We start from the raw sequence: 57,671 nt of genomic DNA, 5'->3' as shown, positions 1-57,671 counted from the left end.
AACCTCTTCTTCAGCTGAAATTTCGACATGTTTAACAAAATCTAAATGAGCAATCTGCCCTTTAATCTCATTGCATTCTTTACGATCAACATAAAGAACACAATACTTCATCTTTTTAGAAAAATAAACAATATCACCGTAATGGCGCAATTTATATTGATCGCTAACTGATTTTAAATAAATAATCAACGCTACACGTTTGATTAAATTTGTACCTTCAATTTCCTTATTAATACTCATGCAATCGTTTCATCCTTTTCCTGTAACATTTTTTCATTTGCGGAAACATTCAAAACGAGTCCAATCGCTGCAGTCAAAACAATCATTGATGAACCACCATATGAAATAAATGGCAAAGTAACCCCAGTAATCGGCAATAATCCCAACACAGCGCCAATGTTAAAAAATGCTTCTGTAAAAATTATAGTGGTAACCCCAAAACAAATTAATGCATCAAATTGAGAAACTGCATGAACTCCTACTTCCATAATTTGCCACATCAAGTAAAATAGCAATCCTACTAAAAGGATAGTAAAAATAACACCTACTTCTTCTGCTGTAATGGATAAAATAAAATCAGTATATGGTTCTGGCAAATAGCCTCGCTTTTGCATACTATTACCTAAACCAACACCAAATAAACCGCCATTATGAATTGCATAATAGGAGTTAACTAACTGGGCCCCACCTTTTCGTTCTAATTCAAAGGGATGCAAAAATGACATTAATCGCTGAAATTGATAACTTTTTTGCAAAAATCCTGGGTTCCAAGCAACTACTATCAAAAATACTAATGCCACCAAAAGCACTATTCCAGCTAGCCACATTAAAGCTAATTTAGTTGGTACACCTGATACTGAAAACATTACCAGAGTAATCATAAACAGAATCGCTGTCCCACCAAAATCCGGTTCAACAATTACCAAACACATTAAAAATGCAGCCAAAATTGCTGGGTGAGATAAATTATGTTTAATTTTGCCTTTAACTAACTTCCCATCTCTCCTATCTAGTACATATGCTAGATAAATGACTAAAGCCAATTTAGTAACTTCTAATGGCTGTAAATTAATAAAGCCTAAATTAATCCAACCTACGGCTCCGTTAACCGCCGCACTGCTTCCATGCGCAAAGCGTAAGAATACTAGCCACAGCAGCATAAGTATACATATTGATAGAAAACCTGCTACAAATTTTGGACTTTTAAATACTTTAATTTTTAATGCGAAAAATGGAATACCAAACCCAAAAAATGCCACAGCAGCATAAATTGCCTGTCGAACCCCATAAACATTTGGTTTAAAGCCATTGACTAATAAAATATCTGAACTAGCTGAGTATACCAAAATTATTCCAACAATCACCAAGATTAGATAAGGAATAAAAATTCGGTAATTAAGATAATGTAATTTCCGACGCACAAGCGTTGCCCCTTTATTAAATAATACTTTTTTATTATAAAACAAAAAGGTCACCACTTCTATTAAGTGATGACCTTTTAAAAATGATTAAACTAAATTAGTTAGCACGATTACGCTTCTTGTCAGCCTTTTGACGTTCTGAAGTGTTCAAGATCTTCTTACGTAAACGAATAGATTCTGGAGTTACTTCACAGTATTCATCGTCATTTAAGAATTCAATAGCTTCTTCAAGAGTTAAAGTTCTAGGGGTCTTAATAGCAGCAGCGTGGTCCTTACCAGCAGCACGAGTGTTAGTTAAGTTCTTACCCTTAGTTACGTTAACTGCAATGTCACGTTCACGACTTGATTGACCAACAATCATACCTTCGTATACTTCAACACCAGCACCGATGAATAACTCACCACGTTGTTCTACTGATTGAAGTGAGTAAGTAGTAGATTGACCTTGGTTAATAGATACCAAGGCACCATTACGACGACCTGGGTTCCAGTTCTTAACTACTGGCTTATATGAATCAAAGGTGTGGTTCATGATACCATAACCACCAGTTTGTGACATAAATTCGTTGTTGTAACCAATTAAACCACGTGATGGTACTAAGAATTCAAGACGAGTTTGACCATTACCAGTTGATTCCATGTTCTTCATTTCACCTTTTCTTTGTGAAAGAGAATCGATAACTGAACCCACGTATTCATCTGGCGTATCAATTTGTACTGATTCAAATGGTTCACACATAGTACCATCAATTTCACGGTAAATTACCTTAGGACGTGAAAGTTGCAATTCGAAGCCTTCACGTCGAAGTTCTTCAACCAAAATTGAAAGGTGAAGTTCACCACGACCAGAAACAGTCCAAGCATTTAATTGATCAGTTGGTTCAACCTTCAAAGAAACATCAGTACGAGTTTGACGAATCAAACGATCTTCAAGCTTCTTAGGAGTTACTTGATCACCTTCACGACCAGCAAATGGTGAGTCATTGGCAACAAAGTCCATTTGCAAAGTTGGTGGATCAATCTTAAGTAATGGTAATGCTTCTGGATGTTCAGCTGAAGCAATAGTTTCACCAACGTAAATGTCATTAATACCACTAATAGCGATGATATCACCGGCCTTAGCTTCTTTAATTTCATTACGCTTCAAACCAAAGTAACCAAATAATTTAGTAACGCGGAAGTTTTGAGTTGAGCCATCACGTTTCATAACAGTGATGTTGTCGCCAACCTTAACCTTACCACGGTAAATTCTACCAACACCGATACGACCAACATAGTCATCCCAATCCAACATAGTGATTTGGAATTGCAATGGCTCATCAGAATTATCTACTGGAGCAGGAATATTCTTAATGATAGTATCAAAAATTGGATCCATAGTTTCTTTTTGGGTACTTGGATCTGGATCATATGATGAAGTACCATTCAAAGCTGATGCATAAACAACTGGGAAGTCAAGTTGTTCATCATTGGCACCTAATTCGATAAAGAGTTCAAGAACATCGTCTAAAACCTTCTTAGGACGAGCACCTGGACGGTCAATCTTGTTTAAAACAACAATAGGTTTTACGCCAGCTTCCAAAGCCTTCTTCAAAACGAAACGAGTCTGTGGCATTGGACCCTCATAGGCATCAACCAAAAGCAATGCACCGTCAACCATGTGCATAACACGTTCTACTTCCCCACCAAAGTCGGCGTGACCTGGTGTATCCAAGATGTTGATAGTAGTATCCTTGTACTTAACAGCAGTGTTCTTAGATAAAATAGTAATACCACGTTCACGTTCAATGGCATTTGAGTCCATAGCACGATCTTCCAGATTCATATGTTCTGGCAAAGTATCAGATTGCTTCAACAATTGGTTGACCAAAGTAGTTTTACCATGGTCAACGTGGGCAATGATCGCAATGTTTCTTAGATCGTCTCTTCTTTTTTCTGACAAAAGTATTCCTCCCCACTCTTCAATAAAAAAACTGTGACCCGGTCACAGTTTCGGTAACGCATTAGCGCTTTATCGAAGTGCTTTTCTTAAATCTGTATAGTTACGTTAGTGAATTTTACCACCTAACTGCACGCGGGTCAACGCTTAACAATTAAGTTAATCAAGGATTTTTTAATGCAAAAACAAGCAAAAACTATTAAACTATGTTAAAAATATAATTATAGATAATAAATTTTAAAAAAAGGAGTAATTATTTTGATCTTAATGAAAGATATTGTACGTGACGGAGATCCCGTTTTACGTCAAGTTGCTAAGCCTTTAACTTTCCCACTTAGTGACCATTACAAAAAACTAGCAGATGATATGATGCAATACTTAATTGATTCTCAAGACCCTAAAGTTGCCGAAAAGCATCAATTAAGAGCTGGAGTAGGTTTAGCTGCGCCTCAAGTTGGTGAAGGCGTTCAAATGGCTGCACTTTTAGTTCCTGATGATCAAGGCAAAATTATTTTTAAAGAAATTTATGTTAATCCAGAAATTGTTTCTGAATCTGTTCGCCAAGCATGTCTTAGCGAAGGAGAAGGTTGTTTAAGCGTTGATAAAGTAATCAATGGCTATGTCCCTCGTCCAGATAAACTAACTATTCATTACTACACTATCGATGGTGAAGAAAAGACTATTCGCTTAAAAGATTACCCAGCAATCGTTTCTTCTCACGAAATTGATCACTTAAATGGTCACTTATTCTACGACCGAATTAATAAGAATGATCCATTTGCTCTTAAAGAAGATACAGTTGTAATTTCTTAATTGTTATTTAACAATTAGCAAAAGCCTGCACATGCGGGCTTTTTTGCATAAAAAAATCACTGGTTGACTAGGCCAGTGACTCATACATTGGGAATTAAGAAGAGTGAAGAGACTTCTTATAACGAGCAAATGAGTTTATTAATCATTCACTACACGTTTATAGTACAACTGACGTTATTTTATGTCAATAATATTTGTGAAATTCATTATTAAAAATCAAAAGAAACATAATTATATACTTACCTTTATAAATATGATAAAATTTTTATAGCTATTGAGTAATTTTTACTCTACATTGAACGTTTATACATTAATTAAGGAGAATCATTTATGATTTACAAAGTTTTGTATCAAAAAGACAAGATTGTCAATCCTCGTAGAGAAACTACACAAACTCTTTACATGGAAGCAGACAACATGGTTGAAGCAAGAAGTACGGTTGAGGACAATACCCCCTATAACATTGAACTCATCCAAGAGTTAACAGGCAATTCTTTAACTTACGAAAAAGAACATGCTGACTTTAAGTTAACAAAGTTCGATAAGAAGTAATAAAGAGTGCGAATTAAAAATAATGAAGTAGCCGTTTATGCAATCGGGGGTTTGCATGAAATCGGTAAAAATATGTATTGTGTCCAATATCAAGATGAAATTATCATCATGGACTGTGGTATTAAATTCCCCGAAGATGATCTATTAGGTATTAACTACGTCATTTCAGATTATTCTTACCTAATTAAGAATCGTAAAAAGATCAAAGCTCTTGTAGTTAGTCACGGACACGAAGACCACATTGGTGGTATTCCATTTTTATTGGAAAAAATTCCAGAAATTCCTGTCTATGCGACTCCATTTGCTCTTTCATTAATTAAAGGCAAGTTGGAAGAACACGGAATTTTAAAAACAACTGAACTACATGAAGAGCATGAGGATACAGTTTTAAAATTTAAGAAGCTTTCTGTTTCTTTCTTTAGAACTACCCACTCCATTCCTGATACTTTGGGTATTGCTGTTCATACACCACTTGGTGCTGTAGTCTTTACAGGTGATTTCAAGTTTGATTTAACACCTGTAATGGGACAGCCTGCACCAGACTTTCAGAAAATGGCACAATTGGGAAATGAAGGTGTGCTTGCACTTCTTTCTGATTCAACTAATGCAGAAGTTTCACAATTTACAAAATCTGAAAGATTTGTAGCCCAATCACTGCATAATATCATCACAGGAATTCATGGTAGGATTATTTTTGCAACCTTTGCATCTAATCTTTACCGGGTATCCACTGCCATTCAAGCTGCAATTGATACTGGCAGAAAGGTAGCTATTTTTGGTCGTAGTATGGAAAATGGCGTTGACAATGGGATTGATTTAGGTTACTTGAATTTACCTAAAGGTTTAATTGTTGATGCAGATGAGATCAATAAATTACCACCTGAGAAAGTAATGATTTTATGTACTGGTTCTCAAGGTGAACCATTGGCTGCTCTATCAAGAATTGCTAATGGTACTCACCGGCAAATTAGTTTGCAACCAGGTGATACAGTTATTTTCTCTTCTAACCCAATTCCAGGTAACACCTTAAGTGTTAACCATTTAATTAACAAGTTAATGGAAGGTGGAGCTGACGTTATTCACGGAAGAGTAAATAATGTCCACACTTCTGGTCACGGTGGTCAAGAAGAATTAAAGATGATGGTTCGCTTAGTTAAGCCTAAGTATATGATTCCTGTTCACGGTGAATACAGAATGCAGGTCATTCATACCCAACTTGCTCAACAAGCTGGTGTGGCTGCCGAAAATACTTTTGTTTTATCTAATGGTGAAGTCGTTTGCTTTGGCCCCAACGGTGCTAGGATTGCTGGTCATATTCCTGCAGGTGATGTTTACGTCGATACTTCTGGTACTGCAGATGTTGGCAATGTAGTTGTTCATGATCGACAGATCCTTTCTGAAGAAGGCTTGGTAGTTGCAGTAGCTACAGTTGATTATAAGCACAAACGTGTTTTAGCTGGACCTGACATTCTTAGTCGTGGTTTTGTTTACATGCGTGAATCGACTGAACTAATTAGTCAAGCGCAAAAACATGTTTACCATGTACTCAGAAATGAGATGGCTAAATCAAATCGACCTAAAGAAAGCGACATTAAAAAGGCCATCATCGAAAATCTTTCAGATTTCCTATATTCTAAGACTGAAAGACGACCAATGATTTTACCAATTATCATTGAAAAGAAATAAAAGAAAAAGACTCCTCAGGGAGTCTTTTATTTTAGAAAATAAGTAAAATGCAGAAAAAAATTAAAGTTCATTTATTAGTTAACGAAGTTGCAGGAAACGGAAATGCTATCAAGGCAAACGCCTCACTGCAATCTATTTTAAAAAAATTAAATATTCCTTTTAAGCAACAAAAAAGCCATTATCCAGGTGAATTAATTAGCTTAGCTAAGGCGTATGCCAACCACCATTTTTCTTCTGATCATGTTTTAATCGTAGTCGGCGGTGATGGCTCTTTTAATGAAGTTTTAAATGGTATTAAAAGTTCTGACTACCCAGAAACACCAATTACCTATTTGCCTGCTGGAACGGGTAATGATTTTGCTCGTGGTGCTGGATTAACTGCTGATCCGCGGCAACTAATTAACAATCTATTACGTGATCCTGAATCAGAAAGAGTTGATTGCGGTTATTTTACGTCAAATATCAAGCAATTACCTAATGGTTATTTCGTTAATAATTTTGGAATTGGCTTTGATGCGTTTGTTGTCCATCAGAGTAATCATGCCCAATTAAAGAAAAAACTGAATCGCCTTAATTCTGGCAATTTAATTTACGGTTTAAATGTTGTTCAAGCTTTAGCTAAACAAGATAAGTTTACAGTAACAGTTAAAACCAAAAATGAAACTATCCGTTATGGTGATGCTTACTTTGTCACCACTACTAATCATCCCTACTTTGGCGGTGGATTTGCTATTTTGCCTAAAGCAGATGTTTACAGTCATCATCTTGATACCGTAATTGTTGAGAAACCAAGTCTAGGTAAATTTCTTTGGCTATTTGCTAAACTTATCAAAAATGGCTCACATGTTAATGCACCACAATTTCATTATGTTGAAGCTAAGAAAATTCAAGTTCAAACCAATAAAGCTGAATATGCTCAGATTGACGGTGAAGATATTGAAAAACAAAATTTTAAACTAACCTTCAAAATTGATCATTTTAATTTATTAAAGTAACGTAAAAAAAGAAGAATTTGATTTCTGCATTTCAAATTCTTCTTTTTTATATTTTATCGAAAATATCCTTTTTCAAATTATGCATTCGATAATACTGCCCTTGATCAATAAAATTATGTACTTGCTCGTAAAATTTCTTCCAGTAACAATATTTTCGATATTGCTTTTGCCACTCACGTGCTTCTTGCAAATAATCAGCCAAAAGAGCATCGATTTGATCAAGATGTTTAATCACCTGATTAGCATGATATAACTGTTCTTCAACTTGCTTTTGATTTAATGTTAAGCCCTGATCTTCAAATAGCACTGCATTTTCTTGATAAGCTTTTTCTTCCTGCAATTGTTTATTATTATCAAGCTCCTCTTTAATAGCCGCTATTTCTTCGGGTTGCAGTCCTATCTTATTTTCAGCTTTAATTAACAAAGATTGTATATCTGCTACTTGTACAACAGTTATTCCCATCTTTTCATAGCGTTCTGTGTTAACCAGTGTAACTTCATCCTCAGTTCTGCTGACAAATACAACTACATTTTTAACTAATCGATCGATATTAGATAGCCGTTTAAGTAAATTAATGATTACAGGATTATTACTCTTCTCCAAAACATATTTAATACTCTCTTTATGTTTAGCTACTTGATCGGCCACTTCATTATAATCAGTTAGAACATTATACTGTTCATTTTGACTAGTACGAGCTTTAGTTTCCAAGCAAAAAATACCATTTGATGTAATTACTACATGGTCAATTTGATTAGTCCCTAGACTATTTTGGTGCTCATACGGATATGGCAATAGCAGATTGTGAATTATCCCTTTTCCAGTTTGTACCTCACGAAGACGTAAATTTACTAATTTTTCAGCTGCAGCGCCTGCCAATAAATTGCTAAGGTGACGCAGATCACGTGAAGATAAAATGTCCATTTGATGTAAACTTTTTATCTGATCTAAATGTAGTTCGGTCATTCTATTCTGAAAGGAATTTACTTTTTGGTTATAAACCTTAAATCCCGAATTAATTGCTCGAATGCGCAAGATATTTTGTAAAGCCAAGCCTCGCTTGATTCCACGTTTACTATCTAAATTAATTTTTTCAACAGTGCTAATAGCATGAATAGCCTGTGAATCGTTAATATGATTACGTGTAACCCATGCTTTTTGATAATTTGCATGATTTTCTAATTCATTTACATACTGATTTAGATCATTTTCTAAAGGAAGGATCCGATCTCGCCCAGCTTTGACTATTGAACTATAATACCGAAAATTTTGGGTAATTTTGTCAAAATTGCTAAACTCCTTTTTACCATAATGATAAATTACTTTAGGTTCTTTATCCCATTTAGTTTTACGCCAATAATGCCCATCAGTTATGCCAAACTCCACTAGTTCTGCTACAGAACGATCTAAATAATATTTGATTAAATAATGACAATGCCCTTTATTATCAAAAATACGTCGTTTGATATAACCTGGCCGCACCAATTCGATTATCTGAAAAGTCAATTGCCTTTGATTAGAATAGCGATACGGTAATCTTTTACCTGCAAGTTTTTCTAATTTGGTTATTTCTTCTTTATCTATTGCAGATAATTCTATTTTTTTCATTTTCTTTTTTTGATTTTGTTTTCGAAAAAAATAATAGGTCAATAAACCTACTGTTAATATAATTATTGTAATATCCATCTTATTATTCTTATATTTTTGGAACGTATGTTTATACAACAATAATTATATCATGCTTTTGTATAATGAAAAAGCCCCTTATTATACGAAATAACAGGGACTTTCACTATTATAATTTAATATCTTCCATACCAATCATAGGATCAATTTCACCAGAGTATATTTTTTCTGGAGTTAGAATAAAATCTTTAATCTCTTGTGTTTTTTTATCTTCTTGCTCATTATCTACTTGTGGCGACTTGGCTTGTTCAGCTTGCTTGCTCTCACTTAATGAAATACCTAGCTGCTGGCATATTTTATCTGCTAAACCAGTTTTTCGATCATTTCCTGAAGTTTTAAACGCCGCTACAAATGCTCGTGGATCACCAACTAAAACTAAATTTTTTTCCGCCCGAGTAATTGCAGTATACAATAGATTCCGCTTCAACATGACAAAATTCTGCATAGTCAAATTCAAAATCACCAACGGAAATTCTGATCCCTGTGATTTATGAATAGTAATTGCATAAGCGCGAGTTAAGTCGTTTAAATCCTTTCTCTCAAACGCCACTTCTCGACCATCAAAATCAGCAATCATGCATTCTTTAGCATCTTCTTCAATACTAATAATTTTACCAATTTGACCATTATAAATGTCTTTTTCCGGATTATTCTGCAGTTGTAGAATTCGATCACCAATCCGAAATACTTCGTTATGAGCTTCTAGAGATTTACTCTTAGGCTGAGAAGGATTTAAAATTGCTTGAATAATATTATTTAAATTAGTCACGCCACCATTACCATGATACATCGCACCTAACGCTTGAATATCATCCTTGGCAAAACCACGCTTTAAGGCAAGCTTAACAATTTGACCAACCGCATCCCCCACTAATTCAGGACGACAACTAATAAAAGAATAATTCTTGGTCTTTTTAAACAAGGCTTGTTGGTCTTTTCCTTCATTTACATCATGTGCCAAAGTAATAATCGTCGAGTCATCCCCTTGTCGGTGAATTTGCTTCAAAATAGTTGTTGGAAAAGCCTGTGATTTAATTAAATCACTAAAAACATTTCCTGCCCCAACAGAAGGTAACTGATCTTTATCACCTACAAAAACAAGATGCCGTGTATCATTAATGCTTGATAACAGTTGCTTAAATAAGAACATATCAACCATCGACATTTCATCGACAATTAGAATCTCACCATTTAACTCATTTAAATCTTGATTATTAGCGTCACCAATTCCTAATCCCAATAATCGATGGATGGTTTTAGCACTAATTCCCGTAATTTCGCCCATTCTTTTAGCAGCTCGTCCAGTTGGCGCAGCTAACAAAAATGGAGGATCTTCACTGTAAAGAGCAGAAGCAGGAATTTCTGCTAATTTTCGTAATACTAATAAAATCCCATTGATAATCGTCGTTTTACCAGTACCTGGCCCACCGGTTAAGATGGAAATTGGCTGATTAACTGCATTTTTAATAGCTAATTTTTGTGTATCATCATAATGAATTTTAAGTTCTTTCTCCGTATCCGCAATTGCTTGATCTATTTCTTCTGGCTTATATTGCGATGTTTTTTCAGATTCTTTTCTTTGTACTAAGTTCTTCATTAAACGCGCAATGTTAACTTCAGTTTGATAAATATTTTGTAGCGCGGCATTTTCGCCATCGACTACTACCTTACCAGCCTCTTGTAATTTATTAATACAACTAGCAATGGGATCAAATTGGGTGATTTGTAATAATTTGCTTGCCTCTGTTAAAAGTTCGGCTAAGCCAACATAAGTGTTTCCCTCATCATTTAAAGCATCAAGCAAAACTTGATAAACTGCCCCTTTAATTCTCCGTGGGTCATCACTAGCAATATCTAATTGTTTTCCCATCATATCAGCAGTTTTAAAAGCAAAACCTGAAATATCATTAACTGCAGCATAAGGATCCTTTTTTAGTTTTTCTAATGCTTCACCATGATAAAGCTGATAAACTTGACCGGCAATTCGCTTGTTAATCCCATACTGAGCTAATTTTAAGACAATCTCTGAATAAGAATCCATTGCATTCAACCCTGATAAAAGACTATTTTTTTGTTTACTAGTTAAAGAAAGCTGATCAATCTTAGCCGGTTTTTCTTTTAGTACATCTAATGCATTTAATCCCAATTCATCAATAATTGTCGTTGCAGCTTTTTTACCAATTCCAGGAAACTTATTTGAACTCAAATACTTAGTCAGTGAGCCTTCTTCATGCGGTAAAACTTGCTTATAACTATTCGCCCTGAATTGCAAGCCAAACTTTTCGTGCATAACTAGCCTACCTTCAAAGCGATAGCTACTATTAATCTGAATATCGCCAAAGTTTCCTGTTACTTTAATATCAGGACGTGAATAATCAGATAAAGTGCCGATAATTTCAACATCAAGAATTTTATATAGATCTTGACTATTTTCAAAAACAATTCCGTTAACCTTACCGGTAAATTCAATCATGCTTTTTCTTTTCCTTATCGTTGATCATCTTCATAATTGAAGCATATTGATTCATTGCTTGCTGATAATACTTAGCATCCATTTGCTTGGCCTTAGCAAAATATTGTTGAGCTTGCTCACGACTTTTTTCTAAGCTAGTTATTCCCAATAAAAAGTAAATTTTAGCAGTTCGCTTAGCGTTCGGAATTGCTAAATACATCTGTTCAGCTTTTTGGGTTTCACCAAGACTTAGCCAAATATCACCCAATAATTCTTGGACCCGCTCATCAACTTTTTTAATTGTTAACGCATAAGCCAATGCTTTTTGGGTTTGACCCAATTTTAAATAAGTAAGCGCCTTTTGATAAAGGGTTAGATCATCATTAGGTATTTGATCTAATAAAGCTAATGCTTGATCAAAATCTCCCTGCATGTAATGACATACTGCCAAGTTATAATTTAACTCTTGTGGCGATTTTACCAAGTGTTGAGCTTGCTCCAATAACTTCTGGGCCTGATCCACACTTCCTTGCTCAATTAAATAAGTAGATAATTGTAAATAATTCCCCACTTGCTGTGGATGCTGGTCGATTTCTTTAATTAATAAACGAATGGCTTGGTCTACCTTACCATCATCATAGATTTTTGCTATTTTTTGATTCATTATAATGAGTCCGTCTTTGATAATTTACGACCTAAATAACTAGTCTCATTCCACACAACTGGTTTAAAGTTTTTGCCCCCATCGAGTGTTTCTAAGATAGTTAAAGAGGTATTGCTAAGTCCACCATTTTTGCGAATATCCTTCAAAGGATAGCCTAAAAGTCCTCCCATGATAGCTGATAACGCAGCACCATGGCTAACTGCTAAAATTTTATCATCATCGTCAGCAAATCTTCGGGCCATCTCTTGGGCAAAAGATTTTCCCCGAGCGATAACATGGGCATAATCTTCACCGTGCAACTCCGTAGGATCGTACTGATCTGGATGATGCCAGAAATTATTCATCTGCTCAGGAAACTTCTTTTCTGCATCTGCAAACTTCATTCCTTCCATATCACCCAAATTAAATTCTCTAAGTCGTTCATCGATTACTACAGGCAAGTTAGCATTCATTGCATCATCGATTCCCTGAGCCGTATTAAATGCTCGATCAAGCGGACTAGCAAAAATACCTCTAAACTTTGTTCCTTGTAAATGATGACCTAATTTTTTTATATCTTCTAAACTCTGTGGCAAAAGTGGCGAATCACCGTGTCCTCCTTGAAAACGGCTGGCCAAGTTCCACTCGGTTTTACCATGACGAACGAAATAAATTTGCATTGCTTAAATCCCCCTAATTGTCTAATCAATAAGAATAGTTTAGCACAAAACAAAAAGACGTTCGAAAACTCAAACGCCTTTTTTGCATAATTTTATACTAACTGTAATTGCTTATCTTCTTGGTAAGCAGCATTGATATTACCGCCGCCCAAGCATTCTTCTCCATCATATAAAACAAGAGCTTGACCCGGAGTAACAGCACGTGCTGGCTCATCAAAGTAAACATCGGCAGTATTATCAGCTGCATGATATTTAACTGTTACGCCAATATCACATTGGCGATAACGGAACTTAGCGGTGCAATGCATCTCAAAATCATGATCTGGCTTGCCAGTAAAGAATGACATATCACTTGCCTTCAAGCGACTAGCATAAAGAAGTGGACTATCATAGCCTTGTTCAACAATTAATTCATTTTTCTTTAAGTCCTTGCCCACAACAAACCAAGGATCAGTTGATTCCTTAGTTGAACCTAAGCCAAGACCTTGTCTTTGACCAATTGTGTAGTACATTAAACCGGCATGTTCACCAACCACCTTACCATCAGGAGTAACCATTTTGCCTGACTTAGCTGGTAAAAATTCACTTAAGAACTTTCTGAAATTTCTTTCACCGATGAAACAAATTCCAGTAGAATCTTTCTTCTTGGCGGTTGCTAAACCATTAGCTAAAGCAATTTCTCTGACCTGTGGCTTAGTCAAGTTAGCTAGTGGGAAGATAACTTTCTTAATTTGATCCTGATTCAATTGACTCAAAAAGTAGGTCTGATCCTTATTACCATCCTTAGGACGCATCATATGAGTTACACCATTAGCATCCTTGACAGTCTTAGCGTAATGTCCCATGGCAATATAATCAGCATCTAAGTCCATGGCAAAATCTAAGAAAGATTTGAACTTAATTTGACTATTACACATTATATCAGGATTAGGGGTTCTGCCCTTCTTATACTCATCTAAGAAATATTCGAAAACACGGTGCCAATATTCTTTTTCAAAATTAATTGAATAATATGGAATATCAATCTTATCAGCAACTTTTTTTACATCTTCATAGTCTTCAGTAGCAGTACAGACGCCTGAATCATCAGTATCATCCCAATTTTTCATAAAAACGCCAACAACATCATAGCCTTGTTGTTTGAGTAGCAGAGCAGAAACAGATGAATCAACTCCACCACTCATTCCTACAACTACTCTAGTCTTACTATTGTCAACCATTATTCAATCAATCCTTTACTTCTAGCAAAATTTTGCGCTCCTCAAGATCCTTTAGAATATAATCTAAAAGTTCAACCGTTGGGGCTAATTGCTTGTTTTTAAAAATATTAACTTTTTGCAAACCGTTGCGATCAGTAACCACCATCGTTAAATGTGATAGACCTTTATTAATAGTCATCTTTAACTTGGTTGGTGCGTTATAAGGTGAATCATTGTAAAGGGGATGCTCATAATTGAAATTACCCTTAGTCGTTTTCACGAAACCGGCATCAATCAATGCATACAACTTTAAATCAGGATTTAAAGTAAATTTACGTTTATCACCATTTATCACAACTGTATTTGCCATAATTTACCTCACTTATTTATAATAAGTCACCTTCTTTTTGAAAGCAACTATTTATTTTTAGATTGAATTCTCTGCACTATTTTTACTAATTCTTGAGCAAACTGTTTAATCTCATCATCTGTATTATAACGCCCAAATGAAATTCGGATTGACTCATTTATTCTAGGTGAATTTTCGCCAAAACATGCAATTAATACATGTGATGGTTCTAAAGATCCAGCAGTACATGCCGAACCACCTGACACAGCAAAACCATTCAAATCAAGATTAGTCTGTAAAGAAGTAGTAGATACCCCCTTAAAGTGTAAATTAAGCACATGATGTGAATAGCCTGGACCATGACCACCATTAATCTCGTAATCAATTTGATGATCATCTAATTCTTTTAGAATAATATCTTGATAATGAGCATATTTCTTTTGCAAAGTATCACGACCAATTTCTGACACTTCACGTACTGCTTCACCGAAACCAGCGATTCCCGGTACATTTTCTGTACCAGCACGTCGTTTAGTTTCTTGCTCACCGCCTAAAACTAAATTAGGGATATAAATATCTGCATTTTCATACAAAAAGCCTAAAAACTTAGGACCATTAATTTTATGTGCTGAAACAGACAAGAAATCAATATTCATTGCCTTGACATCAATCTTAATCGTACCCATTCCTTGTACGTTATCAACATGGAAGTAGGCGTTTGACTCTTTGACTAAAGCTCCAATTTCTTTTAGCGGCATGATCGTACCAACTTCATTATTAACCGCCATAATTGAAACTAAAATTGTATCTGGAGTTAATTCTTTTTTTAATTGATCTAAAGAAATATGACCGGTTTGATCTACCTTTAAGTAGACAACATCATAGCCCTCATCTTCTAACCGTTTCATAGGATTTAGCACAGATGGATGTTCAATTGGTGTAGTAATAATTTTTTTACCAATATTTTTACGACTATAAGCAGTTCCAAAAATTGCAGTATTATTACTTTCTGAACCACCTGAAGTAAAAATAATTTCTCCACCTTGAGCATTAATATCTTGAGCAATTTGATGTCGAGCTCGATCAATTGCTTTTCTTGCCTGACGACCTAATTCATAAGTACTAGAAGCATTACCAAAATCATTTTTCATTTCATTAGTAATAATATCTATTACCTTAGGTGACATTGGAGTGGTGGCAGCATTATCTAAATAAATTTCACGCACGTCTAATTCATCTTTTCTACATAATCACTAATTAACTTCGCTGCTTTAGCGCCAACTTTTTTAACAAAGGTTTCGAAATCCTCTTCTGCACTACCATCTCCATTATCAGAAATTGCACGCATGGCAACTAAAGGCTTCTTAAATGCATGAGCAACTTGTGCAAAAGCGGCACCTTCCATTTCACAGGCTAAAGCTGTTGGAAAATTTTGACGAATTTCATCTTTTTGTTTAGATGAAGCGACAAATGAATCACCCGTTATTACCAATCCTTCACGGAAAGAAACACCCGTCTTTTTCAAATATTCTGCAAAGGCAGTTCCTTGTGGTGAATCAAGTACAAATTGGGCTGGTTGTTGAGGGATTTGACCTTCAACGTAATCTCCAGCTGCAGTATTATGTGCATCATAATAAGCAAATGCATTTGGCAGAACTAGATCTTCTTGATGAACATCTGGTGCCAGAGCACCTGCTGAACCAGTCATAAAAATGACATCAATATCAACACAGCTCAACAAACTGGCTAAGTTCATTGCAGCTTGTACCTTTCCGATACCACTTAGTCCTAAATATACATCATTGCCATTAACAGAAAAATGTTCGAATTCTGTTGATCCGAACATTTCTTTGGTTTCTGTTTGGAAATGATCACGATAAAATTCAGCTTCTTCCGCCATTGGGACGATAATCGCAATCTTCAATTTATTTCCTCATTTCCACTATAAATGAAACAGTGCTAGTAGCACTAATATAATTAAAACAATCACTATCAGGATAGCACGATTCAATCTTTTTTTCAGTCTTAGTGACTTCTCTTGGCGAATCGTTGCTTTATCACTTAATTGATCATGCTGGTAAAACTCTTGTCCGTCTCCTTCCAAAGGACGTCTTCTAAGTGGTTCATTATCAGAATCAGCTCTTTGAAAATCCGGATTTACATTTACTTCCTCTGAATCTTTATCAGCAAAAGAAGATTTGAGCTTATTAAGCAAGCTCTTTTTTTGCCTTTTTCGATAATCAGAACGTTTTTCTACCATGTTTAATCCTTATTATCAGTCTGAGCATTTTGCAATAGCATATTTTCCCAGACAGTAATCGCATAAATTGTCTTAGCATCGACAATTTTTCCTTCAGCCAATAAATTCTTTAACTCATCCAAGCTGTACCAAGCAGAAGTTAAAAATTCATCCTCATCAAGAGCCCGCTTATCAGTTAATTTGGTTAAAGTATCACAATAGAAAAGATACATCTTTTCATCACAAAAACCAGGAGAAGAATAAAATTCACTAACTTTTTCCCAATATTCTGCTCGATAGCCGCCCTCTTCATTTAGTTCGCGTTTCATTGCATCGAGTGGGCTAGCATCAGTAGAATCAACCAAACCAGCTGGAATTTCTAGAGTAATTTGCTTAATCGGTTCACGCCATTGCTTTACCAAAAGCATCTTTTGTTCATCGTTAATCGCAATTACACCTGAAGCGGGTTTATGCTTAATTACTTCTCTAGTTGAAGTTTCACCATTGGGAAGCTTAACTGTACGGACAGATAAATCTAGGATACGACCTTGAAAAATCTGTTGTGATGAGATTTCTGTTTCTTTTAAATCCAAAATCTCAGCTCCTTTTAGGCTAAATATACATTTACACATTGAAGACCATTTTTTCCTTGAGCCAATTGATATTGCACTCTTTGGCCTACTTGCAAAGTCTTATAGCCTTCTTCTTTAATTGCTTTATAGAAAACAAAGTATGACTTATGATTTTTATCATCTTCAATAAAGCCATAGCTACTGCCTTCATCAAACTGCTTAACAGTACCTAAACGCATTAGTTTTCCAATCCTTCTTCAGCAGCTTCTGGGTAATCTGCTTCAACAATTTTAGCACAACGACCACAAAGCATTGGCAATTTTGAATCTACACCGATATCAGTTCTGATCATTCGACAGCGAGGGCAAACTTCGCCTTCAACATGTTCAACTACTACACTGGCATTATTCAATTTTTCTGCATTAGTAGGTGCTTCACCATCAGCAATAGTTAACTTGGATACAATCAAGATTTGTCTAAAATCAGCATCTAAATCTTGAAGCATTGTCTTAGTTTCCTTGTCTGGATAAATAGTTACTGCCGCTTCAAATGATTTACCAATTAATTTCTTGTTTCTTGCATCTTCAAGAGCCTTCAAGACATCATCACGCAACTTCATGAATTTGCCCCAATTTTCAAGCAAATCATCATGGTTAGCATAGTCTTCAACTTCTGGCATATTAGCAAGTTGAATGTAATCTTCAGGTTCCTTCAAGAAGCCCCAGATTTCTTCCATAGTGTGTGGCAAAATTGGTGTTAAAATCTTAGCCAATTTAACAGCAGCATCATAAATCACAGTTTGCATTGAACGACGTGAATGGCTGTCTTCACCATCAATGTAGAGTACATCCTTAGCAAAATCAAGATAAAATGCTGAAAGATCATTAGAAATAAAGTTGAAGACTTTCTTAAAGACGGTAGTAAAGTCAAACTTGTCATAAGCAGCAAGACAGTCCTTAACTAAGTCATCCAATTTAACTTCTATGTATTGATCAACTGAACGAAGATCAGCATAAGCAACGCGATTTTCTTTTGGATCAAAATCACTAGTGTTGGCCAACATGTAACGGAAAGTATTTCTGATCTTGCGGTAACTTTCTGCAGATTGTTGCAAAATTCCCATTGAAACTGCAACATCAGAAGTAGTATCAGCTTGAGCTACCCAAAGACGAATAATTTCAGCACCCATCTTCTTGATTACATCGTTTGGTGAAATTACGTTGCCAAGTGACTTAGACATCTTGTGACCCTTATCATCAAGTACAAAGCCTTGTGATAATACTTCTTTATAAGGTGCCTTGCCAGTCACTGCAACAGAGGTAATCAAACTTGAATTGAACCAACCACGATATTGGTCACTACCTTCAAGGTAAAGATCAGCAGGATAATGTAAACCATCACGTTTTTCCATTACGCCTGACCAGGATGACCCAGAGTCAAACCAAACATCAAGAATATCTTTTTCTTTAGTAAATTCGCCGTTTGGTGAATGTTCTGAAGTAAAGTCTTCTGGCAACAATTCCTTAGCAGGATGAGTGTACCAAGCATTTGAACCTTCTTTAGCAAAAATCCCTGCTACATGTTCAATTGTTTCTGAAGTAACAATTGGTGTGCCATCTTCAGCGTAAAAAATTGGTAGTGGTACACCCCAAGCACGTTGACGAGAAATTACCCAATCGCCACGATCTTTAATCATGTTGTAAAGACGAGTCTTACCCCATGAAGGGATGAAGTTGGCTTGTTCAATTTGATCAAGGATTTGATCTCTAAACTTATCAATTGAAGCAAACCATTGAGTAGTTGCTCTGAAGATTACCGGCTTCTTAGTCCGCCAGTCATGTGGGTATGAGTGAGTAAAGACCTTAAGCTTAAGCAATGCACCTGCATCTCTTAACTTTTGGATCATTAACTTATCTACATCTTGGTAGAACATTCCCTTAAGTTCTGGCACTTCATCAGTATAACAACCATGAGCATCAACAGGACTAAAGATTGGTAAATGATACTTTTGACCAACATTAAAGTCGTCTTCACCAAAGCCAGGTGCAGTATGAACTAAACCAGTACCATCATCTAAAGTTACGTGGAATCCTTCAATTACTAAGCTATCTTTATCATAAATTGGATGCTTAGCCTTCATGTATTCCATGTCCTTGCCTTTGAGAGTTTGAACAACTTTATAATCGTCCCAACCAATTTCTTCAGCTACCTTATCAAGTAAGCCACTGGCAACAACATATCTCTTATCCCCAACTTGAACAACTGAGTAATCAAACTTTGGGTTAACACAGATAGCTTCATTAGCTGGAATAGTCCAAGGAGTAGTAGTCCAAATTACAAAGTACGTATCCTTAGGATCAATAATTCCTTTACCATCAGTAACTGGAAATGCTACGAAAATAGAATTAGCTTCAACGTCCTTATATTCAACTTCGGCTTCAGCTAAAGTCGATTCACTTGACCATGACCAGTAAACTGGCTTCTTGCCCTTATAGATATAGCCTTTCTTGTACATTTCTCCAAAGACACGAATTTCTTGTGCTTCAAAGTCATGCTGTAAGGTAATGTATGGATTATCCCAATCTGCCATAACACCTAGACGTTTAAAGTCGGTCATTTGCTTTTGAACTTGCTCTTCAGCATATTGACGACAAAGTTCGCGATACTTGGCACGATCCATTGTCTTACGGTCCACACCTTGCTTAGCAAGTTGTTGTTCAACTGGAAGACCGTGAGTATCCCAACCTGGTACATAAGGTGCATAGTAGCCATTCATATTCTTGTAACGAACAATAATGTCTTTTGAAATCTTGTTCAATGCGTGTCCCATATGAATGTTACCATTGGCAAATGGAGGACCATCATGCAAGTCAAAGCGAGGTTTACCTTCGTTTAACTTTAATCTTTGTTCATATAACTTATTTTCACGCCATTGTTTTTGCCATTCAGCTTCACGAACTGGCAAGTTACCGCGCATCTTAAATTTAGTTTTACCTAAATTAAGGGTATCTTTGATTCTCATTAACAAAATTCCTTTCTAAAAAAGAAAACCTCATCCTAAAATTAGGACGAGGTTAACCGTGGTACCACCTAAATTGAGCTCTTGCGAACTCCACTTAATTTTGCGTAACGTGCAAAAAAACGTTTAGATCAATTTGGCAGCTGATCAACCATCAAGCTCTTATGCTAGTCTTCCACCATCACTAGCTCGCTGAATTGCCATCAAGTTTTACTGTCAATCTAATATATTAACTCTTATAGTCATCAGGAAAAACAATTGTTGGACCTGAAGAATTAGATTTCATTTCAGGTTTAATATTAATTGTTTCGTGACTCTGACTATCTCCTGTCATTGGCTTGGGTGCAGAATCAGTTTTCTCGTCAGGATCAGCTGGTGTATCCAATTCCAAATCATCAGGGCCTTGAGAAGAGTTTACGTCATTTTCATCATCGTTGTCAACATCTTCATCATCATCTTCGATATCTTCAATGTCATCGTCGTCAGCATCAATTGGTTCTGAGTCATCATCAGGATAATAGCGTTCCAAATTGAAATAATCATCCAAAGCGTGTTGCCATTTTTCATCGGTCAAATTATCAATTTCAGTTTGCAACATGTCTTGGATGTTACTCCGAAATTCACTAACTTGCTCTTTAACACGCATATAATCTTTTGAAATAGTATCCTGCTGTTGTTTTTGCCTTTTAACGATCGCCTCTGCTTCTGCCTTTGCATCAGCGATGATTTTTTTAGCTTCTTTTTCTGTGCTTTCTTTTAATTCATCTGCAGCTTGTTGAGCAGAAATAAGTGACTTATTTAAAGAACTTTTCTTTTCGTTATATTCATTAACCTGCTCTTGATACTTGCCAACTTGTTCTTGCAAGTCAGATATCTTTTGATTTAAAGAAACATTTTCATTCTTTAAATCAACCAGTTGATCAAGTGTATCGCCATAATCATCGACAATCTTATCCAAAAAACTATCTACCTCAAGACGATCATATCCATTGCGACCACGATGTTTAAATTCTTTATTATGAATATCCATCGGGGTTAATTGCGTTTCTTTGTCTGCCAAAGTCTGAGCACCACCTTATACTTACCTTTTCTTGTAGTCGAAATATCTTCAATCAAAACTCGACCAAAATGTCTTAAACTTAAGACATCGTTTTCTTTAACCATTATATTAGAATCTGCTATTTCATGCCAATTTAATTTGACTAGTTGACTACTAATCATTTTTTGGATTTGACCACGGCTTTGTTTACTGATTCCTGATAACACAGCATCAATTCGCATTGAAGCAACTATCTCTGTCTTTTCAATTGAATCATCTTCAGGAGTTAATATTTCTTTGAAGCTGATTGCCTGCAATTTTACTTTTGTTCTGCCTACACGATCGATTTGTTCTTCAAAAAAATCGGCCATTTCTTTTTTAGCAAAAAACTGCCATTTTCCTTGATCATCGGTAATAATGTCACCAAAAATATTTGTATCAATGCCTGAATTGGCTAATGTTCCTAAAACTGCACTATGATTAATCTTAGCAAATTTTTGCGGATAGATTATTTCATACGGCTGGATTTGGTAATCACTTGGTTGTAAATTAAGCCACTCTTCACTCAAAATAACCCGCTTTTTCTCAGCATTAGGATAACCACCATATTCTTGAATAAAAGCATCATTACCTACAATAGTTTTTAAAATTGTTCGTTTACCCGGATCCAAAAAATCAGTTAAAATCGGCTCATGCTTAAAAACTAACTGATTAAAAAGACCAGTAAAATAGTCAATTACTGGTCTTTCCTCTTGATTAAAATATGGGTAAAACTTACTTGCTTGTCTACGTTCCATTAACCCATTATCCTCAATAAAATATTAAATATCCAAATTAAAACATAATTCTGAACAAGATATAAAATAAATAAAGCAATAATTGGTGAAACATCGATTCCAGTTGAGTAAGCTAATTTAGCAAATGGACCTCTACGAAACAAATTTAAATATGGATTTACAATTTTATCTAAAAAACGTCCAACTGCAGAATTACTTAACATTGGCAACCAACTCATAATCGCATCGATTACAATCAATAAACTATAGAGCCATAAAATCCATGTCAGTGCCAAATAAATTAAATGTAGTGCATTAACCATTAACTTAAATTATCTTTCTTATCCACTAAATCACTAATTTTACCATCAGTAACAAACTTAGGTGGGGTTGCTAAAAAGATTTTATCACCAATACGTTGAATCTCACCGTTCAAAGCATAAACTGTGCCTGTAATAAAATCAACAATCCGACGCGCAGAACTATCTTCCATTCTGCTAAAGTTAATTACTACTGCCTTATTATTTAATATGTTCTGAGCAACATCCTTAGCATCAGAATATACCCGTGGCTCATACAATACTATTTTGCTTTTAGCTGAATTCAAACCTGACTTGATTGAAACTACATTATCACGACTAACAGAGTTCAGAGGCAAGTCTTCATTTTCATCTTTAGTTTGTGAAGTATATTCTTCGTCATTATCTAATTCATCATCATTAGAAATTCCAAAAAATCTTCCTAATTTATCAAAAGCCATTTATCTCTACCTCCAAAACTAGTTTTCGCTACGGTGCTTGAAGAATGGGATATCACTGTTATCGTCATCATCATCTTGAGCGCTAGTTTCAATTTGAGAAATACTATCTTGATCTTCATTACTAAAAGTATCAAAACTCTCATGATCCTTCTTTGGTTCAGCAGATTGAGTATTTCTTCTTTGGTTATCTTGATTGTCATTTAATCCCCAAACACTGGTTGGATCAACCATCGTTTGTTTAGGTTGTTCAGGTTCTTGCTTTTCTGCTGCAGGTTGAACTGTTTGTGGACGATCAACAGGTTGTTCAGGTTGAGCAACCTTAGGAGCTTCTTCTTTCTTTTCTTTAGCTGGCTGGGCCTTAATTTGATGGCTACGACCAGGTAATTGCTTAGAAGCAGCTTCTTCGGCCTTAGAATCAATTCCTGTTGCAATAACAGTCACTACTACTTCGTCACCTAAGTTAGGATTGATTGAGGTACCAAAGATAATATTTACATCATCGCCAGCTGCCTTAGATACAATTTCTGAAGCATCTTGGGCTTCGAATAGAGTAAGATCAGGTCCACCAGTAATGTTAAGCAATACTTGCTTAGCACCATCAATTGAAACTTCAAGTAATGGTGAAGAAATAGCCAATTTAGTAGCTTCAACCGTTCTGTTTTCACCACTAGCACGACCAATTCCCATCAAGGCTGCACCTTGATTTTCCATTACAGTCTTAACATCGGCAAAGTCCAAGTTAACGTAGTCAGTTGAAGTGATCAAATCTGAAATACCTTGAACACCCTGCTTCAAAACGTTATCAGCTTCCTTGAAGGCATCCATCATTGGAGTCTTCTTATCAACCATCTCAAGCAAACGGTTATTAGCAATAATAACTAAAGTATCAACATATTGCTTTAGTTGGGTAATACCTTCTGCCGCATTTTTAGAACGCTTAGGGCCTTCAAAACTAAATGGGCGTGTAACCACACCAACAGTCAAGGCACCAGTCTCACGTGCAATTTTAGCCACTACAGGCGCAGCACCAGTACCAGTACCACCACCCATACCAGCAGTGATAAAGATCATATCTGCACCTTTAAGTGCATCTTCAATTGTTTGTTCACTTTCTTCTGCAGCCTTTTGACCTACTTCTGGATGTGAACCAGCACCTAACCCACGGGTTAGCTTTGGCCCCAACTGAATCTTATTCTCAGCCTTATTACTATTTAAAGCTTGCACATCAGTGTTTGCTGCAATAAATGAAACACCTTGTACGCCATCGTCAATCATTCGGTTAACAGCATTGCCGCCGGCTCCACCAACACCAATTACTTTGATGACAGCATTCTTATTGTCGTCTGAATCGAATGTAAAATCCATTAAATTAACCACCTTTAATCAAAGAATTTCTTAAAGAAACTCTTCAAGCTATTATTAGTTTTTTCTTGCTTAGTATTTTCTTTATCTGACTCAGATTCTACTCTGGCAGACACTTTGCTTCTATTATAAGCTTCTTCGGCTTCACTTTCACTACTAGAAGTTGTACTTTTAGAAATCTTGGTATTTTTTGATTGAGAAGCAGTATCTTCTACAGCAGGCTCACCAAACCCATAAATTACGCTATTAACAAGATAATCTACTTCAGACATCTTATATGAATAGTGGACAATACCATAAGCAGCCGTATAAATCGGATTGCGCATTCCAATTTGATCCGGTTCATAAATACGGGCCTTAACGTTTAATCCATTAGCTGTTAAGCTATCAATTCCTTGTAAAAGACTCGTACCACCGGTAATCACAATACCACCTGGCTGCTTTAAAGCTTTGTGTTTAGCCAAGCCTTTGCCTAAACGAGTTAAAATTTGTTCTAGCCGAGCATTAATGATTTCACTAAGATAAACTTCATCAACCATTTGTTGGCTATTTGCACCAACACTATTAATAGCAAATTTATCATTTTTTGAGGCAAATTGTGGGTCTGCAAAGCCATAATCTAATTTGATCTGCTCTGCATCTTTCTTAGAAATGCTTAAAACAGCAGAAATATCATTAGTAATATCACTGCCACCTTCTAAATCAATATTAGCGTATTTAATCTGACCTGCTTTAATGACAGTTGCCGTACTTACGCCACCACCAAGATCAATAATTACTGAACCAAATGTTTTTTCACTTTCATTCAGCGCAACACTTGAAATTGCCAAAGGAGTCGGTACAAAGAAATTATTATGATAGCCTGCTCTTTCAATCGCCTTTTTAATATTGTGTAATGGCCCTGTCGGAGCTGTTAGTAAAATTCCACTGACCCCTAAAGAACGGGCAATCATTTTTCTAGGATCATCTACTTCTGTTTTACCGTCAATCAAAAACCGACTTGGTAAAAATGTGATTGCTTCACGTTCATCCTTAGCTGCGGAATGAATGGCAGATTTGATTGTCCGCTTTACATCATCATTATTTACTTCTCGACCTTGTTCACCAACATTGGCAAAGCCAGTAGCAGTCTCAAGTTGTAACATCCCTACTGGAATTCCTGCAACTACACTATAAATTTTGGCATTAGTTTTTTCAGCTACACCTTTGAGTGCACGATTAATTGCAGAAGCAGTCTGATCAATATCTACTATTTGCCCATGTCGCATTCCTGAATTAGGCGTAGTCACTGCACCTATTACTTTACCAGAGTCCGCAACAACGGCCTTTACACTTGTGGTTCCTATATCTAGACCCACTAAAAGATTTGAATTCTCCAAAATTAAGCCCCCATTAATATTTGCCTTGAAAAAATTCTAACATAAATAAACTTGCAAAACAGCTACGATATGCCGTAAGCTTTCTTCTCACTTGAAGTTAATGGTCTACTAAATGCGCCTATCTCTAAATCAATTAGGCTATTTTTGCCAGCTTTAACTCTAATCGCATCATAATATTTTAGTTTACTCTTCAAAGTAGTAGTATTGCCAATTACAACATTGCCATCTTTCATCACAAAAATAATCTGCGAATTTCGTCTGGTATTTCCACTTAATAATTTTACCTGATTTTTGAATGAATTAGGTAAATTGTTAAATAACTTTAAATCATTTTTTAAATCATCTGATTTATTATAGCCAACAAAGATCGGCTTATCTTGATTCACTTTCGACCAAGATAATGCTCTTGTACCTATTTTTCCATTATCCAAAATCTTGCGATACGAATCACCATCTTTTAAATAACCGACTGCTTTGCGTTCATTAATTTGCAAAATAAGCTGATTAACGTGACCCAAATGAACTTGTGCACTTTGAATTTCTGGATATTTTTTAGATAATTTTTGACTCAAATCTTTTTGTTGAAATAAATAATCAAAAACTTTATCACTAGCTTTTATTTTGGATATTTTAATAATTTCCTTAACCGGTAAATCCGTTACCCCAATCACTTTAACAGTACTAATATTTGCTAACGGTGAAATATAATATCCTAAACCAGCAATTGCCAAAATTGAAACTGTCATTATCAGTCCAAGTCTTCGCCTTAGCGATCGGCGTCTTTCTGCCTGCAAATTAGAAAGTGAGGCAGATATTTTAGCCTGCGATTTATGACTATTTCTTTGTTGATTGAACTCATGATTTAAGTATGGAGACAACTCTTTTCTTGGATCAATCTTAGTTACTGGCTTTTTTGCCATCTGCCTCACCTACTTTTCTTAGCGTGAAATCTCTTCCATTACTTTAATTACTTGATCAGATGCATCAGGAACACCCAGTGCTTTAGAAGCCTTACTCATTTCTGTAGCATACTTTTCATCAAGTAAAATATGATCAATTGAAGAAACAAAATTATTTGGATTCAAGTCATCTTCTGGAATAACTAAGGCTGCACCTGCTTTTTCAAGATCGAGTGCATTTTTCATTTGGTGATTATGAGTTACGTTAGGACTAGGAATCAAGATAACTGGTACGCCTAACGCTGTAAACTCAGCAATACTTGTTGCTCCAGACCGTGAAACAACACAAGTCATTTCTGGTAAAAGTCCTGGCATATTCTTAATATATGGCAAGATCTTAATACTAGTTCCTATATCAATGCCCTTAAGCTTTTCTTGCACTTTATCAAAATAATAAGTACCTGTTGCCCAAATAATTTGATATGGCTTTTGCTTCAATGTCATTAAAGACTTAAGCATAATTCTATTGATTGCAAGTGCACCACGTGAGCCACCAAACACTAAAACCGTCGGCATTTGTGGATTCAAATTCCAGGTCTTTTTAAGATCAATCTTTTCTTCATGCAAACTCAAAACTTGTTGTGAACGAGGATTACCCGTCTTAACTAATTTCTTTTTTTCGGAAAATTCTTTAGCAGCATCATCAAAGGTATAACAAATCTTATCAACATAATGGCCTAAAAACTTATTAGCCAAGCCAACTACTGAATTAGATTCATGAATCATAGTTGGAATATGCATTTTAGCTGCTTCATAGACCATGGCCCCACTAACATAACCACCTGTACCCAAAACAACATCCGGCTTAAAGTCTTGCAAAATTTGACGGGCACTTTTAGTAGCTTGCCAAAATAATTTGATAGTTTCAAAGTTTTTCAATGGATGTTTGCGGTTAAAGCCCTGAATTTTAATAGTTTTAAAGTTAACACCTGCTGCTGGGACAATTTTTGACTCTAACCCTTTTTGCGTACCAACAAACAAGATTTCATCGTTTGTGCTAATACCGCGTTCTTTCAAACGCTCAATAATTGCCATAATTGGATAAATGTGGCCACCCGTACCGCCACCTGTAAAGATAACTCTCATTTTATTTAGTCTTTAATTCCTTCACAAATCTAACAAAGTAATCGCCGCGTTCTTCAAAAGTTCTAAATTGATCCCAAGAAGCACAAGCTGGTGAGAACAAAAGAACATCTCCTGCTTCTACTAATTCCCATGCACGAGGAACAGCTTCTTGTAGCGTATTAACAATTACAATGTCCTTAATTCCCGCTTTTCTAGCTGCATCGGCTAAAAGATATCTAGTTTCACCATAAAGAACAATCGCCTTAACGTGTTCTTTAAATAATGGAACTAAATCATCAAAAGTAAAACCACGATCTAGTCCACCTGCAATTAATACTTCTGGTTCTTTAAATGATGGAATAGCTACTGTTGCAGCTTCAATATTAGTCGACTTAGAATCATTATAAACCTTGCAGCCGTCAAGTGTTGTTACATATTGTAAACGATGCTTTGCTCCCGTAAAGGTGCTTAATACTGCAGCAATATCATCATTGTCAGCACCCATAAGCTTAGAGATAGCGATTGCTACCAAACTGTTTTGCAAATTATGAATACCAGGCAATTTAATGTCTGCAATCTTCATAATTTTTTCGTTTTGGCTTTCTAGATATTCGTCACCAATAAAGTAATCGGCATTATGATCAACTTCTGAGAAAGTTTGCATCTTAGCTGGAGAAACTTCTTTTTCTTTAGCTAAAATATCCTTTTGATCGTAGTTAGCAATAAAGTAATCACTACTATTTTGCGTTCTGGTTACATTTAGCTTGGCATTAACATAATTTTCAAAAGTCTTGTGATAATCCAAGTGCACATTATTGTAAATATCAACAATAGCAGCAACCTTAGGATTAATATCTGTAACACCTAAAAGTTGAAAACTAGAAATTTCAACTACTAAAATATCATCTTTAGTTGCTTTAGGCACAACTTCGGAAATTGGCACACCAATATTACCAACCGCATATGCATGATGACCAGATTTTTGCAAATGATGATCCAAAATTCTTTGAGTTAGCATGACTGTAGTAGTCTTACCATTTGAACCAGTCACACACACATAGGGCGCATCACTGCAGCTCAATGCAACTTCTGGTTCAGTAATAATTGGAATATTTAATTCTTCAGCTTTTTGTACCATTGGGTTTTCGTAAGGAATGCCTGGATTCTTAACTAAATAATCAAAATGTTCTTTTTCAAGTAAGTCAACTGGGTGGTGTCCACCAATTACACGAACACCGCGATTCTTTAATTCTTGTGCCTTGTCATTATGATCAAGATCAGCTTTGTCATTCAAGGTTAATTTGGCACCCAATTTTAAAAGAAGTTCACTAACTGCAAAACCACTTTTTCCTAAACCTAAAACTAAAATATTTTTATTATTATAAGTTTTAATATCTTTCATTTTTTATTATTATCCCCAAATTACCAAATACAAAATACTACCAATTAAACCAACTAACCAGAACACAAAGTCAACTTTCCATTCTGACCAGCCCAACATTTCAAAATGATGGTGAATAGGCGTCATCTTAAAAATACGTTTACCTGTAGTCTGGAAAGAAATTACTTGCAAAATTACACTTGCAGTTTCACAAACAAAGACAATTCCGATTAATAAAAGTGACCATGGACGATTAAGCATAATACTAATCGTAGCCAAACCACCACCTAAGGCCAGTGAGCCAGCATCACCCATGAAGATTTTAGCTGGTTTATGGTTAAAAATAAAGAAAGCAAGCAAACCACCAATCACACTCATACAAAAGGCCAAAACAGCAAAATTCTTTTGTTTGAATGCAATATAAGCATAAGTACCGTAAGCTACAACTGATAATCCAGTTGCCAAGCCATCCAATCCATCAGACAAGTTAACCGCATTAGAAAAGCCGACCAGCCAAAAGATAATGAATGCTACAAATAAAACTAAACTATGAACTACACCTGCAAATGGAATATATAAGCCAAATTGGAAATGATCACTTGTAGCAATGATGACAATTACAATTGCAATAATTATTTGCAAAGCCAATTTTTGCCAAGCACGCAAACCAAGATTTCGCTTAAAGTACAACTTAATTCCATCATCAAGGAAACCGATAATGCCATAACCTAAAAGACTGATTATCAAAATCCAAACAACTTTATTCAAATTGTGTTGCATAGCAGCTACCCAAATAACGGAAATAACTGCTGCAATTACAAAAACAGTTCCACCCATTGTAGGTGTGCCAGATTTCTTCTGATGCCACTTAGGACCTTCATCACGAATTTCTTGTCCTTCGTGATGTGACCGCATAAATTTAATTAACAACGGAATAAAGATCACTGTCAAAACCAGTGAACTAACTAAGGCAATACAACTTGCCAACATTATATTCATACTAAGTTACTCCTTTAACCTAATGTTTATTTTTCTTCCGGCTTTCAATTCTGTACCCTTAGTCACACTTTGACTAGAAACAGTTCCGGTTCCCTTTATACTTAATTTAATATCAGTTAAGTTAGCAAATTGGTGCAAATCACTATATGACCACCCAGTCATATCTGGGCAAATAATTTTACCTGAGGTATTAACAAATATTTTTGATCCGGATTCCAATCTTTCACCCGTTTTAATACCTTGATTAGTAACTCGATCACCACTACCAACTTTGACTAAATCAAGCCCTAATTGCTTAGCTTGACTTTCAGCTTGTCCAACAGTTTTATCTTTAAAACTAGGTACCTTTACCGTCGTTGTTGAATCATCATTCTTAGAGATTGAAATGATCCGACGCATCATTGGCTTAAAAATTGAAGCTAAAATCTTTTCAGCTCCGCCCCCAATTAAATGTGGCTGCTTAATTGTCAAATAAATGCAATAACGGGGCTTGCTAGCAGGATAAATACCAACAACAGAGAAAATATAATTACTATTACCCTTGAGGTATCCTCCACCCTTAGGATTAGCAATTTGAGCGGTCCCAGTTTTAACAGCAATATCAGCATTGCCCATCTTGTAGGCAGCACCAGTTCCTGATTGCTTATTAAGCACCTTTCTCATATTAGCAACAATTACTTTTCTAGTCTTGGCGTCATATACTGGTGTCCCAACTTTTTTGATCTGATAGCCTTGAACAGTATCACCATCAGCATTAGTAATCTTGTTAATCAATTGCGGTTTAACCATCTGGCCGTTATTTGCTAAAGAACTGTAAGCTTGCATCATCTGCATTACATTCACAGTCACGCCTTGACCAAAAGCAGTAATTGCCTGATCAACCGGTGTCTTAAACGAAATCATCCCTGGTTGCTCACCAGGAAGAGTAACTCCCGTTTTTTCTCCAATCCGGAATTTCTTTAGGTACTTGCGCCAAGTTTTAGCACCCATCTTTTGTTCTAACTTAACAAACCCAGTGTTACTTGAACGTTCAAAAGCTTGTGAAAACGGAATTGTTCCCCAGCCTGAAGTTAGCCAGTCATGGATAGTTGACCCAGCAATATTAACAGAACCAGAGCGGTAATACTCATTGGGATTATAATTGCCACTATTAACGACTGCCGCAAATGACAAAATCTTAAAAACCGAACCCGGTTCATAAGTATCTTGCACTAAGATATTACGATATGACTTGGTCAAGCCTTTCATAGTTTGCGGATTGAAAGTTGGACGTTGTGAAGCTGCTAAAATCTTGCCTGTTTTCATGTCCTCAATTGCAGCGGTAATTGATGTTGGCTGATACGTTTTTTGAACCTCGCTCAACCGCGTCTCAAGTAAACTTTGCAATTGTGAATCCAATGTTAAATACAAGTTATTGCCATTTTTAGCTGGCTTATAAACTTGGTTACCATTAGGCATTTGATATTCAGATGCATCTACCGAAGAAATTCGATAACCATCTGTTCCAGTTAAAGTCTTATTGAAATAAGCCTCAATCCCCATGGTTCCGACCAAATTTTGTGCATTAGTCTTCTTGTTCCAAATTGGCTGAGCTAGACCAACAACATGTGAAGCGAAGATCCCATTTGGATATAACCTTGATGGTGTTTCTAAGAATTTAATCCCCGGCAATTTCATTGCTTCAATCTTTTTCTTTTGCCTTAAAGTTAGACCACTACCACCCGTTCCAAATTGTACCTGGAAGACTTTTTTCTGTGGTGTTAAATATTGGTAAATTTTCTCAGCAGATAACGGCAAAACCTGAGCCAACTTTTCAGCCGTTTCAGTCTTATTCACCACATACTCAGGTTTATTTTTATAATTAATCGAAGTCTTATCTAAAATTGCATAAACCGTATACAAATGCGAATCTTCCGCAATTGTCAGTCCATTTCGATCATAGATAGTCCCTCGCGTAGCTTTAATTACCTGATTCCGTTTATAAAGCTGTTTGATACGTTGTGACAAGTTTTGTCCATTAACTGTTTTAGATATTCCGATATATAAAAATCTAGCCGTAAATACAAGAAAAACCAAAGCCACGGCCATTTGGAGAAATCTCCCCACCGTAAAGCGGTAGCCGTGGGCTTTGGATTTTTGTAATTTTAAATTACTGTTTTTTTTCATTAACGAATTGTCCTAATATTTTTGTTAATTAGAGTTAATCCCTTTTCACGTGCAATTTTATTTAAACGTGATGTAGAAGTTAACTCTCCAATCTCTTGACGTAAATCGGTAATCTTGTTCTGTTCCTTAGCGACCGTCTGCTGAGTTTTAGTCAACTCATGTTGAGCCGAAGTTGCAGAAATACTAGAAGAAACTAGGAAGATCATCATGCCCAACGTAATAATGCTTCCAATAATTATTAAAATTTTTTCTATGCCGCTATAAGGAACTTTACGCGGATCAAGGATAATTCGTTGATGTTTCTGCGAACCATCTCTACTATTTGGTTCATATTCTATTCTTCTTGCTGAGCTGTCAGCCATAACTTTTTCCTCTTTATAACTTCTCTGCAACCCGTAGTTTTGCACTGTGTGAGCGGTTGTTGTTTTCTAATTCAGAAGCAGAAGCTACAATCGGTTTGCGATTTACCAAACGCAGCGTTGGTTTCATATCGTCTGGGATAAATGGCATCCCTCTTGGCACCTCAACCTCTGAATACTTCTTAAAAATTTTCTTAACGATCTTGTCTTCATGAGACTGGAACGTAATTACACTGATTCGACCACCAGGACGCAATATCTTAATTGCTTCCTCTAGCGAAGCTTGTAAAACATCAAGTTCGTGGTTAACAGCCACCCGCAAAGCTTGAAAACTCTTCTTTGCCGGGTGCCCTCCAGTTCTTCGTGCATACGCAGGAATAGCATCCTTAATTACATCAACTAATTCAAAAGTTGTTGCAATTGGCTTTTCCCTACGCCTTTCTACGATCATGCGAGCAATTTGACGTGAAAACTTTTCATCGCCATATTGATACAAAATATCTGCCAGCTCTTTTTGACTTAAAGTATTAACTAACTGATAAGCGTCTAAGTCTTGACTTTGATCCATTCTCATATCTAATCGAGCATCATAACGATATGAAAAACCACGATCTGCTTGATCAAACTGAGGAGAAGATACACCTAAGTCATAGTATATGCCATCTATTCCATCTGAGTAGCCTAGCTTTACTAGGTCCTTTTCCAAATTACTAAAGTTGTCATGTACTAATTCTAACTTTGGTTCACTACCTGGCTGCAGTAAATTCGCAAAGTTCAACTCTGCCGATTTTATCGCATATTCATCTTGGTCAAAACCTACAAGCGTACCGGTGTCAATTTTGCTAAGCAAATATTTAGCATGTCCACCACCGCCAAAAGTTGCATCTACATAAAGACCACCGTTTCTTGGTTTCAAATTGTCGATAGTTTCGTGTAAGAGTACACTGGTGTGTTTGAATTTCATAGTTTTTTATAGTTCAATGTCGTCCAAATTTTCAGCAATATCATCATAGTCTTCGTTAGCTTCTTCTTCAAAGCTAGTCCAACGTTCCTTAGACCAAATTTCAATTCGATCAGAAACACCTATAATGACACATTCTTTAATGAGTTCAGCATGAGCCTTAAGCGTTGTTGTCAGATTAACGCGCCCCTGCTTATCAAACTCACATTCCATCGCACCAGAGTAGAATAAACGCATAAATTTACGTGTATTCCTCTTAGTCAACGGAAGTTTTGCTAATTTGGCTTCAATCTTTGACCATTCTTCCATCGAATAGCCAAAAATGCAGCCTTCCATTCCTCGCGTGAATACCATCTTGTCGCCAATCTGATCGCGAAGTTTCGCTGGTATAATCAGGCGACCCTTGCTATCAAGATTATGGTGATATTCACCCATGAACATGGTCTAGCCCCCTTCCACTAAATAATTTACCACAATTCACCACTCTCTACCACATCCATCTGAAAAAAATACCGATTTTTAAATTTCTTTTTTATCCTAAATTCTTAAAATTAAAAAAAGTCGCAAAATATTAAAATTTTGCGGCTTTGGTATATACAACAAATTTAGATTTTATAACACAAGCATCAATAAAAGTCCAACATACCAAAAACAGGTACAGGCAGCTAAATAATCCCATAATTTACGAAGTGTTTTTCCTAAAGAAATATTTTTATTCTTAATTGCATCATTTAGCGATACAACAATCACTAAGACAAAATAGCATAAGAAACCATAAGGTAAAAATGAGGGTTTATTCATGTGTAAAGTAATTAATCCACACGCCGAAAGAAAGAAAAATGGCATAACATCATACCCTCTAAACTGTGCCTTAGGGAAAATTTTGTTGACCAAAAAAGCAACTACTAAGCCGATAATTGGGATTAGAAAAATATAAAGCATAAATGTTCCTCCATTCTTTTCATTGTAAACTAGAATTGATTTGAAAAAAACTATTAATAAGCATAAAATATTGTTCAAGTAGGAGGGCTTTTTATGGCACGAAAAAAGAAAAAGAAATCAGGTTTTCAAAAGTTAACTATTGCAATGGCTTGGATCATGGCCATCATCACTTTAGCAGCAGTTATTGCTCAAGCTGCTGTTTCGCTTCAAAGTTTTTAAGCAAATTTAAAAGACGCAGAAGAAAAAATCTTCCGCGTCTTTTTTAAACTCGATAAGCATTCAAATCAACTAAAAATGGATAGTCTTGTGCCAAATTGCCCCAAATCCAGTATAAAAGAATAAAGAAAACAATCGACCAGCCTAAGCTGACCAAAATGCTCATTAATAATACATGAACTGAAGCGGTAGTAATTCCAAGCATATTGAAAATTAACCAGCTATAAGCTACGAAAACTGCTGTTCCAAGTAAAATAATAATTAACCGCGCACAGAAAACTTCGGGTAAAAAGCGAGCTATCTTTTGACATACCCAACAGCTTACTGGTAAGAAAACTGTATAAACGCCGATAATACCATAAAAATAAATATCGGCCACAATTCCTGTACCTAAAGCTAACCAAATTTCATTATCATTAGTATCGTCAAAAAGGCCGATTAACATTACGCTTATCGGTAAAATGACACTTGAAGCAGCAAAACTACCATAAGTCATAAATTGATGTAAATAAAGCGCACATACACCATCAACCACTAGTGCAATAAATAGTCCGATCGCTAAAGCCCATTTACGAAGAGTAGTCATTAGTTTGCCACCTGTCTTTCAATGACAGTTACAACAGATGGATCACTGATATCACCGGCAGGCTTGATTCGAATTTGATCAGATAAACCAAATGAATCACGTGTTGTGTCCGTAACAGTACCAATCAAAAGACCTTTTGGTGAATTACCACCCATACCACTAGTATAAACTCTTGTACCTGCTTTTAATTTTCGCCCATCAACTACCTGAGTAAAGGCAAGATTATTATTTGAAGTAACTGTAATAATCCCATGCACTGTCTTTCCATTAGCAGCATCTGCTTCAACAGAAAAACGGTTAGCAGATTCATCAGTGGTAGTAAGTAATTCAACTTTTGAAGAGGCAGCACTCACTTCAACTATTCGACCAATAACACCACCATCACACATGACAGCCATATTCTTCTTAATTCCAGCCGCGCTCCCCTTATTGATCATTAATAAATCTGACCAAGTATCAGGTGAACGTGAGATTACGGAAGCATTAACCATCGTATAGCCACTTAAAGTATCTTTTAACTTTAAAGCTGCTTTTAATTGACGATTTTCCTTTTCTAGAGCTGAATTTCGTGCTTTAGTTTGACCTAAATCTGTTATTTCACGCTTTAAATGATTATTTTCTTCTTGAGTATTTAAAATATCATGAGCACTATTTAAGCCGCCTGAAACAAGGCTAACTGGCACATCAACAATTCTTGTACCTAACGCTACAATGTCATTACCCAAACTCTGGATTAATAAAGGCGTATTGCGCCTATTACGCAAGCTGACACTACCGCCTAAAACGGCTAAAACAACAACTACTATGATAAATGCTGATAATAATTTTTTGTTTTGTAGAAATTTTTTCATTAAGAATTGATCCTATAGAAAAACCGGCAACAGCCGGCTTTTTTATTATTTACGACTTCTACGCATTACTTCAATATTCTTGAGTGATTCGCCAGTACCAATTGCTACACAATCAAGTGGATCTTGAGCAATAAATACTGGAACCTTGGTTGCTTCAGAAATAACTTCTGGCAAGTTCTTCAAGAGTGCGCCACCACCAGTTAATACAATACCGTGGTCAATTACATCGGCAGCAATTTCTGGTGAAGTTTGTTCCAATGTTTCTTTAATAGCGACGATGATATCTTGTACTACATCTTGAATAGCTTTAGCAACATCAACTGCTTCAATATCAACAGATTTTGGCAAACCGGTTACTAAATCACGACCACGAATATTCATTGATTCAATTTCTTTAGCTTTTTCAACTGAAGCTGAGCCAACTTGAATCTTAATATCTTCAGCAGTTCTTTCACCAATTAATAAATTAAAGTTGGAGTGAACGTAGTTAACAATTGCATTATTAAACTTATCACCAGCTTGACGAATTGAAGTTGATGAAACAATCCCACCTAATGAAATAGTTGCAACATCGGTAGTACCACCACCGATATCAACTACCATTGAACCAGTAGGATCCATAACTGGCAAGCCAGCACCAATTGCAGCTGCGAACGGTTCTTCAATTACAAATGCTTCACGCGCACCTGCAACTCTAGCTGCATCAATTACAGCACGTTTTTCAACTTCAGTAACACCTGAAGGAACACATACCATTACTGATGGCTTAGAATTACCAACAGTTTTTTCCATAAAGTACTTAAGCATTGCTGCTGTAGTATCATAATCAGCAATCACACCATCCTTCATTGGACGGATAGCTACGATACTACCTGGCGTTCTACCAATCATTTCTTTAGCTTCTGAACCAACAGCGATTACTTCGCCTGTTTGTGTATTCTTTGCTACTACAGAAGGTTCTCTTAAGACAATGCCTTTTCCTTCCATGTAAACAAGTGTATTGGCTGTACCTAAATCGATACCAATATTCTTTGTACCTAATCCAAACACAAAAATCTCTCCTTAATTGTTGCGGTCTCTAAATCTTGAATCATTATAGCATACTCTAGCTTTAAAGGTGCTTTTCACACGAATTTTAAAGAACTTTAAAACAATTTTTCTCACGTAAACTCAAATATTGTCCTTGACCGACAATAAAATGATCCAAGAAATCGATTTTCATCATTTCTGCGGCTTGATATAAATTCTGCGTTAATTCTAAATCGCTTGCCGATGGTGTCAATTTACCACTGGGATGATTATGAGCGATAAAAATACCCGAACAGCCATAAATTACTGCCCAACGAAAAATTTCTCGTGGATGTGCAACTGATCTATTCAAAGTCCCCTGAAAAAGCTTCTTCTCAGCAATAATGTGATTACTGTTGTCAATATACAAGGCCCATAGTTCTTCTTGTTTATGGCCGATTAATTTATCAGCTAAATACGTACCTACTTCAATACTAGAGGTTAAAATCAGCTTTCTTTTTGGCGAGGCACTACGTAAACGGTCTAGTACTGCTTCAGCTGTAACCGAAATTTCAGCAGGACACTCCGAACTAGTAATAAATTGCACCACATTATCAAACGAATTTAGCTTTTTATTCTTAAGAAAAAAACTTAAGTCACGTAGTGTGTGAATCTCCCTATTTTCTAATTGTTCAAATAATTGCGCTAATAGCTCTAAATCCGTCCTAACAAAGTAATGATTTGGTTTTCTTTTAAACATTAAAATTACCCCCTCATTACTTATTACGCAAAAAAGAGCTAAATTTTTTTCAGAAATTCAAAAAAGTTTTGACAAATCATCGTGGCATTTTGCTTATCCTTAGCAGATGGAGCTTTTAAATCCGGAACCATCACGCACTTAAGTCCTGCGCTAGCTGCTGCTTGAATGCCAGTAGACGAATCTTCAAAAACTAAGATATTTTCTTTCGGCAAGCCCATTTTTTTAGCCGCAGCTAAATAAATATCAGGTGCGGGTTTGGCCTTAATATGCCCCTTTTGCACATCAAGATAACTAAGATGAAAGTCAAAATAATTTCTAATTCCTGTAGCCCACATTGCATGCTGGACTACATTTTCATAATTACTTGAGGCAATTGCCATCTTTAATCCGCGCTTTTCAAATTCATCTAATGCTTCCTGGACACCTGGCTGCAATTTTAATTTACCTTCATCAGTCCATTGCCACACCAAATCGTCTGTCCGCTTAATAAAACGATCACGCGCCTCATCAGTTTTAAAATATTTATGATAAAAATCCTGCATTTCCTTAACGGTGGCACCAGTCAATTTAAGGTAAGCATCCCGCGGCGTACCCAAATTTTCTTCTTCAGCTGCTTGAATATTGGCATTCCAATATAATTTTTCTGAATTGACTAGCAAACCATCCATGTCAAAGATAATGCCTTGAATATCATCATTTAAGCCCTGTACTCGCATCATTATTTCCTTTCCAATTCAAAATTGCACTCACTAAATAAAATGAGCCACTCACCAGCAAGATATCATTTGCTGTCAGCTGATTTAGTAATTTAGTAAAAGCAGTTCGATAATCTTTTTCATAATTATATCTTTTTTGAACATCAAGCGGAAAGTCATTTCTTTTAGCCACTCGCGGATAAGACAAGGTCGTTAATAAAACTTTGTCTTCAATATCAAATAGTCCAAATACCTGCTCCAGGTCCTTATCTTTCATCATTGTTACCAAAGCATAAACTTTACCATGATTTTGATGAGCCAATTGATGCACTACCGCTAACAAATTAGTCATTGCCTGAATATTGTGCGCCCCATCTAAAATAATTAGCGGCTTATTTTGCAAAATCTGATAACGCCCTGGAATGGCTGTTTGATCAATGGCTGTTTCAATTTCTGCTGCTGACAAGGTCAAATTCAAGAGCAAGAAGGCCTGACATGCAACAGCGATATCATAAGCTTCAACTTTAGGCCGCAATGCAAAGACAAATTTTCTTTGCTGGTCTTGATAGACGATTTTTTTATCAAGCAGAACTTTAAAATCTTTTCCTAATTGATAAACTGTTGCTTGCTCTTTCTTGGCCTTATTTTCCAAAATTGATCTAACGTTCTCTGGTACATTGCCTAAAACAACTGTTTTTTTAGCTTTAATAATGCCGCTTTTTTCACGAGCTATATCCTGAATTGTTGGACCGATAATTTTTTCATGATCAAGGCCAATCGTCGTAATAATACTTACTTCTGGCGTAATTACGTTGGTTTTATCATGTTCGCCGCCAATTCCTACTTCAATCACTGCATAATCGCATTTTACTTGAGCAAAAAAGACAAAAGCTAGTGCAACTTCATATTCAAACGTCACTAATGAAAAAGCTGGATCATTTTCCTGCAGTTTTTCATACGCTGCTTGCACCAAATTAGCCGTTTTTACCAAATCTGCATCGCTAATATTTTGATTGTTTAATTGAATTCGTTCATTAAATTCATAAACATATGGTGAGACAAAAAGGCCAGTCTTTTGACCAGCCTTTTTTAATAGATTTGATAAATAGTATGAAGTTGAACCTTTACCATTAGTGCCCGTAATATGAATCGTCTTAACCTGATCTTGTGGATTGCCTAATTCTGTCAACAATCGTTTAATAAAAGATAAATTGTTTTTGGGATGTAAATGCGGCAATTTGTACAAGTAATCGATTACTTCCTGAGCTTTAGTAAATTTCAATTATTTGCTCTCTTTCAAATCCTGAATTCTTTCACGAACGCCACTTAATTGACTTTCATAGTCGGCTTTCTTTTCCTTTTCCTTGTTGACAACAGCTTCTGGAGCGTGATCAACAAAGCCCTTGTTAGCCAACTTCTTTTCACAGCGAGCAACTTCGTCTTCAAGACGCTTTTCTTCTTTTTCCATCTTTTCTAGCTCATCATCAACATTAACAAGTTCAGTCAATGGAACAAAGATTTGTGCGCCTGGGATTACAGCAGTCTTAGCCAATTTTGGTGCTTCAATTTCACTAGCTACAGTCAATTCCTTGGGATGCAAGAAGTTTTCAACATAGTCAGCATTTTCATCTAAGACATGCTTATCAGCTTCATTATCTAATTGAATCATGATGTCAATTTGACTAGACATTGGTGCATTAACTTCCATGCGGATGTTACGTACTGCTTTAATAGTTTCAATTAAGAAGGCCATGTCTTGATCTGCTTGCTTGTTTTCAAATTCTTGATGTGTAGTTGGATAGTCAGCAACCATAATTGACTTACCTTCATGAGGCATTGAGAGCCAAAGTTTTTCAGTTACAAATGGCATAATTGGGTGCATCAAACGCAAAATTTGATCAAGAATCCAAATTAAGTTTTCTTGCTTTCTAGCCTTTAATTCTTCGTCGTCACCATTTAAAGCAACCTTAGAAATTTCGATGTACCAATCACAGAAGTCATTCCAGATAAAGTTGTAAGCTTCACGGCCTGCTTCACCAAATTGATATTCATCAAATAAACGAGTTACTTCATCAACAGTATGGTTCAAACGATCAAAGATCCAGCGATCTGATAAGTCAAACTTAGAAGTATCTGGCATATGAGCTGGCTTTGCATCGGCAGGCAAGTTCATAATTACAAAACGACTTGCATTCCAAATCTTGTTAATAAAGTTCCAAGCTGCAGATAACTTCTTAGGATCATAACGAGTATCTTGACCAGGAGCAGTACCGTTAAGAAGGAACCACCGTAAAGCGTCAGCACCGTATTTATCAACTACGTCCATTGGATCAACACCGTTACCAAGTGATTTACTCATCTTGCGGCCTTGTTCGTCACGCATCAAACCATGCAAAACAACATCATTAAATGGACGCTTGCCAGTAAAGTGCAAACTTTGGAACATCATTCTTGATACCCAGAAGAAGATAATGTCGTATCCAGTAACTAAAGCATTAGTTGGGAAGTAACGCTTAAAGTCTTCTGAATTAGTATCAGGCCAACCTAAAGTTGAGAATGGCCATAAAGCACTTGAGAACCAAGTATCAAGTACGTCTGGATCTTGTTCCCAGTTTTCAATATCCTTAGGAGCTTCTTCGCCAACATAAGTTTCACCGGTCTTCTTGTTGTACCAAGCAGGAATACGGTGACCCCACCATAATTGACGTGAGATACACCAATCATGAACATCACTCATCCAGTGATCAAGAGTTTGTTCAAATCGTTCTGGGACAAAGTTTACCTTGCCATCAGTCTTTTGGTTTTCCAAAACTTTATCAGCAAGTGGCTTCATCTTAACGAACCATTGCTTAGAAAGACGTGGTTCAACTTGAACGCCTGAACGTTCTGAGTGACCTACTGAGTGAACAATTGGTTCAATCTTGATTAAGTAGCCTTCTTCTTTAAGATCCTTAACTAAAGCTTCACGACAGTCAAAACGATCCATACCAGCATACTTGCCAGCTTCTTCGTTCATAGTACCATCATCGTTCATTACGTTGATTCTTTCAAGATTATGACGATTACCTACTTGGAAGTCGTTAGGGTCATGAGCTGGGGTAATCTTAACTAAACCGGTACCGAATTCTGGATCAACGTGTTGGTCTTCAATAATTGGAATGTGGCGGCCAACAAGTGGCAAGATTAATTCCTTACCTACGATATCCTTGTATCTTTCATCTCCTGGTGCAACGGCAACAGCAGTATCACCAAACATGGTTTCAGGACGAGTAGTAGCAATTTCTACATAACCTGAACCATCAGCAAATGGATATTTAATGTGGTAAAAGGCACCTTTATCATCCTTGTGAATAACTTCAATATCACTCAAAGCAGTTTGAAGTGCCGGATCCCAGTTAATAATGTATTCACCGCGGTAAATTAAGCCTTCTTTATAAAGCTGAACAAAGACTTTCTTAACAGCCTTTGAAAGACCCTTGTCCAAGGTAAATCTTTCTCTTGAGTAGTCAAGTGAAAGACCCATCTTAGCCCATTGGCCCTTAATAATTGCAGCATATTCATCTTTCCAGTCCCAAACCTGCTTAACAAAAGCTTCACGTCCCATTTGGTGACGGTCTTTGCCTTGCTTGCGGAGTTTAGCTTCAACTTTGGCTTGGGTAGCAATACCAGCATGGTCCATCCCAGGAAGGTAAAGCGTATCGTAGCCTTGCATCCGTTTAAAACGAATTAAAGTATCTTGAATTGCAGTATCCCAAGCGTGACCCAAGTGCAACTTACCAGTTACATTTGGTGGTGGAATAACAATTGAATAAGGGTGAGCTTTCTTGTCACCAGAAGGCTTGAACAAATCTTCATCAAGCCAAGTTTGATATCTGCCTTTTTCAACCTCATTTGGGTTGTATTTAGGTGCTAAATCTGTCATTAAAATTCCTCCAATAAAAAAGTCCTAGACATATTGTCTAGGACGATCAGTTAAACCGCGGTACCACCTATGGTTAAGCAAAATTATGCTTCTCTTAATAGCGATAACGGCGCGTACCGGATTAACCTACTTTTTATTTTCAATTAATCAGCTAATCAAGCTACTAGTCAACCTTCGGCCTCTCAGCTGTCTGGCTTTTCTCTGTTAATAAAGTCGACCTCTCTTGATTCTTGCTTTGGTTAAGATTATAGCATGAATCAATTTGTAAAAAAAGCATTGACTTCACATGAAATAAGCTTGGATACAAAATATATTGATTTACTTCAACTTAGCAAGCTGCTCTTTATACTCCTCAATAGCTTTTCTAGAATTATCATTATCTCGCTTATTTTTAACTATATCCATCGCCGCACAGATAGCAACTATTAACAAAAGTATTATCAGCAATACAGGCATCCAGCCTTTTCTGATGCTGAACAGTAATTTGCAAAATATTTAGTATCACAAAAATCATAACTAAAAACCAAGGCAATCCAATTTAAAGTCATTGATTTTTTATTCGATTCAATATCATTCTCAGTTTCTTGAATCAAATTTTGAAAAAATTTTTTATCTTTACTTTTCCTTGCCTGTATTTGCTTACCTAATTCATCTACATCTATTTTACAATCCTTTATTAAACTTCCCCGCAAGCTGCTCTAATGGAGACAGCTTTTCTTCCTTCCCATTAAATTTTTCATGAAACCAATCAGTAGTTAAAGCATGCCTAATATCACTTGTTTCAGACTTACCTAATTTATATTTTGCAGTCACAGCTCTCAGCTTACCATTAGAAATATAACAATATTGTTCAGATGCATGCTGCTTGCTATCTTGAGATTTTTGCTCTAATTCTTTGCCCAACGCAACAAGGTCTTTAACTAGATCCGGCTTTTCTTTCAAAATTTTCAGTCCCGCTTCTCTTTTTTGCTCAAGATCCTTCTGCTTTTCAGCCTCATCTTTCTCAAGCCTCTCCTTTTCAGCACTATAATCTAATGAATCATAACTATTGAAGTTTTCATAATCTGTTCCCTTGTGACATTCAATTGGTAGTGGAGTATCCTGAGCTTTTTGCCACTGGGCAAAACCATCCATGAAATATGCCACAAGTGGACGTTGATTATTCAAGTAAAACTTGTAGTTAAGATTCATAATCATTCCTATTTGAGCCCGATGATCATCAGGTAATGGCTGCGCTTTTCTATCTGTCAACAACTGAACCTTGCTAGGATATGTTAATTCATAATCAACCTTGTCTTTATTGATAAAGCCTTTATTGTATTGTGATACTCGTCCGTTAAACTGAATAAGGTCACCTGTCTCAAGCAAACCTAAATCTGCAAATCCTTTGGTCAAATTCAGCCAAAGATGATCAGTCACCATCTTAGGATTCTTCGGATCATCAACAATTCGCACATTTCTTACTACCATAGTTGGACTATACAAGTCGCCACGACTTTTGTCGTAATATCTTTTATAACCATATTTTCCAAATTCAGCCTGAAACGTATGACGTTCATCTGAACCAAGATTACCTAATATTTTTCGCATAATTCTTACTTTTTATTTTTATTATTCAAACATATGTTCAATTGCATCATAACAAAAAAGACGCCACAATAAGCGTCTCAAAATTTTTGATTAAATTATCCTATTTTCTAATTACCTTAACAGCTTGAATCAAAATAGTCGGAATCAAGGCCAAGCCAGCAAGCCACATCACTTCTTGACCAGTTAATGGGGTAACGGCAAACAAGCTATGCAAGGCTGGAACAAACAAGATTAAGGCAAGCAAAACAGTACCTACGGCAAAGGCAGCCAAACTGTACCAATTATTCTTAAAGCCAATCTTGAAAATGCTATGCTGTGAACGACAATTGAAACCGTGCAATAATCTAGCAAAAGTCAAAGTTGAGAAGGCCATTGTTGTCGCTACTGCTGGACTATCTTTTAATCCAATTAAAAATGCGGCAATTACACTAAGTGAAATTAGCAAACCTTGAATCGTAATTTGACTGACAAAACTCTTAGTTAAAATACCTGCTTTAGGATCGCGTGGCTTACGCTTCAAAATATCAGGATCACCTGGTTCCATTCCAATTGCCAGAGCTGGAAGTGAATCAGTTACTAAGTTAATGAAAAGCAATTGAACTGCTACAAATGGCACAGGCAAGCCAGCAAGTGAGGCAAACAATACCGTAATAATTGCTGAAAGGTTACCAGATAATAAATAGCCAATCGCATTCTTGATATTTTCATAAACGGTTCGACCGTTGGCAACAGCTTTAATAATTGTCGCGAAATTATCATCAGCCAAGATCATGCTGGCAGCATCCTTAGAAACTTCGGTACCCGTAATTCCCATTGCCACACCAACATCTGCCTTCTTTAAAGCTGGGGCATCATTAACACCATCACCGGTCATTGAAACAATGCGGTCTTTTCTTTGCCAAGCGTTAACAATTCTAATTTTATTTTCTGGTGAAACACGAGCATAAACTGAAACTTTTTCAATCTTTTGATCAAGTTCTTCATCACTCAAAGCATCAAGTTCTAACCCAGTTAAAGCTAGATCGCCATCATTGAAGATACCAATCTTTTTAGCGATTGCTACAGCGGTAATCTTATGGTCACCAGTAATCATCACTGTTTTAATACCGGCTTCCTTCGCTTTAGCTACAGCTGCTACACTTTCTGCTCGTGGCGGATCCATTTCTGAAACCAAGCCAATGAAAGTCAAACCATCTTCTGCTTCAGTTGAAAGTTCTTCGTCACTTTCTTTATATGCAAAAGCCAATACCCGCAAGCCATTTTCTGAAAAATGATTGTTTTGCGCTAAAATTTCTTGGCGATCATCTTCAGTCATTGGCCGAATTTCATCACCAAAACGAATATTTACACAACGCTTAAGCAAGACATCAATCGCGCCCTTAACAAAAATCGTTGGTACGGTGTGAATTAAGTGCTTGGTACTCATCAATTTTCGATCAGAATCAAATGGTACTTCTTCAAGTCGCTTAGAATGGTCACGTAATTCTTGTTCTGATAAGCCTAAAACGCCATTGCCCAAGTCAATCCCGGGCACTTGACGATACATTTCCAATAAAGCTGATTCAGTCGGATCACCAATTGCCTTATCTTCTGCCAAACTTGCATCGTTGTTAAGCACTACATCATAAAGCAAGTAGCGGTGAAGTTGATTGCTCAAATCTAGTTCATTTGGCTTTAAAACTTTGCCACCAATATAAATATCTTCAACTGTCATCTTGTTTTGGGTCAAAGTACCAGTTTTATCTGAACAGATAACCGAAACTGAACCTAATGACTCTACTGCTGCTAAGTTTTTAATAATGGCATTTTCTTTAGCCATCTTTTGTGTCCCCATAGCTTGCACAATAGTCACGATTGAGCTTAACGCTTCAGGAATTGCAGCAACAGCTAAGGCAACAGCAAAAAGCAAGGCGTCCATCAATGGCTGACCGCGCCACATTTGGATACCGAAGATGATCGCACACAAGATTAAAATAGCAGTCGCCAATCTAGATGAAAACTGGTCTAGCGATACTTGCAGTGGTGTGCGCCGTTCTTTAGTTTCATTCATTAAAGCGGCGATCTTACCAATTTCAGTATTCATCCCCGTTGCGGTGACTACCACAGTAGCCCGGCCATAAGTTACCAAGGCACTTGAGTAAACCATGTTCACTCGGTCTGCCAAGGGCACTTCTTTTTCAAAATCAGTATCCAATTTATCAACATTAGTTGATTCACCAGTCAAAGAACTTTCATTAACTTGCAGAGAATAATTCTCTAAAATACGCCCGTCGGCAGTAACTAAGTCCCCCGCTTCTAGTAAAAGAATATCGCCTGGTACTACATCCTTAGCAGCAATTTCTTGCTTTTGACCATTACGCAAAACTTTGGCAGTTGGAGCAGACAATGATTTTAACGACTCCAATGATTTTTCTGCCTTAACATGTTGCACTGTTCCTAAAATGGCATTCAAAATCAATACTACAATAATTACCAGAGTACTTTCTAAACTACCAGTAAAAGCTGAGATGATGGCAGCAATAATTAAAATAATTACCATCAAATCTTTAAACTGTTCTAAAAAGACTTGAAAAGTACTTTTCTTTTTACCTTCAACTAAGGCATTAAGACCAACTTGAGCTAATTTTTCTTTAGCAGCTTGATTAGTCAAGCCTTGCTCAATATTAGTTCCTAATTCCTTGACTATCTCGTCTTTTGTTTGACGATAATATTCCATGTAAAGCCCTCCCTAAACATAAGAGCAATTTAAGCAAAAAAATAGAGACTACTGGCTAAAGCGGTGTTTAGTCAATAGTCTCATCATTTAAACTTACAGCGGAAAATTAATTTCGTTCTGACGCCGTAAATACAATTTATGCCGATTACTCCCTATTTACTTGTTAATATTTATACCATATTAAATAGGTTGCTGACAAGATATTTAGTTGATTTTATTTTTTGAAAAAACATTACCATAGTTTTGCTCAAGCTGTTGCATAATTTCTTACTTAGTATTGCCGACCTTTTTAAGTGCTGAAGCCAAGATTTAGGCACCATCTTTTTTGTCTTCAAGCATGCCTTGCTTCATTCCTTCTTCACGTGCATCTTGTTCTCGCTCTAACCTTTTATCCTCGTAGTCCATGATATAATCACTCCCAGACATTTCTATCTCAGTTGCAACTATTAATACCATTAATTTCTATTTCTTTTCTTTCACAAGATAAATTGGACGTTCCTTAACCTGCAAGTATATTTTACCAATATAACGACCAATAATCCCAATACACAGAAGCTGTAAACCACCTATCAAAAGAATAATCGAGATCGTACTAGCCCAGCCCAAAATACTTGAACTAGGTTCAATCAACTTTCGAATAATCACAAAAATCAAACCAATAATTGACAAAATAAAAGATGTCGTCCCGATCCAAACAGCTAAATTAAGTGGTGCTTGAGAAAAATCGGCTATCCCATTCATTGCATATTTAAACAATTTTAAAGTAGTCCAATTAGTCTTACCAGCTACCCGTTCAATATTGTGATATTCAAGATATTTAGTCTTAAAGCCAACCCAAGCAAAAATTCCTTTAGAAAAACGACTATATTCTTTCATGGCTAAAACAGCATTGACCATCTGCCGCGTCATCATCCGATAATCACGCGCACCTGGCACGATTTCCACCTTAGACACGCGATTGATCACTTTATAAAATTGATTACTCAAGAAGGATTTAACTTTTCTTTCACCCTTGCGATCAACTCGTCTGCAGCCCACAGCATCATATTCACCTGTTTGCAAAATTTCATACATTTTTGGCAACAAATCTGGTGGATCTTGCAAGTCTACATCCATTAATGCCACATAGTCACCCGTTGCAGCCGATAAACCTGCATAAATTGCCGCTTCTTTACCAAAATTTCTCGAAAAAGAAATATAATGAACTGCTTGATCTTGTTCATGCAGCTTTTTTAATTCAGATAAGGTACCATCCTTAGAACCATCATCTACAAACCAATATTCTGGCTTAACTTCCGGCATAGTAACCAGCACCTTTTGAACTGCAGGATAAAAAAGTGGAATTGATTCTTGCTCATTAAAACAAGGAACAACTAACGATAATTTCTTCATTATTTATGTACTTCTTTCGTACTTTTTCTAAACGTGATCACTTTATTAATCACAAATTGAATTAAAGTCGCTATAAAAGTGGCCACTGCCTTGACAATCAAGTGCGGAAAACCTAATTTTGTAACAAAAATAAACAAAGATACGGTAGTAAACACAGTTGTGATCTGTCCAACTAAAAAGTATGAGATAAATCGCAACAATAAGCGATTATGTACCTTAAAGTTAGTATATGAATTCCAAAAGAAGTTGTTAATAATCCCGCAGGTTGAAGAAATAATATTGGCTACTTCGACATTTACTTTAAAATGAATCAAAATTGTGTAGGCGCCGAAATCTATTACTAATCCTAATACTCCAATTAAGACATACTTGACTAACTGGATAAAATCCTGCGAATGATATATTTGCCTGATCTTTGTCATTACTTCATTATGTCATCTAATTGCAATTCTAGATATTCTCCGCGCTTCAGATCTTCCGGCAAAGTCAATTGCCCCATCGAAATTCGTTCTAGTTCAACCACTTTCATCCCTACCGCACCAAACATGCGCTTAATCTGGTGGTATTTGCCTTCGCGAATCTTAATTTCAATTGTAGACCTACCGTGCTCTTCATCTTGGGATAATATCTTCAATTCTGCTGGTTGCAGTTTGGTTCCATCGCCCAAAGTCATCCCTGCCGCAAAAGTTTTGACCGTCTCATCATCAGCTACGCCAGCAATCTTAGCGCGATAAATTTTATCAACATGCTTATTTGGCGCCAATAATTCATGATTAAGTTGACCATCATTAGTCAAAAGTAGCAAGCCTGTCGTGTCTTTATCCAAACGGCCAACTGGTACGATTCCTTGATAGCGGTCTTGCGGTGCAAGCAATGAAATCACCGTTGGTTGACTGCGATCTTCCGTCGCCGACAAAACACCTTTAGGCTTATTCAACAAGAAATAATGATATTTCTGATAAGCTACAGCGTCGCCATTGACAGTAACCTGGTCACTTTCTTTAACTTGCTGCTTTGGCGTTTTTACAGTCACGCCGTTAACTGCAACAATTCCTTTTTTAATTAAAAGATGAACTTCTTTTCGCGAGCCAACGTTCATATTGGCTAAGTATTTGTCTATCCGCATTTATGTCTTTCTTTCATTTTTATATGTTGATTAATGTTAATTATATAAGAAAGTTAAACCAATTTCGAATTGCGACACTAATCAAAAACGGTCGATTTTGTTTTCGACCGTTTTTACGCGCTCTTGCGCGCGATTATTATATTAACTATAAATCAATACATAATACTACTAGAAGTTTCCATATTAACACCATATCTTTTTAAATAATAACCCGTGTCATATTTAATTTTAAAAGCACTAGCAGAAATAATTCCACTAGCGCAATCTTTCTATAATAAATCTGCGTCTTCTTGTGCCTTATCATCCAAGAATTTTTCATTTGGATAAATTGGCGTAATTTCGATGCCAGCCATGGCTCTTTCAATCAAGCCTTCAACATCAAGGCGTGCTTCATATTCACGTGCCTTATCAAGCTTTGGCTTAGTCTTAGGACGTGGCGGAGCAAAAATAGTACAACAATCTTCAAAGGGTTGAATTGACAAATCAAAGGTACCAATTTCTTCGGCCTTAGCAATGATCTCCGTCTTATCCATTGTCGCAACTGGACGAATAACTGGAGTCGTTGTTACATCATTAATGGCCACCATTGATTGCAAAGTCTGAGAGGCAACTTGACCAACTGACTCACCATTAAAGATGGCTAAGCCACCACGTTGAGCACGAATGCGGTCAGCTAATTGCAACATAAAACGACGTTGCACAGTCATCAAGTAGCCTTCTGGCAACTTTTCCTTGATCGTTTCCTGAATTTCCGCAAATGGCACAGCAATAAAATTAATCTTACCAGCGTAGTTCGCCAAAATACCAGTCAATTCCTTAGCCTTAGCCAAGGCCTTTTCAGTAGTGTAAGGCGGACTAAAGAAGTGAACCATTTCAATATCTACTCCGCGCTTCAATGCCAACCATGAAGCAACTGGTGAGTCAATCCCACCACTAAGCATCATGACAGCCTTACCAGCAGTACCAACGGGCATCCCGCCAACACCATGAAGCAATTGATTGGAAATATAAACGGCATCTTGACGAACTTCAATTCTTAAGACAATGTCCGGATGCTTCATTTCGGCCTTCAAGCCATCCATGTGATCAAACAAGTAGTCCCCAACTAAGTTGTTTAATTGGTTAGTATCATATTCAAACTTGTGATCACTACGCTTGGTATTAACCTTAAAAGTCATCCCTGACTTAAAAGTCTCTTGCATCAATTCCAAAGAAGTCTTTTCAATCTCTTCAAGAGTCTTAGGAATCTTAATTGCTGGTGAGTAAGTTTGAATTCCAAATACCTTCTTCAGGCGTTGGTCAACATCCTTGAATGATGCGCCATTCAGGACAATGTGCATCCGATCATGACGAGGATGAAATTCAATTTGTGGGAAATCCTTAAGAACTTTTTCAACGTTACTTGCTAAGCGATTGATGAAGTCCTTTCTGTTCTTCCCCTTAGTTGAAAGCTCGCCATAGCGAACCATAACTTCTGTGTATTCCATTAATTTTCTCCCAAATGATTAATTTTAGCAAAATGATTATAGATCTTGTCAAAGACCTTAATAAATTCATCCGCTTCTTGAAGCGTATTCGTCTCATCAAAACTTAAACGAATTGCACTAGTAGCAATCTTATCATCAATTCGCATAGAAACCAAGGTGCTGGCTTCATCTGCTGTTTTTGATGCACAAGCAGAAGTAGTTGAAGTATAAATATCTTGATCTTCTAGCGTATGAACTAAAGTCTCACCACGAATTCCTTCTAAGGCAAAGCAAAGAATATGTGGTGCAAAACCGTCACTTACTGGCGAAAAGATATCAATTCCCGGCTTATCCTGCAAGTAATCAACAATCTTAGCCTTAATCGCAGCTTCACGACTTGCTTTTTCAGCTTCATCTTGCAAAAGCAAACGAATTGCCTTAGCCATCCCCGCAATTGCTGGTAAGTTTTCCGTTCCTGAACGAAGGCCCTTTTCTTGGCCACCGCCATCGTGAAGTGGTGTTAGCATCTTGCCTTCCTTTTTGTATAAAATACCAATTCCGCGTGGTGCATGGAACTTATGCGCCGACAAACTAGAAAGATCAACTCGGGGTGTAAATACTTTATCCCAAATATTTTTGCCAAGTGCCTGAACGTTATCAACATGGAACTGAATCGTTGGATAATTTTCAAGCAAATCGCTAATCTCATCAATTGGTTGAATGGTGCCAATTTCGTTATTAACGCCCATGATTGAAACCAAAGTTGTATCAGAATCAATCGCGTTTCTTAAGTCATTAACGTTAACTCGGCCTTCCTTATCAACTGGCAATCTGGTAACGCGCCAACCCAAATTCTCTAACGCGTTAAAACTATTGGCTACAGATGCATGTTCCACGCTAGAAGTGATAATATGCTTACCAAATTCACGCTTTTGAATTGCAATCCCCTTAATTGCAGCATTATTTGATTCTGTTCCACCAGAAGTGAAGAAAATTTCATGCTGCTTAGTCCCCAGCAAATCAGCAATTTGTTTACGTGACGCCTCAAGCAATTGGTGTGCACGATCACCCATCTTATGCAAACTCGAAGGATTGCCCCAAATATTAGTCGCTACTTTATTGTAAGTATCCAATACTTGTGGATCTATCTTTGTTGTTGCACTATTATCAAAATAAATCACTATCATTACCCCTTCATTTAAAAAACGGTCAATCGCTTGACCGTTTCATGACTTTTCAATTTTAGCTTAAATAATGAATCGCTTCAATTAATTACTCTTCTCTTCTGAATAATATGCATTTTCAAGTCGTTGATAACTACCTGGCTCTACCTTTTCAATTGCTGTAGCAATTGTATCAAGGGCTTCCTTATAGTTATATTCATTATATAGCTGCATTGCTGTCTTTTGTGCTTGCGCAATTGAATCCTTATCTGCATATTTATTTGAATACTGCATCGTCAATTCAACTAGGTTAGCGGAATTAATGATGTCATCTGCTTCACGTTTAAGCCGCTCCACATCATCAGAAATTTGAATTAATTCAGCTGAGATCTTTTCCATATTAATCCGGACCTGACTCAATTCGTTGCTTACATGACCAATCTCGTTGACCACCAAAGTATACATTTGAACAAAGCTATCAGGATTACCTGGCAAATTTCGTCTTTCAAGTCGACGGTAAACTAATGAAACTTCTTGCTTAAAGCGCTTGATTGAATCATTAGCTACATTTTCAGAATCATAAAGTCCATCAACGTCAGTTGACATCTTAGCCTGCTCTGCATCAATTTCACGTAGGCGATCTAGCATCTGGAGCCATGAATCTTGAATAGCAGAGTAGACACCCTTACCATCTGCGATATTCTGTGTATCAATAGTGTACTGATGGTACATTTCATTGACTTCTTTTTCTAAGTCTTTACTCTTTTCCAATTCGCCATGAGTCAATTCATAGCTCTCATCAATATGCCGCAACTTTTCTACCAGCTTCTTTGACGCGGTTTGCTGATGTGAGATCAAAGTCAGCATTTTACTTTGATTTTTTTCAACAAATGGTCTTGCCTTGTATTCCTTAGCTAAAACATCATATAGATCGTCAATTTCGCCAGAGATCTTTTTATTTTCCTTGGCTAATTCATTCACCTTAGTCTCAGCTAGCAATTTGCGCGCACCATCAATTTCATCATGAATTTCCTTGATTCTGCCCAAAACATCTACGCTAGTAAGGTAATATTTTTCTGAAATCATTTTTTTATAAGCATCAGACAATTCCTTAAGCTGATCTTGGAACACTACTTCAAGCTGATGATAGCCCTCTTTTAGCGGTTTTAAGCGTTTTTGTAAGTTGCCCAAAGACATCCGAATCTTGGACAAAACTCGCTTAGCTTCAACATGATCACCTTGTGAAGAAAGATTTTTTGCTTCTTCAAAGTCACTCTCCATTGATGCTAGTTGATCTTCAACCTGATCAATCGCAGCACCATATTCAAAGGAATTGGCTAAGATATCTTTTCTTAATTCACGATAAACTTTAATCAAAGCATCATATTGAATTTGATTTTCCTTATTTGATTCAAGTAGTTCCGTGAAAACTGCCTTGGTGTTACGAGCATCTTCGAGCGTTGGCTTGATAATCTCCTGTGCTTGTTTAATATTCTTTCTTGCTTTAAACAAGCGATAAGTTGCATTTTCATTAGCAGCTTCTTCAACTAGCTTATGCACTCGCGGTAATTTTTTCTTAGCTGCTTCAGTGTAGCTTTTGCGCCAAGTATTTAATGTAGTTAAACTTTCGCCGGCCAAATCCATTTTATCCAGTCGCGTAATATCATCTTCTAGATGCATCTTCTCAATTTCAGTCACTGCTGCATCAATCGCTTCAATTTCTTTTAGTTGTTTACGATTGATCATTAGCATTGCTGCAACTACGACAATGATTAGGATCACCACGGCAATAATTATAATAGCTTGAATTGATGACATAGTTTATCCTCCAAAACTATCATAATTATAACAAAACCTGACCCTAATAGGTGCAAAAAGCTGTTCTATTTTCTTGATTTATTATTCTGAACTCTATATAATACTATTCGTGTAAAATATTTGCAGCAATAAGTGACAAGAACGTCAACATCTTGAAACGCTTTAGTGAACGAGTAACCCGCGCTGCATTGGGCGAAAATGTAAATCCAAGATGCACGAATGTTGAACTTATGCTTAATATTTTACTCCAAAAATTATTGTTTAAATTTTATGGAGGATTTTTTATGTCAAGATATACAGGTCCAAGTTGGAAACGTTCAAGAAGATTGGGTATTTCCCTTTCAGGTACTGGTAAGGAAATTTCTCGTCGTAACTACGCTCCAGGTCAACACGGTCCTAACAACCGCGGTCGTTTGTCAGAATACGGTCAACAATTGCACGAAAAGCAAAAGTTACGTTGGATGTACGGCTTAAACGAACGTCAATTTAGAACTTTGTTCACCCGCGCTGGTAAGATTCGTGAAGGTCAACACGGTGTTAACTTCATGATTTTACTTGAACGTCGTTTGGACAGTCTTGTTTACCGTCTTGGTTTAGCTACTACTAGAGAACAAGCTAGACAATTAGTAAACCACGGTCACATTACTGTTGATGGTAAGCGTGTTGACATTCCTTCATACGAAGTCAAGGTTGGACAAACTATTGGCCTGAAGGAAAAGTCAAAGAACTTGCAACAAGTTAAGGATGCCTTAGAAGCAGTTACTGCTCGTCCATCATTTGTTTCATTTGACGAAAACAAGATGGAAGGTACTCTTGTACGTTTACCAGAACGTGACGAAATGGAACCAGAAATTGATGAAGCCTTAGTTGTTGAATGGTACAACAAGTTACTTTAATTTTTACATTTTATTTTGTCGAAAGTCTTTCTCAATCGAGAAAGGCTTTTTTCTTTGCTACAATAATAGATAAAAAGAAAGGATGATTAGATGACTGAAGATTTAAACAAACGTGTTGAACAAGCCGCTCAAGGGATTACTCCTCAGACTAAGCCAGATGAGCGGCGTCGTTTTTTAGGCTCCTTGCGCGAACGCTGTTTAATCAGAATGGATAATACCGAAGTGCAAAACCATGAATTAACTAATCTTTTTCTTAAGCATCTCGCTGACTTTAAAAATTACACCATTTTAATCAATGGTAATATCAATGATGATGGCTTTTTAGGCGATGTCGAAGCTGGCTGCAGCAAGTTAAACATTCCTTTTACTTTGGTCAACAATGAGACTGCTAAAACTGGACCGCATGATACCGCGATTTTAGTTGTAGCGAAAACTGCTATCAACCGTCCTCGGATTAGTCTCAAGCAAGTTTACCCACCTGAATTTCCTAAAGAAGAATTAGTTGCACCAAAACAAAAAGAAAGTTTTTGGCACAAACTCTTTCATGGAGGAAATCAATGAAGCCGTTAGCTTATCGTATGCGTCCCAAGAATTTAAATGAAGTAGTTGGTCAGCAGCATTTAATCGGTCCCGGCAAAATTATTCGCAGAATGGTCGAAGCTAGACTGCTTTCTTCGATGATTCTCTATGGTCCACCTGGTATTGGTAAAACTAGTATTGCTAGTGCCATCGCTGGTTCTACTAAATATGCCTTTAGAAAGCTAAATGCGGCTACTGACGGTAAGAAGCAACTGCAACAAGTAGCTGCAGAAGGCAAAATGAGCGGGACGGTGGTTTTGCTTTTAGATGAAATTCACCGTTTAGATAAAACCAAACAGGATTTTTTATTGCCTTTGCTTGAATCGGGACAAATCATTTTAATTGGGGCAACAACCGAAAATCCATATATTTCAATCTCCCCCGCGATTCGTTCACGTTGCCAGATTTTTGAATTAAAACCATTATCTGCTACTGATGCAGCTCAAGCAATTGACCGTGCCCTAGCTGATGAAGAAAATGGCTTGGGCAAATACAATGTAGAATTAACAGATGATGCTAGAGCCCTATTAATCGAAAAAGGCAACGGCGATTTACGGTCAACTTTAAACAGTTTAGAGTTAGCTGTGCTTTCAACTAAACAAGAATTAAAAGATAAAAGCCAAGATGACAGTAAAATTGTCATCACCCAAAAAGAAATGGCTGATTCGATCCAAATGAAAACGCAAAATTTTGATGCATCTGGCGATAGTCACTATGACCTAGTCTCAGCCTTTCAAAAATCAATTCGCGGTTCTGATACAGATGCTGCTTTGCACTATCTTGCCCGTTTAATCGAATCTGGCGATTTGATTTCTATTTGCCGCCGCTTGGCTGTTATCGCTTATGAGGATATTGGTTTGGCTAATCCACCAGCTGCAGAACATGCCATCATGGCAATTCAAGCAGCGCAAATGGTTGGCTTACCTGAAGCACGAATTCCATTGGCTAATGCAGTTATTGAGCTAGCCCTTTCTGCTAAAAGCAATAGCGCCATCTCAGCAATTGACGCTGCTTTAACAGATGTCCGCAGCAAAAAAAATGATCCAATTCCTGCTAATTTAAAGGATGCCCACTACGCTGGCGCTAAGAAGCTCGGCCACGGTGTAAACTATCTCTATCCCCATGACTATGCCAATGATTGGATTGCCCAACAATACCTACCGGATAACTTACGCCACGCTTCCTATTTTGCTCCTAAAGGCAACTCTAAAATTGAAGCTAGATACAAAGCGATTTATCAAAAATTAAAACAAATGCAAGCTGATAATTTAGATTAAAAGCGGACTTTTAGACCATTCATTATGGTTGACAACTACCTGTAGAATGCGTATCATAATAAGTGATCTGAGTTGATCAACAAGCTTAAATGTATAAAGTTGACCGATCAAACTATAAGACGTGGGAGTTGGCAAATAACTACCGAATCGGAATACTGCCTCGTCGCAGGATCCATATTCGCTGCGATGTCAACTCAAATTTTGAACACTGCGGGTTCAACAAGCGTCATTATGCTATGTTTAGTCAACTCGGATTTTTTTAGAATATTAACTGAGACGGTCTCAATTGACCGTCTTTTTTATTGGTGGAGAAAATTTTATGGTAATAAAAATCGTCATGATCTTTTTCATTCTGTTGCTGCTATTGACTTCATGGTACATGTGGCACAGAAGAAATGGACATTTCTTAATTTATGACATTGGTGGCGATCCACGTTTAAGCACAATTTTAAAGTGGACTTCAATCGCGCTTTTGGCTGAAAGTATTTTAGGGATCGTTTTGCTATTTATGGGTAATAAATATTTGAATCTAATTACTCTATTTTTAGCTTCATTAACTATCCTGACCTTTGGCTTATCAATTACCCAAAAGACTAAATAATACTTTTCTAATACTAACCAAATTTTGGTAAAATATATATCAGAAAGAGGTGCTTAGAAAATGCTTTCACAATACAAAAATATTCAAGTTGCAGTCGATGGTTCAAAAGAAGCTGACTTGGCTTTTAGCAAGGCTGTAGCTATCGCTAAGCGTAATCACGCTACATTGGAGATCTTACACGTAATTGATACCCGTTCTTTCCAAAACGTCTCAAGTTTTGATTCAGCAATGGTTGAACAAGTTTCCAAAGATGCTGAAAAGAGAATGAAAGATTATCAAGCTCGTGCTACTAAGGCCGGCGCTGAAGATGTTCATTATTCAATCGAATTTGGTTCACCTAAGACAATCATTGGTCATGACTTCCCTAAGAAGCACAACATTGATTTAATCGTCGTTGGTGCCACTGGTTTGAACGCCGTTGAACGTTTACTCATCGGTAGTGTTACTGAATACGTAACTAGAACTTCAAAATGTGACGTTTTAGTATGTCGTGCAGAAGAAATTGCCGACGCTTTAGAAGGTTAATCATCGTTTTAATGGCTCTTTGTCAAATCCTGTTGATAATGAGTAAATGAATAGAATCAAGCAACCATTAAAAGGCTGTTTGGTTCTTTT

55 protein-coding genes (1 of these 55 running past the window's edge) are annotated in these 57,671 nt (G+C 36.6%); 10 read left to right on the top strand and 45 right to left on the bottom strand.

Features of this window, described 5'->3' with window-relative positions:
• The 3 genes from Q0Y84_RS02215 to typA form a co-directional block, all read right to left on the bottom strand.
• Positions 1 to 240: the 5' portion of a YlbG family protein gene (locus Q0Y84_RS02215; RefSeq protein WP_297950485.1), read on the bottom strand. Its footprint begins 105 nt before the window's first position; 240 of the gene's 345 nt are visible here — the first part of the coding sequence; the start codon lies at positions 238 to 240; its stop codon lies off the left edge, out of view.
• Entirely contained in the window at positions 237 to 1,421 is a 1,185-nt protein-coding gene (locus Q0Y84_RS02210) for a putative peptidoglycan glycosyltransferase FtsW (RefSeq protein ID WP_297950483.1), read from the bottom strand. Before Q0Y84_RS02210 ends, Q0Y84_RS02215 begins: the two co-directional genes overlap by 4 nt.
• Positions 1,422 to 1,518: 97 nt before the next feature.
• Positions 1,519 to 3,363, bottom strand: coding sequence for a translational GTPase TypA (typA, locus tag Q0Y84_RS02205; RefSeq protein ID WP_297950481.1), 1,845 nt, complete (start codon positions 3,361 to 3,363; stop codon positions 1,519 to 1,521).
• A gap of 255 nt (positions 3,364 to 3,618) precedes the next feature.
• Here typA and def point away from each other — a divergent pair, with 255 nt between their 5' ends.
• The 4 genes from def (at position 3,619) to Q0Y84_RS02185 (ending at position 7,406) form a co-directional block, all read left to right on the top strand.
• Positions 3,619 to 4,173, top strand: coding sequence for a peptide deformylase (def, locus tag Q0Y84_RS02200; protein ID WP_297950479.1), 555 nt, complete (start codon positions 3,619 to 3,621; stop codon positions 4,171 to 4,173).
• A gap of 330 nt (positions 4,174 to 4,503) precedes the next feature.
• The gene (locus tag Q0Y84_RS02195; RefSeq protein WP_007125411.1) at positions 4,504 to 4,725 is read left to right on the top strand and encodes a DNA-dependent RNA polymerase subunit epsilon; all 222 of its coding nucleotides are present in this window, start codon (positions 4,504 to 4,506) and stop codon (positions 4,723 to 4,725) included.
• A gap of 6 nt (positions 4,726 to 4,731) precedes the next feature.
• Complete coding sequence (locus tag Q0Y84_RS02190; RefSeq protein ID WP_297950474.1) at positions 4,732 to 6,411, top strand: ribonuclease J; 1,680 nt, start codon at positions 4,732 to 4,734, stop codon at positions 6,409 to 6,411.
• 47 nt (positions 6,412 to 6,458) lie between these two features.
• Positions 6,459 to 7,406: a diacylglycerol kinase family protein gene (locus Q0Y84_RS02185; RefSeq protein ID WP_297950472.1), complete on the top strand. Its 948-nt coding sequence runs from the start codon at positions 6,459 to 6,461 to the stop codon at positions 7,404 to 7,406.
• A gap of 46 nt (positions 7,407 to 7,452) precedes the next feature.
• Here Q0Y84_RS02185 and Q0Y84_RS02180 read toward each other — a convergent pair whose 3' ends face one another.
• From Q0Y84_RS02180 to Q0Y84_RS02050, 27 genes are all read right to left on the bottom strand, one after another.
• Positions 7,453 to 9,093 (bottom strand): nuclease-related domain-containing protein, encoded by a 1,641-nt coding sequence (locus Q0Y84_RS02180; protein WP_297950469.1) that lies wholly within the window; start codon positions 9,091 to 9,093, stop codon positions 7,453 to 7,455.
• Between the two features lie 109 nt (positions 9,094 to 9,202).
• Positions 9,203 to 11,566 (bottom strand): ATP-dependent RecD-like DNA helicase, encoded by a 2,364-nt coding sequence (locus Q0Y84_RS02175; RefSeq protein WP_297950466.1) that lies wholly within the window; start codon positions 11,564 to 11,566, stop codon positions 9,203 to 9,205.
• A complete protein-coding gene (locus Q0Y84_RS02170) occupies positions 11,559 to 12,209 on the bottom strand; it encodes a tetratricopeptide repeat protein (protein WP_297950465.1) in 651 nt (216 codons plus the stop codon). Before Q0Y84_RS02170 ends, Q0Y84_RS02175 begins: the two co-directional genes overlap by 8 nt.
• Complete coding sequence (locus Q0Y84_RS02165; RefSeq protein ID WP_297950463.1) at positions 12,209 to 12,868, bottom strand: histidine phosphatase family protein; 660 nt, start codon at positions 12,866 to 12,868, stop codon at positions 12,209 to 12,211. Before Q0Y84_RS02165 ends, Q0Y84_RS02170 begins: the two co-directional genes overlap by 1 nt.
• A gap of 92 nt (positions 12,869 to 12,960) precedes the next feature.
• The gene (gene mnmA, locus Q0Y84_RS02160) at positions 12,961 to 14,088 is read right to left on the bottom strand and encodes a tRNA 2-thiouridine(34) synthase MnmA (protein WP_297950461.1); all 1,128 of its coding nucleotides are present in this window, start codon (positions 14,086 to 14,088) and stop codon (positions 12,961 to 12,963) included.
• 7 nt (positions 14,089 to 14,095) lie between these two features.
• The gene (locus Q0Y84_RS02155) at positions 14,096 to 14,437 is read right to left on the bottom strand and encodes a DUF1831 domain-containing protein (RefSeq protein ID WP_297950459.1); all 342 of its coding nucleotides are present in this window, start codon (positions 14,435 to 14,437) and stop codon (positions 14,096 to 14,098) included.
• 47 nt (positions 14,438 to 14,484) lie between these two features.
• On the bottom strand, positions 14,485 to 15,642 hold the full coding sequence (locus tag Q0Y84_RS02150; protein WP_297950456.1) for a cysteine desulfurase family protein: 1,158 nt from the start codon (positions 15,640 to 15,642) through the stop codon (positions 14,485 to 14,487).
• A 2-nt stretch (positions 15,643 to 15,644) separates the two neighbouring features.
• Entirely contained in the window at positions 15,645 to 16,340 is a 696-nt protein-coding gene (locus Q0Y84_RS02145; RefSeq protein WP_297950453.1) for a 5'-methylthioadenosine/adenosylhomocysteine nucleosidase, read from the bottom strand.
• Positions 16,341 to 16,358: 18 nt separating this feature from the next.
• A complete protein-coding gene (locus Q0Y84_RS02140) occupies positions 16,359 to 16,676 on the bottom strand; it encodes a hypothetical protein (RefSeq protein WP_297950451.1) in 318 nt (105 codons plus the stop codon).
• 2 nt (positions 16,677 to 16,678) lie between these two features.
• Positions 16,679 to 17,248 carry an NUDIX hydrolase gene (locus Q0Y84_RS02135; protein ID WP_297950449.1) on the bottom strand — a complete coding sequence of 190 codons (570 nt, stop codon included), beginning with the start codon at positions 17,246 to 17,248 and terminating at the stop codon, positions 16,679 to 16,681.
• A gap of 14 nt (positions 17,249 to 17,262) precedes the next feature.
• Entirely contained in the window at positions 17,263 to 17,466 is a 204-nt protein-coding gene (locus Q0Y84_RS02130) for a cold-shock protein (RefSeq protein ID WP_297950447.1), read from the bottom strand.
• Positions 17,466 to 20,249, bottom strand: coding sequence for an isoleucine--tRNA ligase (gene ileS, locus Q0Y84_RS02125; RefSeq protein WP_297950445.1), 2,784 nt, complete (start codon positions 20,247 to 20,249; stop codon positions 17,466 to 17,468). The genes Q0Y84_RS02130 and ileS overlap by 1 nt, the downstream gene beginning before the upstream one ends.
• Before the next feature lie 226 nt (positions 20,250 to 20,475).
• Positions 20,476 to 21,306 carry a DivIVA domain-containing protein gene (locus Q0Y84_RS02120; protein WP_297950443.1) on the bottom strand — a complete coding sequence of 277 codons (831 nt, stop codon included), beginning with the start codon at positions 21,304 to 21,306 and terminating at the stop codon, positions 20,476 to 20,478.
• A complete protein-coding gene (locus tag Q0Y84_RS02115; RefSeq protein WP_297950441.1) occupies positions 21,282 to 22,082 on the bottom strand; it encodes a YlmH/Sll1252 family protein in 801 nt (266 codons plus the stop codon). Before Q0Y84_RS02115 ends, Q0Y84_RS02120 begins: the two co-directional genes overlap by 25 nt.
• Positions 22,082 to 22,384 carry a YggT family protein gene (locus tag Q0Y84_RS02110; protein WP_297950439.1) on the bottom strand — a complete coding sequence of 101 codons (303 nt, stop codon included), beginning with the start codon at positions 22,382 to 22,384 and terminating at the stop codon, positions 22,082 to 22,084. Before Q0Y84_RS02110 ends, Q0Y84_RS02115 begins: the two co-directional genes overlap by 1 nt.
• The gene (gene sepF / locus Q0Y84_RS02105) at positions 22,384 to 22,821 is read right to left on the bottom strand and encodes a cell division protein SepF (RefSeq protein ID WP_297950437.1); all 438 of its coding nucleotides are present in this window, start codon (positions 22,819 to 22,821) and stop codon (positions 22,384 to 22,386) included. The genes Q0Y84_RS02110 and sepF overlap by 1 nt, the downstream gene beginning before the upstream one ends.
• Positions 22,822 to 22,839: 18 nt before the next feature.
• A complete protein-coding gene (ftsZ, locus tag Q0Y84_RS02100) occupies positions 22,840 to 24,186 on the bottom strand; it encodes a cell division protein FtsZ (protein ID WP_297950435.1) in 1,347 nt (448 codons plus the stop codon).
• Between the two features lie 14 nt (positions 24,187 to 24,200).
• On the bottom strand, positions 24,201 to 25,562 hold the full coding sequence (gene ftsA / locus Q0Y84_RS02095; RefSeq protein ID WP_297950433.1) for a cell division protein FtsA: 1,362 nt from the start codon (positions 25,560 to 25,562) through the stop codon (positions 24,201 to 24,203).
• Between the two features lie 62 nt (positions 25,563 to 25,624).
• Positions 25,625 to 26,482 carry an FtsQ-type POTRA domain-containing protein gene (locus Q0Y84_RS02090; protein WP_297950431.1) on the bottom strand — a complete coding sequence of 286 codons (858 nt, stop codon included), beginning with the start codon at positions 26,480 to 26,482 and terminating at the stop codon, positions 25,625 to 25,627.
• An 18-nt stretch (positions 26,483 to 26,500) separates the two neighbouring features.
• Positions 26,501 to 27,607, bottom strand: a complete 1,107-nt coding sequence (murG, locus tag Q0Y84_RS02085; protein ID WP_297950429.1) for an undecaprenyldiphospho-muramoylpentapeptide beta-N-acetylglucosaminyltransferase — start codon at positions 27,605 to 27,607, stop codon at positions 26,501 to 26,503.
• 1 nt (position 27,608) lies between these two features.
• Positions 27,609 to 28,988: a UDP-N-acetylmuramoyl-L-alanine--D-glutamate ligase gene (gene murD, locus Q0Y84_RS02080; protein ID WP_297950427.1), complete on the bottom strand. Its 1,380-nt coding sequence runs from the start codon at positions 28,986 to 28,988 to the stop codon at positions 27,609 to 27,611.
• Between the two features lie 9 nt (positions 28,989 to 28,997).
• Entirely contained in the window at positions 28,998 to 29,966 is a 969-nt protein-coding gene (gene mraY, locus Q0Y84_RS02075; RefSeq protein WP_297950425.1) for a phospho-N-acetylmuramoyl-pentapeptide-transferase, read from the bottom strand.
• Between the two features lie 6 nt (positions 29,967 to 29,972).
• Positions 29,973 to 32,132, bottom strand: a complete 2,160-nt coding sequence (locus Q0Y84_RS02070) for a penicillin-binding protein (RefSeq protein ID WP_297950423.1) — start codon at positions 32,130 to 32,132, stop codon at positions 29,973 to 29,975.
• Positions 32,132 to 32,494 (bottom strand): cell division protein FtsL, encoded by a 363-nt coding sequence (gene ftsL / locus Q0Y84_RS02065; RefSeq protein ID WP_297950421.1) that lies wholly within the window; start codon positions 32,492 to 32,494, stop codon positions 32,132 to 32,134. The genes Q0Y84_RS02070 and ftsL overlap by 1 nt, the downstream gene beginning before the upstream one ends.
• 13 nt (positions 32,495 to 32,507) lie before the next feature.
• On the bottom strand, positions 32,508 to 33,455 hold the full coding sequence (gene rsmH / locus Q0Y84_RS02060; RefSeq protein ID WP_297950419.1) for a 16S rRNA (cytosine(1402)-N(4))-methyltransferase RsmH: 948 nt from the start codon (positions 33,453 to 33,455) through the stop codon (positions 32,508 to 32,510).
• A 6-nt stretch (positions 33,456 to 33,461) separates the two neighbouring features.
• The gene (mraZ, locus tag Q0Y84_RS02055) at positions 33,462 to 33,893 is read right to left on the bottom strand and encodes a division/cell wall cluster transcriptional repressor MraZ (RefSeq protein WP_297950417.1); all 432 of its coding nucleotides are present in this window, start codon (positions 33,891 to 33,893) and stop codon (positions 33,462 to 33,464) included.
• Between the two features lie 171 nt (positions 33,894 to 34,064).
• The gene (locus Q0Y84_RS02050; RefSeq protein WP_297950414.1) at positions 34,065 to 34,394 is read right to left on the bottom strand and encodes a DUF3397 domain-containing protein; all 330 of its coding nucleotides are present in this window, start codon (positions 34,392 to 34,394) and stop codon (positions 34,065 to 34,067) included.
• Between the two features lie 93 nt (positions 34,395 to 34,487).
• Here Q0Y84_RS02050 and Q0Y84_RS02045 point away from each other — a divergent pair, with 93 nt between their 5' ends.
• Complete coding sequence (locus Q0Y84_RS02045) at positions 34,488 to 34,613, top strand: DUF4044 domain-containing protein (RefSeq protein ID WP_297950412.1); 126 nt, start codon at positions 34,488 to 34,490, stop codon at positions 34,611 to 34,613.
• 43 nt (positions 34,614 to 34,656) lie between these two features.
• Here the strand turns inward: Q0Y84_RS02045 and mreD are convergent, their stop codons facing one another.
• From mreD to ezrA, 15 genes are all read right to left on the bottom strand, one after another.
• Entirely contained in the window at positions 34,657 to 35,196 is a 540-nt protein-coding gene (gene mreD / locus Q0Y84_RS02040; protein WP_297950410.1) for a rod shape-determining protein MreD, read from the bottom strand.
• Positions 35,196 to 36,047, bottom strand: a complete 852-nt coding sequence (gene mreC, locus Q0Y84_RS02035) for a rod shape-determining protein MreC (RefSeq protein ID WP_297950408.1) — start codon at positions 36,045 to 36,047, stop codon at positions 35,196 to 35,198. The genes mreD and mreC overlap by 1 nt, the downstream gene beginning before the upstream one ends.
• Before the next feature lie 45 nt (positions 36,048 to 36,092).
• Complete coding sequence (locus tag Q0Y84_RS02030) at positions 36,093 to 37,097, bottom strand: rod shape-determining protein (protein WP_188905500.1); 1,005 nt, start codon at positions 37,095 to 37,097, stop codon at positions 36,093 to 36,095.
• An 85-nt stretch (positions 37,098 to 37,182) separates the two neighbouring features.
• Positions 37,183 to 37,815, bottom strand: a complete 633-nt coding sequence (locus Q0Y84_RS02025; RefSeq protein ID WP_297950404.1) for a RadC family protein — start codon at positions 37,813 to 37,815, stop codon at positions 37,183 to 37,185.
• Between the two features lie 38 nt (positions 37,816 to 37,853).
• Positions 37,854 to 38,531 carry an HAD family phosphatase gene (locus Q0Y84_RS02020; RefSeq protein WP_297950550.1) on the bottom strand — a complete coding sequence of 226 codons (678 nt, stop codon included), beginning with the start codon at positions 38,529 to 38,531 and terminating at the stop codon, positions 37,854 to 37,856.
• On the bottom strand, positions 38,509 to 39,792 hold the full coding sequence (locus Q0Y84_RS02015) for a folylpolyglutamate synthase/dihydrofolate synthase family protein (RefSeq protein ID WP_297950402.1): 1,284 nt from the start codon (positions 39,790 to 39,792) through the stop codon (positions 38,509 to 38,511). Before Q0Y84_RS02015 ends, Q0Y84_RS02020 begins: the two co-directional genes overlap by 23 nt.
• Positions 39,793 to 42,432 (bottom strand): valine--tRNA ligase, encoded by a 2,640-nt coding sequence (locus tag Q0Y84_RS02010; RefSeq protein ID WP_297950399.1) that lies wholly within the window; start codon positions 42,430 to 42,432, stop codon positions 39,793 to 39,795. It abuts the gene before it with no gap.
• 663 nt (positions 42,433 to 43,095) lie between these two features.
• Positions 43,096 to 44,022: a hypothetical protein gene (locus tag Q0Y84_RS02005; RefSeq protein WP_297950397.1), complete on the bottom strand. Its 927-nt coding sequence runs from the start codon at positions 44,020 to 44,022 to the stop codon at positions 43,096 to 43,098.
• 100 nt (positions 44,023 to 44,122) lie between these two features.
• Positions 44,123 to 46,738, bottom strand: a complete 2,616-nt coding sequence (locus Q0Y84_RS02000) for a cation-translocating P-type ATPase (protein WP_297950395.1) — start codon at positions 46,736 to 46,738, stop codon at positions 44,123 to 44,125.
• A 462-nt stretch (positions 46,739 to 47,200) separates the two neighbouring features.
• Entirely contained in the window at positions 47,201 to 48,130 is a 930-nt protein-coding gene (locus tag Q0Y84_RS01995; RefSeq protein WP_297950393.1) for a glycosyltransferase family 2 protein, read from the bottom strand.
• Complete coding sequence (locus Q0Y84_RS01990) at positions 48,130 to 48,552, bottom strand: GtrA family protein (protein ID WP_297950391.1); 423 nt, start codon at positions 48,550 to 48,552, stop codon at positions 48,130 to 48,132. The genes Q0Y84_RS01995 and Q0Y84_RS01990 overlap by 1 nt, the downstream gene beginning before the upstream one ends.
• A complete protein-coding gene (locus Q0Y84_RS01985) occupies positions 48,552 to 49,256 on the bottom strand; it encodes a pseudouridine synthase (protein ID WP_297950389.1) in 705 nt (234 codons plus the stop codon). The genes Q0Y84_RS01990 and Q0Y84_RS01985 overlap by 1 nt, the downstream gene beginning before the upstream one ends.
• Before the next feature lie 269 nt (positions 49,257 to 49,525).
• Positions 49,526 to 50,743 (bottom strand): tRNA uracil 4-sulfurtransferase ThiI, encoded by a 1,218-nt coding sequence (gene thiI, locus Q0Y84_RS01980; protein ID WP_297950387.1) that lies wholly within the window; start codon positions 50,741 to 50,743, stop codon positions 49,526 to 49,528.
• On the bottom strand, positions 50,743 to 51,903 hold the full coding sequence (locus Q0Y84_RS01975) for a cysteine desulfurase family protein (protein WP_297950385.1): 1,161 nt from the start codon (positions 51,901 to 51,903) through the stop codon (positions 50,743 to 50,745). Before Q0Y84_RS01975 ends, thiI begins: the two co-directional genes overlap by 1 nt.
• An 87-nt stretch (positions 51,904 to 51,990) precedes the next feature.
• A complete protein-coding gene (gene ezrA, locus Q0Y84_RS01970; RefSeq protein WP_023488083.1) occupies positions 51,991 to 53,703 on the bottom strand; it encodes a septation ring formation regulator EzrA in 1,713 nt (570 codons plus the stop codon).
• A 284-nt stretch (positions 53,704 to 53,987) separates the two neighbouring features.
• Here ezrA and rpsD point away from each other — a divergent pair, with 284 nt between their 5' ends.
• The 5 genes from rpsD (at position 53,988) to Q0Y84_RS01945 (ending at position 57,581) form a co-directional block, all read left to right on the top strand.
• Positions 53,988 to 54,599: a 30S ribosomal protein S4 gene (rpsD, locus tag Q0Y84_RS01965; protein ID WP_005721374.1), complete on the top strand. Its 612-nt coding sequence runs from the start codon at positions 53,988 to 53,990 to the stop codon at positions 54,597 to 54,599.
• A 90-nt stretch (positions 54,600 to 54,689) separates the two neighbouring features.
• The gene (locus Q0Y84_RS01960; protein ID WP_297950359.1) at positions 54,690 to 55,160 is read left to right on the top strand and encodes a YueI family protein; all 471 of its coding nucleotides are present in this window, start codon (positions 54,690 to 54,692) and stop codon (positions 55,158 to 55,160) included.
• The gene (locus Q0Y84_RS01955) at positions 55,157 to 56,455 is read left to right on the top strand and encodes a replication-associated recombination protein A (protein ID WP_297950357.1); all 1,299 of its coding nucleotides are present in this window, start codon (positions 55,157 to 55,159) and stop codon (positions 56,453 to 56,455) included. Before Q0Y84_RS01960 ends, Q0Y84_RS01955 begins: the two co-directional genes overlap by 4 nt.
• 319 nt (positions 56,456 to 56,774) lie before the next feature.
• On the top strand, positions 56,775 to 57,056 hold the full coding sequence (locus Q0Y84_RS01950) for a hypothetical protein (RefSeq protein ID WP_297950355.1): 282 nt from the start codon (positions 56,775 to 56,777) through the stop codon (positions 57,054 to 57,056).
• Between the two features lie 60 nt (positions 57,057 to 57,116).
• Positions 57,117 to 57,581, top strand: a complete 465-nt coding sequence (locus Q0Y84_RS01945; RefSeq protein ID WP_023488081.1) for a universal stress protein — start codon at positions 57,117 to 57,119, stop codon at positions 57,579 to 57,581.
• Positions 57,582 to 57,671 lie beyond the last annotated feature (90 nt).

The sequence above is a fragment of the uncultured Lactobacillus sp. genome, assembly GCF_947367125.1.
Lineage (GTDB): Bacteria > Bacillota > Bacilli > Lactobacillales > Lactobacillaceae > Lactobacillus.
Note: the sequence above shows the minus strand (reverse complement) of the source record. Positions and strands in the feature narration are given on the sequence as shown.

Excerpts from the sequence above, each read along its gene's own strand:
- Q0Y84_RS02050 (WP_297950414.1), bottom strand. The coding sequence starts at position 34,394 with ATGCTTTATATTTTTCTAATCCCAATTATCGGCTTAGTAGTTGCTTTT.
- mraY (WP_297950425.1), bottom strand. The coding sequence starts at position 29,966 with ATGAATATAATGTTGGCAAGTTGTATTGCCTTAGTTAGTTCACTGGTT.
- Q0Y84_RS01960 (WP_297950359.1), top strand. The coding sequence starts at position 54,690 with ATGACTGAAGATTTAAACAAACGTGTTGAACAAGCCGCTCAAGGGATT.
- rpsD (WP_005721374.1), top strand. The coding sequence starts at position 53,988 with ATGTCAAGATATACAGGTCCAAGTTGGAAACGTTCAAGAAGATTGGGT.
- Q0Y84_RS02195 (WP_007125411.1), top strand. The coding sequence starts at position 4,504 with ATGATTTACAAAGTTTTGTATCAAAAAGACAAGATTGTCAATCCTCGT.
- mreC (WP_297950408.1), bottom strand. The coding sequence starts at position 36,047 with ATGAAAAAATTTCTACAAAACAAAAAATTATTATCAGCATTTATCATA.
- Q0Y84_RS02005 (WP_297950397.1), bottom strand. The coding sequence starts at position 44,022 with ATGCGAAAAATATTAGGTAATCTTGGTTCAGATGAACGTCATACGTTT.
- Q0Y84_RS02045 (WP_297950412.1), top strand. The coding sequence starts at position 34,488 with ATGGCACGAAAAAAGAAAAAGAAATCAGGTTTTCAAAAGTTAACTATT.
- thiI (WP_297950387.1), bottom strand. The coding sequence starts at position 50,743 with ATGGAATACACAGAAGTTATGGTTCGCTATGGCGAGCTTTCAACTAAG.
- Q0Y84_RS02180 (WP_297950469.1), bottom strand. The coding sequence starts at position 9,093 with ATGGATATTACAATAATTATATTAACAGTAGGTTTATTGACCTATTAT.
- Q0Y84_RS01955 (WP_297950357.1), top strand. The coding sequence starts at position 55,157 with ATGAAGCCGTTAGCTTATCGTATGCGTCCCAAGAATTTAAATGAAGTA.
- Q0Y84_RS02010 (WP_297950399.1), bottom strand. The coding sequence starts at position 42,432 with ATGACAGATTTAGCACCTAAATACAACCCAAATGAGGTTGAAAAAGGC.
- Q0Y84_RS02110 (WP_297950439.1), bottom strand. The coding sequence starts at position 22,384 with ATGGTTAATGCACTACATTTAATTTATTTGGCACTGACATGGATTTTA.
- Q0Y84_RS01995 (WP_297950393.1), bottom strand. The coding sequence starts at position 48,130 with ATGAAGAAATTATCGTTAGTTGTTCCTTGTTTTAATGAGCAAGAATCA.
- Q0Y84_RS02020 (WP_297950550.1), bottom strand. The coding sequence starts at position 38,531 with ATGCGAGTACAGGGCTTAAATGATGATATTCAAGGCATTATCTTTGAC.
- Q0Y84_RS02140 (WP_297950451.1), bottom strand. The coding sequence starts at position 16,676 with ATGGTAGAAAAACGTTCTGATTATCGAAAAAGGCAAAAAAAGAGCTTG.
- Q0Y84_RS01990 (WP_297950391.1), bottom strand. The coding sequence starts at position 48,552 with ATGACAAAGATCAGGCAAATATATCATTCGCAGGATTTTATCCAGTTA.
- mraZ (WP_297950417.1), bottom strand. The coding sequence starts at position 33,893 with ATGTTCATGGGTGAATATCACCATAATCTTGATAGCAAGGGTCGCCTG.
- Q0Y84_RS01985 (WP_297950389.1), bottom strand. The coding sequence starts at position 49,256 with ATGCGGATAGACAAATACTTAGCCAATATGAACGTTGGCTCGCGAAAA.
- Q0Y84_RS02155 (WP_297950459.1), bottom strand. The coding sequence starts at position 14,437 with ATGGCAAATACAGTTGTGATAAATGGTGATAAACGTAAATTTACTTTA.
- Q0Y84_RS02115 (WP_297950441.1), bottom strand. The coding sequence starts at position 22,082 with ATGGAACGTAGACAAGCAAGTAAGTTTTACCCATATTTTAATCAAGAG.
- Q0Y84_RS01950 (WP_297950355.1), top strand. The coding sequence starts at position 56,775 with ATGGTAATAAAAATCGTCATGATCTTTTTCATTCTGTTGCTGCTATTG.
- mreD (WP_297950410.1), bottom strand. The coding sequence starts at position 35,196 with ATGACTACTCTTCGTAAATGGGCTTTAGCGATCGGACTATTTATTGCA.
- Q0Y84_RS02025 (WP_297950404.1), bottom strand. The coding sequence starts at position 37,815 with ATGTTTAAAAGAAAACCAAATCATTACTTTGTTAGGACGGATTTAGAG.
- ftsL (WP_297950421.1), bottom strand. The coding sequence starts at position 32,494 with ATGGCTGACAGCTCAGCAAGAAGAATAGAATATGAACCAAATAGTAGA.
- mnmA (WP_297950461.1), bottom strand. The coding sequence starts at position 14,088 with ATGGTTGACAATAGTAAGACTAGAGTAGTTGTAGGAATGAGTGGTGGA.
- Q0Y84_RS02185 (WP_297950472.1), top strand. The coding sequence starts at position 6,459 with ATGCAGAAAAAAATTAAAGTTCATTTATTAGTTAACGAAGTTGCAGGA.
- Q0Y84_RS02130 (WP_297950447.1), bottom strand. The coding sequence starts at position 17,466 with ATGCGTTTAGGTACTGTTAAGCAGTTTGATGAAGGCAGTAGCTATGGC.
- ileS (WP_297950445.1), bottom strand. The coding sequence starts at position 20,249 with ATGAGAATCAAAGATACCCTTAATTTAGGTAAAACTAAATTTAAGATG.
- murD (WP_297950427.1), bottom strand. The coding sequence starts at position 28,988 with ATGAAAGATATTAAAACTTATAATAATAAAAATATTTTAGTTTTAGGT.
- ftsZ (WP_297950435.1), bottom strand. The coding sequence starts at position 24,186 with ATGGATTTTACATTCGATTCAGACGACAATAAGAATGCTGTCATCAAA.
- Q0Y84_RS02165 (WP_297950463.1), bottom strand. The coding sequence starts at position 12,868 with ATGCAAATTTATTTCGTTCGTCATGGTAAAACCGAGTGGAACTTGGCC.
- ezrA (WP_023488083.1), bottom strand. The coding sequence starts at position 53,703 with ATGTCATCAATTCAAGCTATTATAATTATTGCCGTGGTGATCCTAATC.
- Q0Y84_RS01945 (WP_023488081.1), top strand. The coding sequence starts at position 57,117 with ATGCTTTCACAATACAAAAATATTCAAGTTGCAGTCGATGGTTCAAAA.
- Q0Y84_RS02000 (WP_297950395.1), bottom strand. The coding sequence starts at position 46,738 with ATGGAATATTATCGTCAAACAAAAGACGAGATAGTCAAGGAATTAGGA.
- Q0Y84_RS02090 (WP_297950431.1), bottom strand. The coding sequence starts at position 26,482 with ATGGCAAAAAAGCCAGTAACTAAGATTGATCCAAGAAAAGAGTTGTCT.
- Q0Y84_RS02070 (WP_297950423.1), bottom strand. The coding sequence starts at position 32,132 with ATGAAAAAAAACAGTAATTTAAAATTACAAAAATCCAAAGCCCACGGC.
- sepF (WP_297950437.1), bottom strand. The coding sequence starts at position 22,821 with ATGGCTTTTGATAAATTAGGAAGATTTTTTGGAATTTCTAATGATGAT.
- Q0Y84_RS02170 (WP_297950465.1), bottom strand. The coding sequence starts at position 12,209 with ATGAATCAAAAAATAGCAAAAATCTATGATGATGGTAAGGTAGACCAA.
- Q0Y84_RS02175 (WP_297950466.1), bottom strand. The coding sequence starts at position 11,566 with ATGATTGAATTTACCGGTAAGGTTAACGGAATTGTTTTTGAAAATAGT.
- rsmH (WP_297950419.1), bottom strand. The coding sequence starts at position 33,455 with ATGAAATTCAAACACACCAGTGTACTCTTACACGAAACTATCGACAAT.
- murG (WP_297950429.1), bottom strand. The coding sequence starts at position 27,607 with ATGAGAGTTATCTTTACAGGTGGCGGTACGGGTGGCCACATTTATCCA.